Origin of the sequence: Pseudomonas sp. BS3767, assembly GCF_900099665.1 — a bacterium.
Classification (GTDB): Bacteria; Pseudomonadota; Gammaproteobacteria; order Pseudomonadales; family Pseudomonadaceae; genus Aquipseudomonas; species Aquipseudomonas cerasi.
On record NZ_FNCX01000010.1, the window covers coordinates 114,738 to 172,065 of the forward strand.

The window sequence follows — 57,328 nt, forward strand, 5'->3', positions numbered from 1 at the left end:
CGAAATCTGCGCCCTTCTCGTTCAGGGCCTTCTCGGCAGCCAGTACGGCAGCCTGAGCAGAAGCTTCATCCAGGTCGGCAGCACGTTGCACAGTATCGGCAAGCACCTTGACCATGTTCGGCTGAACCTCAAGGAAACCACCGGAGATGTAGAACACCTCGGCTTCCCCACCCTGCTTGATCAAGCGGATCGGGCCCGGCTTCAGATCAGTGATCAGCGGCGCGTGGCCTGGAGCGATACCGATATCACCCAGGTTGCCGTGCGCAATCACCATCTCGACCAGACCGGAGAAGATTTCCCCTTCCGCGCTGACGATGTCGCAATGGACTGTCATAGCCATTTGCTTGCCTCAACCTAATAGCGCCCGTTGCCGGGCGCCGGGATTACAGTTTCTTGGCTTTCTCGATCGCTTCTTCGATGCCGCCGACCATGTAGAACGCTTGTTCTGGCAGGTGGTCGTAGTCACCGTTGAGGATGCCTTTGAAGCCAGCAATGGTGTCTTTCAGGGAAACGTATTTACCCGAAGCACCGGTGAAGACTTCTGCCACGAAGAAAGGCTGGGACAGGAAGCGCTGGATCTTACGAGCACGGTTAACCAACTGCTTGTCGGTCTCCGACAGCTCGTCCATACCCAGGATCGCGATGATGTCTTTCAGCTCTTTGTAGCGCTGCAACACGTACTGAACGCCGCGAGCGGTGTCGTAGTGTTCCTGGCCAATGACGTTCGGGTCCAGCTGGCGCGAAGTCGAGTCCAGTGGATCTACCGCCGGGTAGATACCCAGGGAAGCGATGTCACGGGACAGTACGACGGTGGCGTCCAAGTGGGCAAACGTGGTCGCTGGCGACGGGTCAGTCAAGTCGTCCGCTGGTACGTATACGGCCTGGATCGAGGTGATCGAACCATTCTTGGTGGAAGTGATGCGCTCTTGCAGAGTGCCCATCTCTTCAGCCAGGGTCGGCTGGTAACCTACTGCGGAAGGCATACGGCCCAGCAGCGCGGATACTTCGGTACCGGCCAGGGTGTAACGATAGATGTTGTCGACGAACAACAGAACGTCGTTACCTTCGTCACGGAACTTCTCGGCCATGGTCAGGCCGGTCAGTGCTACGCGCAGACGGTTACCCGGCGGCTCGTTCATCTGACCGTAGACCAGTGCCACTTTGTCCAGAACGTTGGAGTCCTTCATCTCGTGGTAGAAGTCGTTACCCTCACGAGTACGCTCACCCACACCGGCGAACACGGAATAACCGCTGTGCTCGATGGCGATGTTACGGATCAGTTCCATCATGTTTACGGTCTTGCCGACACCGGCACCACCGAACAGACCGACTTTACCGCCTTTGGCGAACGGGCAGACCAGGTCGATAACCTTGATGCCGGTTTCCAGAAGGTCGTTGCCGCCTGCCTGCTCAGCGAAGGACGGTGCAGGACGGTGAATGCCCCAGCGCTCTTCGGTGGCGATCGGGCCAGCTTCGTCGATCGGGTTGCCCAGCACGTCCATGATCCGGCCCAGCGTCGCTTTACCGACCGGTACGGAGATGGCTGCGCCAGAGTCTGTTACTTCCAGACCACGCTTCAAGCCCTCGGTGGAGCCCATCGCAATGGTACGAACCACGCCGTCGCCCAGCTGCTGCTGAACTTCCAGGGTGGTTCCTGCCGCGCTCTGAACTTCCAGCGCGTTGTAGATACTCGGTACGCTATCGCGTGGGAATTCCACGTCGATCACGGCGCCGATGATTTGAACGATACGTCCGCTACTCATTAGCTGGTTCCTCTAATATTTGAACCGTTAAACCGCGGCAGCGCCGCCGACGATTTCCGAGATCTCTTGGGTGATCGCTGCCTGACGCGCCTTGTTGTAGATCAGCTGCAAATCGCTGATCAAATCACCGGCGTTGTCTGTGGCGTTCTTCATCGCGATCATCCGCGCTGCTTGTTCAGCTGCGTTGTTCTCGACCACCGCCTGGTACACCTGCGATTCCACGTAGCGAACCATAAGGCCGTCTAGCAGCTCTTTGGCATCGGGTTCGTAGAGATAGTCCCAGTGGTGCTTGAGCCCTTGATCCGGGGTTGCCACCAGCGGAATCAATTGCTCCACTGTTGGTTGCTGGGTCATGGTGTTGATGAACTTGTTGGATACCACGGACAGGCGATCAATACGGCCATCCAGGTAGGCATCCAGCATCACCTTGACGCTGCCGATCAAGTCGTTGATCGACGGCTCTTCGCCCAGGTGGCTGATCGCAGCGACGACGTTACCGCCGAAGTTGCGGAAAAATGCCGCACCTTTGCTGCCGACCACGCACAGATCGATCTCTACACCGTTTTCACGGTTCACCGCCATGTCCTTGACCAGAGTCTTGAACAGGTTGGTATTCAAGCCACCACACAGACCACGGTCACTGCTCACTACGACATAACCGACGCGCTTAACAGGGCGCTCGATCATGAACGGGTGGCGGTACTCCGGGTTGGCGTTTGCCAGATGACCAATCACCTGACGAATGCGCTCCGCGTAAGGACGGCTAGCAGCCATGCGCATTTGAGCCTTGCGCATTTTGCTGACCGCCACTTTTTCCATGGCGCTGGTGATCTTTTGCGTGCTTTTGATGCTCGCAATCTTGCTGCGAATCTCTTTTGCGCCTGCCATGTAACACCTATCAGGTTAGCAAGCGGGAGCCTTGCGGCCCCCGCTGCGGCTTACCAGGTTTGGGTGGCCTTGAACTTCTCGATGCCGGCTTTCATGCCAGAATCGATTTCGTCATTGAAGTCACCCTTCACGTTGATCTTCGCCATCAAATCGGCGTGATCGCGGTTGAAGTAAGCAATCAGCGCTTGTTCAAAGCTGCCGATCTTGGCGATTTCGACGTCAGTCAGGAACCCACGCTCAGCGGCATACAGCGACAGCGCCATGTCAGCGATCGACATTGGTGCGTATTGCTTCTGCTTCATCAGCTCGGTAACGCGCTGACCATGCTCAAGTTGCTTGCGGGTCGCCTCGTCCAGGTCAGAAGCGAACTGGGCGAATGCCGCCAGTTCACGGTACTGAGCCAGAGCGGTACGGATACCACCGGAAAGCTTCTTGATGATCTTGGTCTGAGCGGCACCACCCACACGGGATACCGAAACACCGGCGTTCACAGCCGGACGGATGCCGGAGTTGAACATCGCCGATTCCAGGAAGATCTGACCGTCGGTGATGGAAATCACGTTGGTCGGAACGAACGCGGAAACGTCGCCAGCCTGGGTTTCGATGATCGGCAGTGCGGTCAGGGAACCGGTTTTGCCGGTCACTGCGCCGTTGGTGAACTTCTCTACGTATTCTTCGGAAACACGCGATGCGCGCTCCAGCAGACGGGAGTGGAGATAGAACACGTCGCCTGGGTAAGCTTCACGGCCTGGTGGACGGCGCAGCAGCAGGGAAATCTGGCGGTAAGCCACTGCTTGCTTGGACAGATCGTCATAAACGATCAGCGCGTCTTCACCGCGGTCGCGGAAGAACTCGCCCATGGTGCAACCCGAGTACGGTGCAAGGAACTGCAGCGCTGCGGATTCGGAAGCACTTGCAGCCACGACGATGGTGTTAGCCAGTGCGCCGTTCTCTTCGAGCTTGCGAACAACGTTGGCAATGGTCGATTGCTTCTGACCGATTGCTACGTAGACGCAGAAGATGCCGCTGTTCTTCTGGTTGATGATTGCGTCGATGGCCAGAGCGGTTTTACCGATCTGACGGTCACCGATGATCAGCTCACGCTGGCCACGGCCGACAGGAATCATGGCATCGACAGCCTTGTAGCCAGTCTGTACAGGCTGGTCTACCGACTTACGCCAGATCACGCCTGGAGCAACTTTCTCGACCGCATCGGTCTCGGTGTTGTTCAGCGGACCTTTGCCGTCAACTGGGTTACCCAGTGCATCGACAACGCGACCCAGCAGTTCCTTACCAACCGGAACCTCGAGGATGCGGCCTGTGCACTTGGCGCTCATGCCTTCAGCCAGAGTCGTGTAAGCGCCCAGTACAACGGCACCCACGGAGTCTTGCTCAAGGTTCAGCGCCATACCGTAGACACCGCCCGGAAACTCGATCATTTCGCCGTACATTACGTCGGCCAGACCATGAATCCGCACGATACCGTCAGACACGCTGACGACTGTGCCTTCGTTACGGGCTTGGGAGGTTACATCGAGCTTGTCGATGCGACCCTTGATGATTTCACTTATTTCGGAAGGATTGAGTTGCTGCATTGCTCTGCTGCCCCTTCAAACTCAAGATTTCAATGCTTCGGCTAGTTTCGCGATCTTGCCACGAACTGAGCCATCGATAACCAGGTCGCCGGCGCGGATGACGACACCCCCTATAAGAGAGGCATCCTCCGCAGCATGCAGGCGCACTTCCCGGCCGAGCCGTGCACTGAGAACCTTGGCGAGTTTGTCTTGCTGTTCTTGGTTCAATGCGAAAGCACTGGTGACATCCACATCGACCGATTTTTCCTGCTCGGCCTTGTACAGGTCGAACAGTTCGGCGATCTCCGGCAAGAGCGGGAGGCGGTCGTTTTCAGCAACGACGTGAATGAAATTCTGTGCCTTGGCATCGAACTTTTCGCCACACACTTCAATAAAAGTGGTGGCCTTTTGTGCGCTCGTCAGTCGCGGGGCCTTGAGCATGCGCTGCATGGTGTCGTCTTGCGACACCGCAGCAGCCAGGCCGAGCATGGCTGACCAATTGGCCAGCTGCTGGTGGGCCTGCGCATGCTCGAAGGCCGCCTTCGCGTAAGGTCGGGCCAACGTGGTCAGTTCTGCCATGATCGCCCTCGCTTAAATTTCAGCAGCCAGTTTGTTAACCAGCTCCGCGTGCGCGTTTTGATCGATTGTGGCACCCAGAATCTTCTCTGCGCCATTGACTGCCAGGCTACCCAACTGGGCGCGCAAGGCATCTTTGACACCGTTCAGTTCCTGCTCGATCTCGGCCTGAGCCTGAGCCTTCACACGGTCAGCTTCAACGCGTGCCGTTTCACGGGCTTCGTCGACAATCTGGGTACCGCGTTTCTTGGCTTGCTCAATGATCTCGGCTGCTTGAGCTTTAGCTTCGCGCAGTTGTTGACCCGCTTTTTCTTGGGCCAGCTCCAGGTCGCGAGCTGCTCGGGAAGCAGCGTCCAGTCCATCCGCGATCTTCTTCTGACGTTCGTGCAAAGCCGCGATGACCGGAGGCCACACGAACTTCATGCAGAAAATCACAAAAATGAAGAACGCAACGGACTGGCCAATCAGGGTTGCATTAATGTTCACGCCAACACCTCGCTCGTTCGTTGTCCATCACACCAATCAACTCGAAAATTCGAGTGATCAGCCAGCGAGTTGACCAACGAAGGGGTTCGCAAAGGTGAAGAACAGAGCGATACCAACACCGATCATGGTCACGGCGTCGAGCAGGCCCGCAACGATGAACATTTTAACTTGCAGCATTGGAACCATTTCCGGCTGACGCGCTGCGCCTTCCAGGAACTTGCCGCCCAACAGGCCGAAACCGATTGCAGTACCCAGTGCGCCCAGGCCGATCAACAGTGCAACAGCGATAGCGGTTAGACCAACTACAGTTTCCATCTTTCCTCCCGACTTTTACGTCGTATTGGTTAGGTTTTTTTAATTGAAGCGGTAAAACAAAATCGTTTCTACATCAGCCCTTGCGGGCACCGCCTCGCCAGTGGCGAGACGGTCATCAGACGCGTCCTGAGACGAATCTCAATGGTTATCTTCGTGAGCCATCGACAGGTAGACGATGGTCAGCATCATGAAGATGAACGCTTGCAGGGTGATGATCAGGATGTGGAACACAGCCCACGCCCACTGCAGCACTACACCCAGACCGCTGAGCCACAACAGACCGCTGCCGAACATCACGGCGATCAGAATGAAGACCAGCTCGCCAGCATACATGTTGCCGAACAGACGCAAAGCCAGGGAAATCGGCTTGGCGATCAGCGTCACGAATTCCAGCAGGAAGTTGACCGGGATCAACAGCGCCTGAACGAACAGGTTCTTGCTGCCAAACGGGTGAAGGGTCAGTTCGCCGATGAAACCGCCGATGCCCTTGACCTTGATGCTGTAGAAAATGATCAGTGCGAACACGGACAGGGCCATGCCCAGCGTGGCATTCGGGTCAGTGGTCGAAACGGCACGGAACGGAATGTGCGAGTCACCCGAGATCATCATCGCCAACTGTGGAATCCAGTCCACCGGTACCAGGTCGACCGCGTTCATCAGGAATACCCAGACGAAAATGGTCAACGCCAGTGGCGCGATGACCGCGCTGCGGCCGTGGAAGCTGTCTTTCACACTACCGTCGACGAACTCGACCAGCACTTCGACGAAGTTCTGCAGTGCGCCAGGCTGGCCGGAAGTTGCCTTCTTGGCCGCCATGCGGAAGATCAGAACGAAAATCAGACCCAACGCAACCGACCAGCCGAGGGTATCGACGTGGAAGGCCCAGAAACCCATTTCCTTGGCTTCCGCTGCGGTGTGGGCAAAGCCCCATTCGCCATTGGGCAGGTGCCCGAATGTAAGGTTCTGCAAGTGGTGCTGGATATAGCCCGAAGCTGTTTGCTCTGCCATGGTTGCCTCAAACGCCCTAAGGTCTCGAAAGTCTTGTTCTCGTAAGCAGGGGAGCGAACCAGTTGACCACCTGGATCAACATGAACACGCCGAATACAGCCAGCGGCGCCAAAGGCTTCACACCTGCGAACGTCAATGCAAAAAGCACTGCCGTGAAAATCAGTTTGCCTGCCTCGCCGGCGTAGAACGACCGAACGATGGCTTGCGCTGCTCTGGCCCCGGAAAACCGGAATGCCTTGTGAGCAAAGTATAAATTGGGTAGCCAGGCTATCAGGCCTCCGCAGAGTCCCGAATATCCTGCAACGACTCCTTGCCACTGCCACAGCACCAATGCGGCCATGAGCAGCACGATCAATTGAGCCAGCAAAAGCGGGAAAACCGCCAGGCGATAGAACGGCAAGCGGTCTGGCATGCGGGATTCCATCGCAACTGCTCCTTTGATGTCGGTCGCCATAATCAATAACTTGGCATAATTTGTGCCGACAAAATGCGCGCAGAGTATAGGGGCGGTTAAGCCCCTATTCAACAGTCGGGTAGTGATTTCCGACTATACGCTACAGAGCAATTGTTTCAGCGGATGTGAGCGAGCACTCCCTGAAGCTCGTCCAGCGAGTTGTAACGGATGACCAATTGCCCTTTGCCCTTCTGACCATGACGAATCTGCACCGCAGAGCCCAGACGCTCGGCCAGACGCTGTTCCAGGCGGCTGATGTCCGGGTCGGTCTTCACCGGCTCGGCAGCCTCTGCCTTGCCGCTCAGCCACTGCCTGACCAGTGCTTCGGTCTGGCGCACGGTAAGCCCGCGTGCGACAACGTGTCGCGCACCTTCGACCTGCCGATCTTCACCCAAGCCGAGCAAGGCACGCGCATGGCCCATTTCCAGGTCACCATGAGACAGCATCGTCTTGATGGCCTCCGGCAAGGCAATCAGGCGTAACAGGTTGGCGACACTGACTCGCGACTTGCCGACGGCATCGGCCACCTGCTGCTGGGTCAGTTGAAACTCCTGCTGCAAGCGCTGCAGCGCCATGGCCTCTTCGATCGGGTTGAGGTCCTCACGCTGGATGTTCTCGATCAGCGCCATCGCAATCGCGGTTTCGTCCGGTACATCGCGGACCATCGCCGGGATCGTCTCGACACCTGCCTGCTGGCTGGCACGCCAGCGACGCTCGCCCGCAATGATCTCGAAGCGGTTGTCACCGATAGAACGCACCACGATCGGCTGCATCACGCCCTGCGACTTGATCGACTGCGCGAGCTCTTCGAGTGCCTGCGGGTCCATGTCACGGCGCGGCTGGTACTTGCCGCGCTGGATCAGGTCCAGCGGCACATGCTGCAACTCACTTGGCGGGGCCTTGACGGCCTGTTCTTCCAGCGAACTGACGGTTGGACTGCTCAGAAGCGCGTCCAACCCACGTCCGAGACCTCGTTTCTTGACGGCCATGGGAATTCCTTAGGTTGGCTGAGCGGTTTTTGCGCCGCGACGTTGACGACGAACCAGTTCACTTGCCAGGGCCAGATAGGCCAGCGCACCGCGAGACGACTTGTCGTACGCCAGCACGGGCATGCCGAAACTCGGTGCCTCGGCCAGACGGATGTTTCTCGGGATCACGGTGTCGTACAGCTGCTCGCCGAAATGTTCCTTGAGCTGCGCCGAAACGTCGTTGATCAGGCTCAGCCGCGGATCATACATGGTGCGCAGCAGGCCTTCGATTTTCAGCTGCGGGTTGAGCAGTTCAGCAATACGCTTGATGTTATCCACAAGGTCGCTGAGACCTTCGAGTGCAAAGTACTCGCACTGCATAGGGATAATTACGCCGTCTGCGGCGACCAGCGCGTTCAGGGTCAGCATCGACAGCGAAGGTGGGCAGTCGATGAGAATGTAATCGTAATTCTCGCGGATGGGCGCCAGCGCATTGCGCAGACGACTCTCTTTCATCTGCATTTCCAGCAGAACCACTTCGCCCGCCGTCAGATCACGGTTGGCCGGAAGCAGTTGATAACCACCGTGCTCGGAAAACTGCATGGCCTCGCCCAGATCGCATTCGCCGATCAACAGGTCGTAGACGGAGTTTTCCAGGTTGTGTTTATCCACACCGCTGCCCATGGTCGCGTTGCCCTGGGGATCGAGATCGATCAGCAGCACACGGCGCTTGGTCGCGACCAGCGATGCGGCGAGGTTGATGCATGTGGTGGTCTTGCCGACCCCACCTTTCTGGTTCGCTATCGCGAATACCTTAGCCATTCTTGCTTGTGTTCCCAGTCATGCCGTGCGGCGCAGTATCAGCAGATGGCGTTGGCCTTGGCAACCCGGAACGGTCAAGGCGTGTGCGCTATCGAGGTGAAAATCCGAGGGCAATGCTACCAGCTCATCGTCAGGATGCAGCCCTTTCATTGCCAGCCAGCGTGTATTGACGTCGCCCATGTGACGCGTCCAGCCGGTGAAGTCTTCCAGGCTGCTGAATGCACGGGAGATGATCCCGTCGAAAGGCACTTCGGGCTGATAACTTTCTGCACGGCTGTGGATAACTTCAAGATTATCCAGTTTCAGCTCAAGTTTGACCTGGGTCTGAAACCGGGTTTTCTTGCCATTGCTGTCCAGCAGCGCCACTTTGCGCTCCGGAAACAGGATGGCCATGGGAATGCCGGGCATCCCACCGCCGCTGCCAACGTCGATCCAGCGCGTACCTTCGATGAAGGGCACCACACTGAGACTGTCGAGCAGATGCCTCGATACCATTTCGTCCGGGTTGCGTACCGCAGTCAGGTTGTAGGCCTTGTTCCACTTGATCAACAACGCCAGATACGCCAGCAATTGCTCGTGCTGGGCCGGGCTGAGGTCAATCCCCAATTCCCGGGCACCGGTGGATAACTCTTGGGCGTGTTGCGGGGTGACCATAGAACTCAAGCGCTTTGCTCCAACTGACGGCCCGCGCCGCGTTTTTTCAAATGGATCATCAACAGCGATATCGCTGCAGGCGTGACGCCGGGGATACGCGATGCCTGTCCGAGTGTTTCCGGACGAGTTATCCCCAGCTTGCTTTGGATTTCTTTCGACAGGCCGGAGATCGCGGCGTAATCGATGTCTTCCGGCAGATGGGTGTCTTCACTGGCGCGCAGACGGGCAATTTCGTCCTGCTGGCGATCAATGTAACCGGCGTATTTTGTCTTGATCTCTACCTGCTCGGCGACCTGGGGGTCGATGCAGCCCTGGCCAGTGATTGAAATCAGGCTGGCGTAATCGATTTCCGGACGGGTCAGCAGGTTGAGCAAATTGTATTCGTGGGTCAGTGGCGTGCCGAAGTGTGCAGCAATCGCATCGCCCTGCTCGGTACCGGGACGTACCCAGGTACTTTTCAAACGCTGCTCTTCCAGCTCGATGCTTTCACGCTTGGTGCAGAACGCAGCCCAGCGGGCGTCGTCGACCAGGCCCAGTTCGCGGCCTTTTTCGGTGAGTCGCAAATCAGCGTTGTCTTCGCGCAGGATCAAACGGTATTCGGCCCTGGAGGTGAACATCCGGTAAGGCTCTTGCGTACCGAGCGTGATCAGGTCGTCGACCAGAACGCCGATGTACGCTTCATCGCGACGCGGGCACCAGCTGTCTCGACCCTGTGCGCGCAGCGCGGCATTGGTCCCGGCCAGCAAACCCTGGGCACCGGCCTCTTCATAACCGGTCGTGCCGTTGATCTGGCCTGCGAAGAACAGACCGCCGATGACCTTGGTTTCCAGGCTGTATTTCAGATCACGCGGGTCGAAATAGTCATATTCGATGGCGTAACCAGGACGAACGATGTGTGCATTCTCCATGCCGCGAATCGACCGGACGATCTGCAGTTGCACATCGAATGGCAACGACGTGGAGATACCGTTCGGGTACAGCTCGTGCGTGGTCAATCCTTCCGGCTCGATGAAGACCTGATGGCTTTCCTTGTCGGCAAACCGGTGGATCTTGTCTTCGATCGACGGGCAGTAACGCGGACCAATACCTTCGATCACGCCCGAATACATCGGCGAGCGATCGAGGTTGGACGCAATGATTTCGTGAGTCCGCGCGTTGGTGTGCGTAATCCAGCAACTGACCTGCGGCGGATGCTGTTCCTTGTTGCCCAGGAACGACATGACCGGAATCGGTGTGTCACCTGGTTGCTCGGTCATCACCGAAAAATCCACAGAACGTCCGTCAATCCGTGGCGGGGTCCCGGTTTTCAGGCGGCCGACGCGCAGCGGCAGTTCACGCAGTCGTTGCGCCAATGCGATCGAAGGAGGATCACCTGCCCGACCGCCCGAATAATTTTGCATACCGATGTGGATAAGTCCGCCAAGGAACGTACCTGTGGTCAACACCACTGAATCGGCAAATATGCGCATACCCATCTGGGTCACGACGCCGCGCACTTGATCCTGTTCAACGATCAGGTCATCGCAGGCTTGCTGAAATATCCACAGATTCGGCTGATTTTCCAGAGTTTCACGAATGGCTGCCTTGTACAGCACGCGATCTGCCTGCGCACGGGTGGCACGTACGGCCGGCCCCTTGCGGCTGTTCAGCACGCGGAACTGGATACCGCCCTTGTCAGTAGCCATGGCCATGGCGCCGCCCAAGGCGTCGATTTCCTTGACCAGATGGCTTTTACCAATACCACCGATGGCCGGGTTGCAACTCATCTGGCCGAGTGTTTCCACGTTGTGGGTCAGCAACAGGGTTTTGACACCCATGCGTGCCGACGCCAGTGCGGCCTCGGTACCGGCATGACCGCCACCGATGACGATCACTTCAAAACGGGAAGGGAAATCCACCACGCACCTCGTGCCTGTTGTCGATGAGAAATTGGGATAGCTGACAAGTATAGGGACTTACCCCACATGAATGAAACCCGTTGGACAAAATTTAACCAGCTGTGGAAAAGTCGCGGATAAAGAAAATAAAAAGGAAAGAAAGTTTATAAAGCCTTGTTTTTATGTTTATTCTTACTGAGCTACCTTTCTGTGGATAGATCTCTACGAGCCTTTATTTTCAATGTGTACAGAGATTCAAAAGTCTGTGTTCATGTGGGGATGAGGGGTTTGGATAACCGTCTTGAGCCTGTTGATAAGATAGCCACTTGTCCACAGGGGCATTTATCTTCAGGTTTGCACCCTGCTTACCCACCGAGCTAAAGGGCAGTTATTCACAGGGCTTAATCCACAAAAAACCGGCTCTTCATCAAAAATCAGGCACAGAAAATCCTTCCCTCAGGCATTTCTGTTGGTCAGATTCAGGTGTCGAAGCAAAGTTAAAGGAGGAAAAAGCCGAGTATGTGGATAACACTCCAGCTGAAAGAGGCGTCTCGTGGTACTTGAAGGCATGACCCAGGCCGGGCCATGCCTGAAGGTTTACTTGCCGATGCAGAAGCTGGAGAAGATTCTGCCAAGCAGGTCGTCGGAACTGAATGCGCCGGTGATCTCGCCAAGCGCTTGCTGTGCCTGACGCAGGTCTTCGGCCAGCAGCTCTCCGGCCCCCGCCAGGGTGAGTTGAGCTCTGCCGTGTTCCAGAGAGTCACTGGCATGGCGCAGCGCTTCAAGGTGACGTCGACGCGCGCTGAAGCTGCTTTCCGAGGTTTGTTCATAGCCCATGCAGGCCTTGAGATGCTCGCGCAACAGTTCGAGCCCTTCGCCACCAGACCTGGCGCTCAGGCTGATGGTGACGTGGCCATCTACACTGGTTTGCAGATCGACGGGGTCTCCACTCAGATCTGCCTTGTTGCGTATCAGCGTGACTTTCGACGGGTCCGGGCGCTGCTCGAGGAATTCCGGCCACAGTGCGAACGGGTCTGCTGCCTCCGGAGCGGTCGCATCCACCACCAGCAGAATCCGGTCAGCTTCGCCGATGGCCTTGAGTGCGCGCTGCACGCCGATCATTTCCACCTGGTCTTGAGTATCCCGCAGCCCTGCAGTGTCGACGACGTGCAAGGGCATTCCGTCTATGTGGATATGTTCACGCAGTACATCGCGGGTTGTGCCGGCGATCTCGGTGACAATTGCCGCCTCCCTGCCCGCCAAAGCATTCAGCAGACTGGATTTGCCCGCATTGGGGCGTCCGGCAATCACTACGGTCATGCCGTCGCGTAACAGGGCACCCTGCCCGGCTTCACGCAACACTGTGGATAACTCGGCACGTACGTCATCGAGCATGTTCAGAACGTGGCCATCGACAAGGAAGTCGATTTCCTCTTCGGGGAAGTCGATTGCAGCTTCCACATAGATGCGCAGGCTGATCAATTTCTCGGTCAAGTTATCCACACGCCGCGAAAAAGCACCCTGCAAAGAGCGCAGTGCATTGCGCGCTGCCTGTGCAGAACTCGCCTCGATCAGGTCGGCAATGGCTTCTGCCTGGGCAAGATCCAGCTTGTCATTGAGAAAGGCGCGCTCACTGAACTCGCCCGGACGAGCCAGTCTGCTGCCCAGTTGCAGGCAGCGCTGCAGCAGCATGTCCAGAACGATGGGACCGCCGTGGCCCTGAAGTTCCAGCACGTCCTCGCCGGTGAACGAGTTGGGTCCCGGAAAATACAGCGCGATCCCTTCATCGAGTACCTGTCCGGCATCATCGACAAAAGGTCCGTAATGGGCAAATCGTGGCTTGAGGGTCCGACCGATAATGGCTTCGGCGGCCCTGCCCGCCAGAGGACCTGACACCCTGACAATACCAACACCGCCCCGCCCCTGGGCTGTGGCGATGGCGGCAATGGTTTCACGAGGAACGTTCATGCTCCGGCTCCCGGACAAATGACGGATAGCAAAACGCCCCACGAGGGGGCGTCTTGTAGAACTTATTCACAGGTTAGATCAGACAGCTGCTTTCTTGGTAGCCGCTTCGATCTTGCGAGTGATGTAAGCCTGCTGAGCGATCGACAGGGTGTTGTTCACAACCCAGTACAGAACCAGACCGGCAGGGAACCACAGGAAGAAGAACGTGAAAATGATCGGCATCATTTTCATGACCTTGGCCTGCATCGGGTCCGGCGGAGTCGGGTTCAAACGCTGCTGGATGAACATGGTCGCGCCCATGATGATCGGCAGGATGAAGAACGGGTCCTTGATCGACAGGTCGGTTATCCACAGGATCCACGGTGCCTGACGCATTTCCACGCTTTCCAGGAGTACCCAGTACAGCGAAAGGAAAACCGGCATTTGTACAAGAATCGGCAAGCATCCACCCAGCGGGTTGATCTTCTCTTTCTTGTACAGCTCCATCATTGCCTGGGACATCTTCTGACGATCATCGCCATGCTGCTCTTTCAGCAATGCAAGCTTCGGAGCCACGGCGCGCATGCGTGCCATCGACTTGTAGCTGGCTGCGGAAAGCGGGAAGAAAAGGCCTTTGATCAGCATGGTCAGGACAATGATCGACCAGCCCCAGTTGCCGAGGATGGCGTGGATATGTTGCAGCAGCCAAAAGATAGGCTGGGCAATGAACCACAGGAAACCATAATCGACGGTCAGCTCCAGACCTGGGGATAACTCTTTGAGTACCGCCTGGCTTTTCGGACCTGCATACAGGGTAGCGCTGGTTTCACCTTGTGCACCGGGTGCAACCGAGAGAGTCGGGCTGGTGAAGCCGATGATGTAGTTGCCCTGGCTATCTTTGCGGGTCTGAACAGCGTTGGTGGCATTGTGATCGGGAATCCACGCAGTCACGAAGTAGTGCTGCAGCCATGCAACCCAACCGCCCTGGACAGTTTCCTTGACCTGGCCCTTGTCGATATCTTTCATCGACACTTTCTTGTACGGCTCGGCCGCAGTCCACAGGGCAGCGCCCAGGTAGGTAGCGGTGCCAGTAGCAGTCGTCGAAGAAGGATCGGAGCTGGCATCGCGCTTCAATTGCGCGAACAAATTACCGGACCAGGGTTGTGCGCTCTGGTTATCCACAACGTAAGTCATGACCAGATCGTACAGACCGCGCTTGAAGATGAAGCGCTTGATGTAATTGACGCCGTTTTCCGAGAATTTCAGATCCACGACCATCGCGTCCTGGCCATCAGCCAGTTGATAAGTCTTTTGTGTGGAGGTGTAAACCGGACGACCGGCAGCGCGTGCATCCGGACCATTGGTCCCGGTCAGGCCGCTTTGTGCCAGAAAAGTACGCTCGCCGCCGTTGTCGAACAACTGGAACGGAACGTCAGGACGATCCTGACGACGCGGGTACAGAGGCAAACGAAGCTGAACGACGTCGCCACCCACCGGATCGATCGCCAGATCGAGCACATCGGTCTTGACGTGGATAAGGTCTTTGCTGGCTACGGCCGGAGTTTCAAGAGGTGCTGCAGCCGTATTGGCAGTAGCGCTTGCGCTTGGAACATCGGCACTTGCAGAACCATTAGTACCAGCGGCCGTGTCCGGAATACCCGGTGCGGTGCTGCTGGCTGCAACATTCTGGGTCGGCATGGCAGCCTGGCCATAGTCTTGGTTCCATTTCAGAACCCCGACGTAGGTCACGATTGCCAGGGCGACGATCAGGATCGTGCGTTTAATATCCATGATTACTCGGCCATCGAAGAAGAACGGGAGGTGGGGATAGCTGGAACCGGGTCATAACCACCGGGATTCCATGGGTGACAGCGACCAAGACGACGAATTGACAGCCAGCCACCGCGCAAAAGGCCATGATTTTCGATGGCTTCATACGCGTAGCAGGAGCAACTGGGGTAGAAACGACAGTGACTGGCCATCAGCGGGCTAATGGCATAGCGATAGAACTGGATCGGAACGAGTGCCAGTTTACGCATCTGGACTGTCTACCCCTGCAGGTTCGGATTTTTCTTCCGGAATGGGTCGGCTACGCGCCAGACGTTTCCAGAGCTTGCCGAAATGCTGAATCAGTTCAGGGTTTTCTACGTCACCCAAGCCTTTGCGCGCGACGATAACGATATCCCAACCGACCAAACTGTCTTGGTGTTGGCGAAATGATTCGCGCATCAGGCGTTTCAAACGATTGCGCTCGACGGAGAGCTTCACGCTCTTTTTACCTATCACAAGCCCCAGGCGGGGATGATCGAGGTCGTTGTTGCGCGCAAGGAGCAGGAGATTTTTCCCCGGAACCTTGCCGGTAGGGGAGTCAAAGACTGCCTTGAAATGCCGGGGAGTGAGCAAACGCTTTTCCCGACTGAAGTCTCGACTCACCTCCTGTGCCGATTTATCAAACTGCCAGACGCTTACGGCCTTTGGCACGACGACGCGAAAGAACTGCGCGGCCGTTTTTGGTGGCCATGCGTGCACGGAAACCGTGGGTGCGGGCGCGCTTGATAGTGCTGGGTTGGAAAGTACGTTTCATGGCGTGTTACCTGGTTCGTCCACTACGGGCCGGAATGGCCCCCGTTTTAAGAGACCGGGGATTCTAGAGAAAGCAGGCTCGCAGGTCAATTTCCAACCAGCTTTTCTTCATAGGCATCTTTTTATAGCTGGGCGCCCTCTTCCTTTCGTTCACCGCTACGCTAACCCGCTCCGGTTATAGAAATAAAAAGAAGAGAGTATTTAAAGCTTCTTTATAAAGCTTATAACTCTTACGCAGCGCCTTTCTGTGGATAACATCTTACAGCCCTTGTTATTCAATGTGTACAGAGGTCAGAAAGGTTGTCGAGAAGCGGTGCCCTGCCTGTGCCGGACCTTCGGAAAAGCTGTGCATGGAACTCCTTTTTATCCACAGGCGAGTTATGCACAGAGTTTACGCCTGACTTATGCAATGGGCTGAAGATGGGTTATCCACAGAGCTTATGTGTTGACCGTTTGTCGTCTGCTTCATTCATAAATCGTTGATTTATAGCTCTCTGTGAGCAACCTACATGTGGATAAGTCGCCTCTGGGTCGTTACAATGGCGGCTGTTTTTGCCTCACCGGCTTTCAACTCAGGGGATATCCGTGTCAGTGGAACTTTGGCAGCAGTGCGTGGAGCTTTTGCGCGATGAGCTGCCTGCCCAGCAATTCAACACTTGGATCCGTCCGCTACAGGTCGAAGCCGAAGGCGACGAGTTGCGTGTGTACGCACCAAATCGTTTTGTTCTCGATTGGGTCAACGAAAAATACCTCGGTCGTTTGCTTGAGCTTCTCGGCGAACACGGTCAAGGGATGGCCCCTGCTCTTTCCTTATTAATAGGAAGCAAGCGCAGCTCCGCACCCCGTGCCGCTCCGAATGCGCCATTGGCCGCCGCAGCGTCCCAGGCACTGTCTGCCAATTCGGTCAGCAGCGTCTCGGCACCGGCTCCTGCCACGGCTGCTCCGGTTGCTGCCGTGGCGACGCCGGCACCTGTTCAGAACGTTGCAGCACACGACGAGCCGTCGCGTGACAGCTTTGATCCGATGGCAGGTGCCAGCTCGCAACAGGCGCCCGCTCGCGCAGAACAGCGTACCGTTCAGGTAGAAGGCGCGCTCAAGCACACCAGTTACCTGAACCGTACGTTCACGTTCGAGAATTTCGTCGAGGGTAAGTCCAACCAGCTGGCACGCGCTGCGGCCTGGCAGGTTGCCGACAACCCCAAGCATGGCTACAACCCGCTGTTCCTTTATGGCGGTGTCGGTCTCGGTAAAACTCACTTGATGCACGCAGTAGGTAACCACCTGCTGAAGAAGAATCCGAATGCCAAGGTCGTGTACCTGCATTCGGAGCGCTTCGTCGCAGATATGGTCAAGGCCTTGCAGCTCAATGCAATCAACGAGTTCAAGCGTTTCTACCGTTCAGTCGATGCACTGCTGATCGATGACATCCAGTTTTTCGCCCGCAAGGAACGCTCGCAGGAAGAGTTTTTCCACACGTTCAACGCGCTGCTGGAAGGCGGACAGCAGGTCATTCTGACCAGCGACCGCTATCCCAAGGAAATCGAAGGCCTTGAAGAACGACTCAAGTCGCGTTTCGGCTGGGGCCTGACGGTTGCCGTCGAGCCTCCGGAGCTGGAAACCCGCGTCGCGATCCTCATGAAAAAAGCAGATCAGGCCAAGGTCGATCTGCCTCATGACGCAGCGTTCTTCATTGCCCAGCGCATTCGCTCCAACGTCAGAGAGCTGGAAGGTGCGCTCAAGCGCGTCATCGCTCACTCGCACTTCATGGGCCGCGACATCACCATCGAGCTGATTCGTGAGTCGCTGAAGGACTTGCTGGCGTTGCAGGACAAGCTGGTCAGTGTGGATAACATTCAGCGCACCGTCGCCGAGTACTACAAGATCAAGATCTCCGATCTGCTGTCCAAGCGTCGTTCCCGCTCTGTCGCCCGGCCTCGCCAGGTCGCGATGGCGCTCTCCAAGGAACTCACCAACCACAGTCTTCCGGAAATCGGTGACGTGTTTGGTGGCCGTGACCACACGACCGTCTTGCACGCGTGCCGAAAGATCAACGAGCTCAAGGAATCCGATGCGGATATCCGCGAGGACTACAAGAACCTGCTGCGCACTCTGACTACGTGATAACGCCAGTGCAGCTCATCAAGGCAAGGGACTAGACCATGCATTTCACCATTCAACGCGAAGCCCTGTTGAAACCCCTGCAATTGGTCGCCGGCGTCGTCGAACGCCGCCAGACCTTGCCGGTTCTTTCCAATGTGCTCCTGGTCGTAGAAGGTCAGCAACTGTCGCTGACCGGTACGGATCTGGAAGTCGAACTGGTTGGCCGCGTCCAGCTGGAAGAGCCCGCCGAACCTGGAGAGATCACGGTTCCTGCGCGCAAGCTCATGGACATTTGCAAAAGCCTGTCCAACGACGCGCTGATCGATATCAAGCTCGACGACTCGAAGCTGATCGTCAAGGCGGGGCGTAGCCGGTTCACCCTGTCTACCTTGCCCGCCAATGACTTCCCGACCGTCGAAGAAGGCCCGGGGTCGCTGACGTTCAACCTGGTGCAGAGCAAACTGCGCCGCCTGATCGAGCGCACCAGCTTTGCAATGGCCCAACAGGACGTTCGTTACTACCTCAATGGTATGTTGCTGGAAGTGAGTGCGGGCATCTTGCGCGCCGTGGCTACCGACGGCCATCGTCTGGCGATGTGCTCGATGTCTGCCGATATCGAACATGCTGATCGTCATCAGGTGATCGTTCCACGTAAAGGTATTCTCGAAATGGCGCGCCTGCTGACCGAGCAGGACGGTATGGTCAGCATCGTTCTGGGTCAGCATCACATCCGTGCGACCACTGGCGAATTCACTTTCACCTCCAAACTGGTGGATGGCAAGTTCCCTGACTACGAGCGCGTGCTGCCTAAAGGTGGTGACAAGCTGGTGCTCGGTGATCGTCAGGCACTGCGTGAGGCGTTCAGCCGGACGGCGATTCTGTCCAACGAGAAGTACCGTGGCATCCGTCTGCAACTGGCCAGTGGTCAATTGAAGATTCAGGCCAACAACCCCGAGCAGGAAGAAGCGGAAGAGGAAATCAGCGTCGAGTACAACGGTGACTCGCTGGAGATCGGTTTCAACGTGAGCTACCTGCTTGACGTGCTGGGCGTCATGACGACCGAACAGGTGCGTTTGATTCTGTCCGACTCCAACAGCAGCGCCTTGGTGCAAGAGTCCGATAACGACGATTCCGCCTACGTCGTCATGCCGATGCGTCTGTAACTTCATGTCCAGCGCAACCTAGATGTCTCTTAGTCGCGTCTCGGTCACCGGGGTGCGCAATCTGCACCCGGTGACCCTCTCCCCCTCCCCGCGTATCAATATCCTCTACGGCGCTAACGGCAGTGGCAAAACCAGCGTGCTGGAAGCTATCCATCTGCTGGGTATCGCCCGCTCGTTTCGCAGCAGTCGCTTGCTGCCCGTCATCCAGTACGAGCAGCCTTCATGTACGGTCTTCGGTCAGGTCGATCTTGCACAAGGTGGACACAGCAATCTGGGTGTTTCACGCGATCGCCAAGGTGAGTTCCAGATTCGTATCGACGGGCAGAACGCCAGAAGCGCTGCCCAGCTTGCGGAAATTCTGCCGCTGCAGCTCATCAACCCTGACAGCTTTAGACTGCTAGAAGGCGCGCCGAAGATACGCAGGCAATTTTTGGATTGGGGAGTGTTCCACGTGGAACCTCGCTTTATGGCCACGTGGCAGCGCCTGCAGAAGGCCCTCAAGCAGCGAAACTCGTGGCTTCGGCATGGTACACTTGACGCCGCTTCACAGGCGGCATGGGACCGTGAGCTGTGCTCGGCGAGTGACGAGATCGACGAGTTCCGCCGGGCGTATATCAAGGCATTGAAGCCAGTCTTTGAACAGACTTTGAGCGAACTTGTCGAGCTTGAAGGTTTGACCCTGAGCTACTACCGGGGATGGGACAAGGAAAAAGAGCTAAGTGCAGTGCTCGCCTCTTCCCTCCACCGCGATCAGCAAATGGGCCACACCCAGGCCGGACCACAGCGAGCTGACCTGCGCCTTAGATTAGGCGCGCATAATGCGGCAGATATTCTGTCTCGCGGTCAGCAAAAGCTGGTGGTCTGTGCACTGCGTATTGCTCAGGGACATCTGGTCAGCCAGGTCCGTCGAGGCCAGTGTATTTACCTGGTAGATGATTTGCCCTCCGAACTGGATGACAACCATCGACGCGCACTTTGCCGCTTGCTGGAAGAATTACGCTGCCAGGTGTTTATCACCTGTGTAGATCAAGAATTTTTGAGGGAAGGCTGGCAGACGGAAACGCCAGTCGCTTTGTTCCACGTGGAACAAGGCCGTATCACCCAGACCCACGACCATCGGGAGTGATTGCATGAGCGAAAACCAAACGTACGACTCGTCCAGCATTAAGGTGCTGAAAGGACTTGATGCCGTACGCAAGCGTCCCGGAATGTACATCGGTGATACAGACGATGGCAGCGGTCTGCACCACATGGTGTTCGAGGTGGTTGATAACTCGATCGACGAAGCATTGGCAGGCCATTGCGACGACATCAGCATCATCATCCATCCAGACGAATCTATCACCGTGCGCGACAACGGCCGCGGTATTCCGGTAGACGTGCATAAAGAAGAAGGCGTGTCGGCAGCCGAGGTCATCATGACCGTGCTCCACGCTGGCGGTAAGTTCGATGACAACTCCTACAAGGTATCCGGCGGTTTGCACGGTGTAGGTGTATCTGTTGTTAATGCCCTTTCAGAAATTCTGTTGCTGACGGTTCGTCGCAGCGGCAAGATCTGGGAGCAGACTTACGTGCACGGTGTTCCACAGGAACCGATGAAAATCGTCGGTGAAAGTGACACCACGGGCACCCAGATCCACTTCAAGCCTTCCGCTGAAACGTTCAAGAATATCCACTTCAGCTGGGACATCCTGGCCAAGCGGATTCGCGAACTGTCCTTCCTTAACTCCGGTGTCGGCATTGTCCTCAAGGACGAACGTAGCGGTAAGGAAGAGCTGTTCAAATATGAAGGTGGTCTGCGTGCATTCGTTGAATACCTGAACACCAACAAGACGCCGGTCAATCAGGTGTTCCACTTCAATATTCAACGCGACGACGGCATTGGTGTCGAGATTGCGCTGCAGTGGAACGACAGCTTCAACGAGAACCTGCTGTGTTTCACCAACAACATTCCGCAGCGTGATGGCGGTACTCACCTGGTGGGTTTCCGTTCTGCGCTGACGCGTAACCTGAACAACTACATCGAGCAGGAAGGTCTGGCCAAGAAGCACAAGGTCGCGACCACCGGCGACGATGCGCGTGAAGGTCTGACTGCGATCATTTCGGTCAAGGTGCCTGATCCCAAGTTCAGCTCGCAGACCAAGGACAAGCTGGTTTCCTCTGAAGTCAAAACGGCTGTCGAACAGGAAATGGGCAAGTACTTCTCCGACTTCCTATTGGAAAACCCGAACGAAGCCAAAGCAGTTGTCGGCAAGATGATCGACGCAGCCCGTGCCCGGGAAGCTGCGCGCAAGGCGCGTGAGATGACTCGTCGTAAAGGCGCGCTGGATATCGCTGGCCTGCCCGGCAAACTGGCGGACTGCCAGGAAAAAGACCCTGCCCTCTCCGAACTGTACCTGGTGGAAGGGGACTCTGCTGGCGGATCAGCCAAGCAGGGGCGTAATCGTAGAACCCAGGCCATCCTGCCGCTCAAGGGCAAGATCCTGAACGTTGAAAAAGCGCGTTTCGACAAGATGATCTCTTCGCAGGAAGTGGGCACCTTGATCACTGCGCTGGGCTGCGGTATTGGCCGTGAAGAGTACAACATCGACAAGTTGCGTTATCACAACATCATCATCATGACCGATGCTGACGTCGACGGCTCGCACATCCGTACCCTGCTGCTGACCTTCTTCTTCCGTCAGTTGCCCGAGCTGATCGAGCGTGGCTACATCTACATCGCTCAGCCGCCACTGTACAAGGTCAAGAAAGGTAAGCAGGAGCAGTACATCAAGGACGACGAGGCCATGGAAGAATACATGACCCAATCGGCCCTTGAAGACGCCAGCCTTCACCTTAGCGAATCGGCTCCGGGTATCTCCGGTACCGCGCTGGAGAAGCTGGTCAATGACTTCCGCATGGTCATGAAGACGCTCAAGCGCCTGTCGCGTCTGTACCCACAGGAACTGACCGAGCACTTCGTCTACCTGCCGCCGATCACGCTTGAGCAGCTGTCTGATCACGAGGGCATGCAGGCCTGGCTGGCACTGTTCGATGCGCGTCTGCGTACCGGTGAGAAGTCAGGTCTGGTCTACAAGGCCAGCCTGCGTGAAGACCGTGAACGTAACGTCTGGCTGCCAGAGGTCGAACTGATCTCCCACGGCCTGTCGAACTACGTCACTTTCAACCGCGACTTCTTCGGCAGCAACGACTACAAGACCGTTACCGCTCTGGGCGCGCAGATCAGCACGCTTCTGGAAGAAGGTGCCTACGTGCAACGTGGCGAGCGCAAGAAGCCCGTCACCGAGTTCAAGGAAGCCCTTGCCTGGCTGATGGCCGAAAGCACCAAGCGCCACACCATCCAGCGCTACAAAGGTCTGGGTGAGATGAACCCGGACCAACTGTGGGAAACCACCATGGACCCGAGTGTGCGTCGCATGCTGAAAGTGACCATCGAAGACGCCATTGGCGCTGACCAGATCTTCAACACCCTTATGGGTGATGCGGTCGAACCACGCCGTGACTTCATTGAGAGTAATGCGCTGGCAGTGTCCAACCTGGACTTCTGATGAGCGTATGAGCAAACATCAACCCCGGCGAAAGCCGGGGTTTTTGTTTGTGCTCTAAAACAGTTTCGCCAGTCGCAGATTCAAACGTGCCTTCTCCCGGAACCCCTCCTCCACTTCCAGATCCTTGCCGAGTACCGCCTGGACCTGAATCGTCGGGGTCAGCATATGAGTAGCACTCAAACGCAGATAGGCAGTGCTCAGCCGATCATCCTGGCTGACGCCACCCACCCGGTTTTCACCGCCATCGATATAACCCCCACCCACGGCAAACCGGGTTTGCGGCGAAAGGTTGTAGCTCAGGTAAGCCTGGTATTCGTAACGGGCCTTCTGTTCCAGTGTATTACTGCCTGGACCGTAATCATCGTTATGGCTGAACCATGACACATCCGCAGCGGTGTCCAGCGCCCATCTTGCATTGAAATGGTGGATATAGGCAGCTTGCAACAAGAGCCGCCAGCGGCTTTCACCCAGATTGAGTGCGTCGTCGTTTTCGTAACTGCCGGTAGGCAAATAAAGGTAAGGCGCCACGGAAAAGACATCCTTATTGTCGGTGGCCAAGGTCCACTTTACCGGTGCGCCTAGAATCAGATCACCAGTGCCGGTAGTCTGGCCAAGTGCGCTTGCCTCACCACCAGCCTTCAGATGTCCATAAGGCAGGATGAACTGTGGCTCTATCACCGCGTTGTTGCCCAGCGCAAACGAGTGGATATAGCGAAGCAGGCTGACATCGGTCTTGAGCCGAAAATCGTCCGAGACCTTGTGACCGTTGCTGTAGAAGTCCGAGCTTTCGGCATGCTGTGCATAAACCAGCAAAGCGTTCATGCCGGCAGGTAGCGGCTCATAATCGCCTGCGGTGATTTCCAGCGCATGGGTGGTGGTCGACCAACACGGCAAGGTAGAGATGGCCAGCGCTGAACGGGTAATCAGGGTGAGTCGTTGCATGATCTGCTTCCTCAAGGATGATGCGTATCAGCGGCTGAGCAAGCCACTGCCCGGATGGCAGTTGAGGTATTCGAAATACTGGGCCTCACTGGGGATCACTGCGATCTCGTGGTAGAGGCGCAACTGGACCTGAAAGTTAAGGGTCTGTACGTACTGCATGAAGCCGCCGAAGATCGCCACATGAGTGGGATGAGTCTTTGCCCAGCGCTCCAGGTTACTCAGGTCATCGAACCAGGCGAGGCCAAAACTCTTCTCCAAGGGTTCGCCGGTGTCGCTGTCCAGCGCTTGCATGAAGCGACAGCTCAGGCAGCCGACAGTGGCGCCTTCGTCGCGCAGAAACGTCATGCCGCGCTGTAGCACGGGTTGTATGTCGTTCAGATACCTATCGCGTTCCTGTCCGGTGGTGCTGCTCCAGTCCTGTCCGGATCGAATCAGGCACAGGTTATCGCGCCCCGACATACGCACCCTGCCGACGCACAGCGCGTTCGCACTGGAAGGATTGCTGCTGCCTGTCAGTGCATCGGTCTGGGCCAGAGGGATGCGATCGCGGGAACTGCCCCAGTACGCGTGTTCCTGAATAGGTTCACTCATGTGACTGGCCAGATGCGTAACGCCTTCAGGTACATCCGGCGCGGAAAACAATGTTTCGAAACGCTCGGCACTCGGGCAGACGACCTCGAGGAACCATCCCAGTGGGCCGGTTTCACGAGCCGGGTCTTGCCACCAGTGCGCGAAACCCGAGCTGTTGCGCCACTGATTGAAAGCGTCCACGTCGTGCCAGTAAGCGATGGCTATGCAGGTATGGAAACCATCGGCGTCCACGCAACGTGCGCTGTCCCAATACCGCGGTCCTGAGTCGCTATCGAACCGAGTGGTTATCGCTGCCAGTTCTGGCAGACCTACCGGATGCAAGGACTGGACGCCGAAATAAGCCATCACCACCTGCCCTGCCAGCGGATCGAAACGCGCGGACCATGCAGGAAAAGGTGGTTGATACCCCTCGGGCAGATTGCTGTTCAGCTTACGCGGCTTGCGCAGATGTTCAGGAATGGCTGAATGCATGTCACACCTCCAGCGCGATGTCAGGCTGAAGCAACTCGATGCACTCGCTGCTGATCGGCAGGCCTGGTAGATCGACTACACATGGGGTGGGATTCGGATTGAACATCAGACGAGTGACGTCGGGACGTGAGTAATGTCCAGTCGGGTCGGCTGCTACCTTGGCGAAGGTCAATGCGGCTGGATCAAGTGTTGCGTAGAGCAGGCCTTCCTCATGTTCGCCCAGCGGAGTTGCCAGATCACTTCCGTCCGGACCGAAAATGCGTGCGTGCCCGCCACCGGCCTGCAACAGGCTGCGCTTGGCGTCACTGTCGCAGAGCATCTCGATCATTTCAGAGGAAACGATTGCACAGGGTGCGAGGACGAAGCACTGCCCCTCTGCGGCATAAACCCGCGAAGCCGCAGTATTGACCTCAGGCCCCAAGGCGCTTGTGGCATTGCGGTACAGGCTGAAGCTCGGCCAGGCGGCGACGTGGATCTGTTCGTTCTGCGCATACATGGCGTACTTGGAAAGCGGTTGCAGGTGCTCCCAGCAGCAAAGCGCGCCCAGAACGCCGACAGGCGTTTCAAACGTACGCAATGAGGCGCCGTCGCCTTCGCCGAACATCGTACGTTCTACATGGGTAGCCTTGAGCTTGCGACGCACGCCAACCGTTTCACCGCGATCGTCGATGATCCACTGACCTATATACAGCGACGCTTTGTGTCGCTCGCTGTAACCCAGCACCACATAGAGACCGAGATGGCGAGCCGCATCGCTGATACGCCGGGCCTGGGCGCTGTCCAGTACCAGAGACTGCTGGTGATAGCGCTGCACCAGTGGCATGTTCCAGGCCGGTGCGTCCAGCCACAAAAACCACGGATAGCCCGGAATCCACGTTTCGGGGAATGCAATCAGGCGGGCTCCGGCGGCTGCCGCCTGCTCCATCAGGGCGATGGTCTTGTCTACGGTGGCGTCCAGATTCAGGAATACCGGCGCGGCCTGTACACAGGCGACTTTCAAGGGCTCTTTCATCGTCAAAAACTCAAGTGGCTGTTGGATGGCCACAGGCTATGGGCTTTTCTGGCGACGGTATTAGGACGAAAAGGAACGGCTTTTTGACTGGAACGGACAGGCCGACAGGAATGGTTTCAGACTTGCATGGCGGTTGGCTTGACGCATCGAAATGCAGGTTGAACGCGATGAGCATTTATTTCGACACAAACAGTATTGCTGTGCAGGAACGAGCAAAGTTCTGGCAGGAAGTGGTGTGCAGTACCTTCGTGCCGCTGGAATGTGCCTTCTCGGATCGACAAAATTTCCACGGTCGTTAGCGCTCGCACAGCATTGCAGGACTGGCCTTGGTAGAGGTGCAGGCCTGCAGTCAGACAGTCGTCCGAGATACCTCGAGTATTTCGCGTAGTGACGACGAGTTCGTATTGGTGAGTCTGGCGCTTGAAGGCCGGGCGCAGGTTTCTCAAGAGGGGCGCGAAGCGCTATTGGAGGTCGGCGACTTTGCCATCTACGACACTCGTCGCCCCTACCGGCTGCACTTCGACAGTGCTTTCAGACAGACTGTGGTGCAAATCCCGCGCAACAGCCTGCAGCAGCGTCTGTGTAATCTGGAGTATCTGACTGCGTTATCACTGTCTCGCGATGACCCGCTCAATGGACTGGTCTTCGACTTTTTTACCGGCCTGGCTGCACTCGAGAACCGGGTAGGCGAATCACAACAGGCGCGGATAACCGAACAAGGGCTGGACTTGCTGGCAATGGCGTTGTCCGAACGGGTCGAAGGGCAGGCACAAGGTTCAAGACGCAGTGGCTTGCTGCTGCGCATCAAGGATCATATCCAGGCCAACCTGGCAGATACAAAACTGTCTCTGGCCAGTGTCAGCGTCCGGTTCGGAGTCAGTACGCGCTATATCAGCAGCTTGTTTCAGGATGAACAGACCTCGTTCGGACGTTACCTGCTGGCCTCTCGGTTGCAACGCTGCGCCAGTGACCTGCGCGAGCCATTACTCGCCAATCGACAGATCAGTGAGATCGCCTGGCGTTGGGGATTCAGTGATGTCGCTTACTTCAGCAGAGTCTTCCGCCAGCGCTTCGGAGTGCCTGCACGGCAATATCGGCTTGAGGCTTCACCGACGCGTTGCGCATAAAAAAACCGACCTTTTAAAGGTCGGTTTCTGATACATCATCAAAACTTATGCACGTTTTTCCGGTTTTTATAGCCTGAAAAAATATGTATATGAATTAGCAGGTTAGATCGTCTTTTTGCGCGGTTTCAAAAAAACCGTACACAGGTTATCCACAAAATCACGCCGGGACTTTTTCGGGAGTTGCAACAGGTACAGCAGGCGAGCCCATCGCCCGTTGCGTATCCTCATTCCAGGTCTGAACGCGCTCATTCAACGCAGCGATGGCACGTGGGCCTGAGCCCTCTGCGTACATCGGCTCGCCGATCACCACGTGAATGGTGCCTGGCTTTTTCGCCCAGCCGTCGCGAGGCCAGTACTTGCCTGCGTTGTGCGCGACCGGCAGCACAGGCAGATCAGCGTTCACTGCCAGTGCAGTACCGCCGCGAGAGAATTTGCCGACCTGGCCGTAAGGCACGCGTGTGCCCTCCGGGAAGATCAATACCCAGACGCCATCCTTGAGCAACTCGTCGCCCTTCTTGGCAATCTCCCTGAGTGCGGCTTTCGGGTTTTCGCGGTCAATGGCGATCGGGCGCAGCATTGCCATCGCCCAGCCAAAGAACGGCACATACAGCAGTTCACGCTTGAGGACCTGGCTCATCGGCTCGAAATACGCCGACAGAAAGAACGTCTCCCAGGTGCTCTGGTGGTTGGAGATGATCACGCAGGGGGTTTTCGGTACGTTTTCGGCGCCAGTCACTTCTACCTTGATGTTCAGGAACACCTTGGTCAGCCAGATGGCGCAGCGGCACCAATAGACGTTAATGAAGCGATAGCGGGCTTTGAACGGCAGAAAAGGCGCAATGAAAAAACTCAACGTGCACCACAACAGCGAGCTGGTGCCCAGCAACAGGTAGAAGAAGAAGGTCCTGATTGCCTGCATGATCGACATAGTTACGTTTACCGTACGGGCAGGTGCCCGCTCCTTGAGCGTCCTGAACCTGAAGAGCTGACTGTTCAGTGAGCGCTGTTGTGGATAAGTTCTGCGGCAACTGCCGCCAGATCGTCAAAAATCAACGTGCCTGCCGGCACTCCGCCTTCCATCGTCTTGCGGCCTTTGCCGGTCATCACCAGCACAGGCTGAGAATCGACGGCTTGTGCGGCCTGCAGGTCACCTTTGCTGTCGCCCACGAACCAGAGACCTTTGAGGTCCACGGTGTAATGACGGGCGATAGCCTGCAGCATCCCGGGTCTGGGCTTGCGGCAGGTACAGCCATCGTCTGGCCCATGCGGGCAATAGACGATCAAACCGACCTCGCCACCCTGCTCTGCCACCAGCTTGCGCAAGCGCACGTGCATGGCATCCAGAGTGGCCAGATCATAATAACCTCGGGCAATGCCGGACTGGTTGGTGGCAACGGCCACCGTCCAGCCGGCCTTGCTCAGCGCTGCGATAGCTTCGATCGAGCCAGGAATGGGCAGCCACTCCGCCACCGACTTTATGTAAGCGTCGGAGTCATGATTGATCACGCCATCCCGGTCAAGTATCAGCAGTTTCACAGCGACTCCTTGTCAGCCCAGCAACGAGATGTCGGCGACGCCGAGGAACAGACCGCGCAAACGCGACAACAGGGCATAACGGTTGGCACGCACGTTGGCGTCTTCCGCGTTGACCATCACGGCTTCGAAAAACGCATCGACCGGCTCACGCAACATCGCCAGACGCGCCAGCGATTCGCTGTACTGACGCTCGGCAGCCATCGGCTGGATCGCGTGATCGGCCTGCTGGATGGCCGAGTACAGCGAGAACTCGTTGGCGTTGTCGAAATACTTGGGCTCGACGGTCTGGGCAATGCTGCCCTCGGCCTTGCTCAAGAGGTTCGATACACGTTTGTTCACTGCGGCCAGTGCTGCGGCCTGTGGCAGTTTGCGGAAGGTTTGGACTGCCTGGACGCGTTGATCGAAATCCAGCGCCGAAGCCGGTTGCAGGGCACGCACCGAAAGGTACACCGCCACGTCGACGCCTTCGTCTTCATAGCGCGCACGCAGACGATCGAAGATGAAGTCGAGCACCTGTTCCGCCAGACCGGCTGGCTTGATCTTCGCGCCGAACTGCGTGACGGCGAACTTCACCGTTTCGATCAGGTTCAGATCGAGCTTCTTCTCGATCAGGATACGCAGGATGCCCAGTGCCGCACGACGCAGTGCATAGGGGTCCTTGCTGCCGGTAGGCAGCATGCCGATCCCGAAGATGCCAACCAGCGTGTCGAGCTTGTCGGCAATTGCCACCGCAGCACCGGTCAGTGTGGTTGGCAGTTCGGCACCTGCGCCACGCGGCATGTACTGCTCATTGAGCGCCAGTGCGACATCTTCAGGCTCGCCGTCGGCCTTGGCGTAGTAGTAACCGGCAATGCCCTGCATTTCCGGAAACTCGCCGACCATCTCGCTCGACAGGTCGCACTTGGACAGCAGACCGGCCCGCGCAGCACGCTGGGCGTCGCCGCCGATGCGGGGGGCGATGTAAGCGGCCAGTTTCGACACACGCTCGGCCTTGTCGAACACGCTGCCCAACTGCGCCTGGAACACGACGTTCTTCAGGCGATCGTTGAAGGTTTCCAGCTTCTGCTTCTTGTCCTGCTTGAAGAAGAACTCGGCGTCGGTCAGGCGTGGACGAACCACCTTCTCGTTACCGGCGATGATCTGTGCCGGGTCCTTGCTCTCGATGTTGGCCACGGTGATGAAGCGCGGCAGCAGCTTGCCGTCGACATCCAGCAGGCAGAAGTATTTCTGGTTGTCCTGCATGGTGGTAATCAAGGCTTCCTGAGGGACTTCCAGGAAGCGCTCTTCGAATGAACACACCAGCGGAACCGGCCATTCGACCAGACCGGCCACTTCGTCCAGCAGGCTTGGCGGCACGATGGCGGTGCCTTCCTGTTGGGTGGCCAGCTCGTCGACGCGCTTGCTGATGATCTGCCGACGTTCGTTGAAGTCGGCCAGCACATGAGCGGCGCGCAGGTCGCTGAGGTAACCGGCAGGCGAAGAAATGCGCACGTCTTGCGGATGATGGAAGCGATGACCGCGCGAATGACGACCCGCGCTCTGGGCGAGGATCGTGCAGTCCACCACTTGATCACCGAACAGCATCACCAGCCACTGGGTCGGCCGCACGAACTCTTCCTTGCGAGCACCCCAGCGCATGCGCTTGGCAATCGGCAGGTCGTTCAGCGAGTCTTCGACGATGGTCGGCAACAGGGACGTGGTTGGCTTGCCGAGGATAGTCTGGCTGTAACGCAGTTTCGGACCGCTCTGATCGATTTCGCTCAGGTCGACGCCGCACTTCTTGGCGAAGCCCAGGGCGGCCTGAGTCGGGTTACCATCGGCATCGAACGCTGCCTGACGCGGCGGGCCGTCGAGGTTGACGCTGCGATCCGGTTGTTGCGTGGCCAGTGCGGTAATCAGCACGGCCAGACGACGCGGTGCTGCGTAGACCTGCTTGGCGCTGTAGGTCAGACCTGCGCCTGTGATGCCTTTTTCAATACCGGCGAGAAACGCATCGGCCAGCGAGACGAGGGTCTTGGGTGGCAGTTCTTCGGTGCCCAGTTCGACCAGAAAATCTTGAGCACTCATTGCGCTGCCTCCAGCTTGGCCAACACTTCATCGCGTAGATCGGGCGGCGCCATCGGGAAGCCGAGACGGGCGCGGGCCTGCAGGTAGGCCTGAGCCACCGAACGGGCCAATGTGCGTACGCGCAGGATGTACTGCTGACGCGCCGTCACGGAAATCGCGCGACGGGCATCCAGCAGGTTGAAGGTGTGCGAGGCCTTGAGGACCATTTCGTAGCCGGGCAATGGCAGCTCCAGCTCGATCAGGCGTGCGGCTTCGCTTTCGTAGAAGTCGAACAGCTCGAACAGTTTGTCGACGTTGGCGTGTTCGAAGTTGTAGGTCGACTGCTCCACCTCGTTCTGGTGGAACACGTCGCCGTAGGTCACTTTGCCGAACGGACCGTCAGCCCAGACCAGATCGTAGACCGAGTCCACGCCCTGCTGGTACATCGCCAGACGCTCAAGGCCATACGTGATTTCGCCGGTGACCGGGTAGCACTCCAGGCCACCGACCTGCTGGAAGTAGGTGAACTGCGAGACTTCCATGCCGTTGAGCCAGATCTCCCAGCCCAGACCCCAGGCGCCCAGCGTCGGCGATTCCCAGTTGTCTTCGACGAAGCGCACGTCATGCACCAGCGGATCGAGGCCGATGTGCTTGAGCGAGCCCAGGTACAGTTCCTGGAAGTTATCCGGGTTCGGCTTGAGAATCACCTGAAACTGGTAATAGTGCTGCAGGCGGTTCGGGTTTTCGCCGTAGCGGCCGTCAGTCGGGCGACGGCTTGGCTGTACGTAAGCGGCGTTCCAGGTTTCCGGGCCTACGGCGCGCAGAAACGTGGCAGTGTGGAACGTGCCGGCGCCTACTTCCATATCGTAGGGCTGAAGTACCACGCAACCTTGTTCTGCCCAGTATTGCTGGAGGGCGACGATCAAGTCTTGGAAGGTACGCACGGCTGGCGTAGGCTGGCTCACAAATTTCACCTGTGCTGGGCTGCGATTCAAAGAGCGGGAGTATACCCGATTCGGCCGCACGTCCACTCCTTGGGAGCCCTATGACACGCTGCTTTTGGTGCAACGAAGACCCCCTGTACATCGCTTATCACGATCAGGAGTGGGGAGTGCCGCTGCGCGATGCGCAGAAGCTCTTCGAGTTGCTTTTGCTCGAAGGGTTCCAGGCCGGGCTGTCGTGGATCACGATTCTCAAGCGGCGGGCGCGTTATCGCGAAGTGCTGCACGGCTTTGACGTCGAGCGCCTGGCGCAGTTGAGCGATGCCGAAATAGAGACGCTGATGCTCGATCCGAGCATCATCCGCAACCGCCTCAAGCTCAAGGCCGTGCGCACCAATGCGCGGGCCTGGCTGGCGCTGGAAGACCCGGTCGCGCTGCTCTGGTCGTTTGTCGGCGGTACACCGAAGATCAATCACTTCAAGGATCGCAGCGAAGTCCCGGCGATTACCGCCGAGGCCGAAGCAATGAGCAAGGCACTTAAAAAGGCCGGTTTCACCTTTGTCGGCCCGACCATCTGTTATGCCTACATGCAGGCCAGCGGCATGGTCATGGACCACACCGTCGATTGCGATCGGTATGCGATCCTGAGCCGCTGACGGTTACACTACCCGCCTCGAGAATCTGGGAGTCATCTGTGGATAAGTTCAAAGGCGCCGTAATGGTCGGGGCGTTGCGATTGTTTGCGCTGTTGCCGTGGCGCGCGGTGCAGTGGGCAGGCACCGCGATTGGCTGGCTGATGTGGAAGCTGCCCAACCGTTCGCGGGAAGTGGTACGGATCAACCTGTCCAAGTGTTTCCCCGAGTTGAGCGAGCCGGAGCTGGAAAAGCTCGTTGGCCGCAGCCTGATGGACATCGGCAAGACCCTGACCGAAAGCGCCTGTGCGTGGATCTGGCCAGCACAGAAATCGATCGACCTGGTGCGTGAAGTCGAAGGGCTCGATGTGCTCAAGGATGCGCTGGCGTCCGGCAAGGGCGTAGTCGGCATCACCAGTCACCTGGGCAACTGGGAAGTGCTCAATCACTTCTATTGCAGCCAGTGCAAGCCGATCATTTTCTATCGTCCACCCAAGCTGAAAGCCGTGGACGACCTGTTGCGCAAGCAGCGTGTGCAGTTGGGCAACCGGGTTGCGGCGTCGACCAAGGAAGGCATTCTCAGTGTCATCAAGGAAGTGCGCAAAGGCGGCTCGGTGGGTATTCCGGCCGATCCGGAGCCGGCCGAATCAGCGGGCATCTTCGTGCCCTTCTGCGGCACCCAGGCGCTGACCAGCAAGTTCGTACCGAACATGCTGGCAGGCGGCAAGGCAGTCGGTGTATTCCTGCACGCCATGCGCCTGCCGGACGGCTCGGGTTACAAAGTGGTACTCGAAGCGGCTCCGGAAGCCATGTACAGCACCGACACCGAAACCTCGGCAGCGGCGATGAGCAAAGTGGTCGAGAAATACGTGCGGGCTTACCCTAGCCAGTACATGTGGACCATGAAACGCTTCAAGAAACGCCCGCCAGGCGAAGCGCGCTGGTACTAGATAGAAAGGACTGGACGCAGAGCGTCCGGAACGGCGTGCCCACGCTGGAGCATGGGCACGATAGTGTTTCCCTCAACTGGCCGCCGCAATCAACCCGCGCCGCTCCAGCGCCACCTGAGTGCCCTCCGGACTCATCCGCACCAGGTTCACCGGGATGGATTTGGCCGCAGGAGTGTTGCCATGTTTATCCCGGTTGGCCAGTGGCAGCAGGCCGTTGGTTTCCGGGTAATACGCTGCGCAGCAACCCTGCGGCACGTCGTAGGGTATGACCTTGAAACCCGCTGCACGCCGCGCCGTGGTCGGGTCGAGCGCCGTCTGAAACTCGATGTAGTCCCCGGCTTTCAGCCCCAGGCGTTCGATGTCCTGCGGGTTGAGCATCACCACCATGCGGTCGCCAAAGATGTCCCGATAACGGTCGTCGTTGGAATACACCGTGGTGTTGAACTGGTCATGGCTGCGGATCGTCATCAACTGCAGATGCTCGGCGCCCGGCGGCGTGTCGTCTTCGTCGTAGATGCCTTCGGGAAAGAGGAAGTTGGCCTTGCCCGACTCGGTGTCCCACTTGCGCTCACTGGCGGCATTGGGCAATCGAAAACCTCCGGGTTCTAGGATGCGCTGATTGAAATCGTAAAACTGCTCGGGCAATACTTCTTCGATCTTGTCGCGAATCCTGGCGTAGTCACCCACGTAGCTGTCCCAGTCCACCTTGGGGTTGGGCGCAAGCGTCGCTTTGGCGATACCGGCAATGATGGCGATTTCGGAAATCAGATGTTTCGACGCAGGCTCGAGCATGCCGGTCGAGCCGTGCACCATCGACATCGAGTCCTCCACCGTAATGGTTTGCGCCACACCGTTCTGCAGGTCGCGTTCCGAACGCGCCACGCATGGCAGCAGAAAGGCCTTCTGTCCATGTACCGTCGCACTGCGGTTGAGCTTGGTGTTGACCAGCACCGTCATTTTCAGGCGGCTGACGGTCGGGCAGATCACATCGGTGTCCGGGATGGCGCGGAAGAAATTGCCGCCCATGGAAATGAGTGCTTCCACCTCGCCACGCAACAGGGCTTCGCAGGTCTCGGCCACGGCGTGGCCTTTTTTTCTGGACGCCTCAAAACCGAACACCTTGCTCATGCTGGCCAGAAACGGTTCGCCGGCCTTTTCATAGATGCCCATCGTCCTGTCGCCCTGTACGTTGGAATGCCCGCGCACCGGGCAAGCCCCTGCACCGAGCTTGCCGATGTTGCCGCGCAACAGCAGCAGGTTGATGATCTGCTGCATGGCATCACCGCCACGCTTGTGCTGAGTGATGCCCATCCCCCAGCAGCAGATGACTCCCTTCGAACGCTTATAAACCGCAGCCACCTCTTCGATGGCCTGACGCGTCAGACCCGAATGGCGCTCGATGATGTCCCAGGGCAACTGTCGGCAATAATCGGCGTACTGCTCGAAGCCATGGGTGTGTTCTTCAATGAACGCCACGTCGAGGACGCGCGGCAGGTTTTCACGCTGCGCCACGTCATCGGCTTCGATCACGGCCTTGCAAACGCCTTGCAGGGCGATCATGTCGCCGCCGATCCTGACCTGATGGTACTGCGAGCTGATTTCCACCCCATGCAGACTGAGCATGTCGCGCGGGTCCTGCGGCGCCGCAAAGCGTACCAGCGCCCTTTCCCGCAGCGGGTTGAACGAGATGATGCTTGCGCCCCGGCGTGCGGCGGCGTGCAGCTCGGACATCATGCGCGGGCTGTTGGTCCCGGGGTTCTGGCCGATGATAAAAATCGCGTCGGCGTTCTCGAAATCTTCCAGCGTCGTGGTGCCTTTGCCGACCCCGATCGACTCGGGCAGCGCCGCAGTGGTGGTTTCATGGCACATATTCGAGCAGTCAGGGAAGTTGGCCATGCCGTACAGCCGACCGAACAGCTGATACAGAAAGGCGGCTTCGTTCGACGTGCGTCCGGAGGTGTACAGCTCCAGTTTCCACGGATCGCTCAGGCCGCGCAGCTCTGCGCCGATCTCGGCGAACGCTTCGTCCCAGGTGACGGGCAGGTATTTGTCACTGGCAGCGTCGTAGCGCATCGGCTCGGTAATACGGCCTTCTGCTTCCAGCGCGTGATCGCTCCAGGTCGCCAGTTCGCTGACCGTATGCCGGGCGAAGAACTCGGGCGTCACGCGTTTCCTGGTCGATTCCCAGGCCAGTGCCTTGGCACCGTTCTCACAGTATTCAAAGGTGTGCGGTTTCTTCGGGTCCGGCCAGGAGCAACTGGGGCAATCGAAGCCGCCAGGCTTGTTCATGGACATCAGTGTGCGGTTGCCCTTGATCAGCACATGCTGGTGCAACAGGTGCTTGTTGACCGCACTGAGCGCAGGCCAGCCACCCGCCGGTGTGCCGTCAGTCTGTGAGCCTTGAAGCGGGGCCGGGGAATTTTCCGATTCGGACATGGGGTGCGTTCTCTCTCATAAAGCCCGTGCAGGCATGAAGCTCGTGTGTCTGAGATGCACGGGCTCAGAGAGAATTCGCCCGAGTCGACGAGCGTTGCCGACAGGGCGCGTCGGCAAGAGGTTCAGTCAGGGTCACACCCTGTTCAGGAGCGGTTCAGAAAAAGCTCAGGCCGACCTGAAACAGCCGCTCAACCTCGCGGATGCACTTCTTGTCCACAAGGAACATGATCACATGGTCACCGGATTCGATCACGGTGATGTCATGGGCGATAAGCACCTGTTCGTCGCGGATGACTGCGCCGATTGCCGTACCGGTCGGCAGGTTGATGTCCTTGATGGCGCGGCCCACCACCTTGCTGGATTTCGAGTCGCCGTGAGCGACAATCTCGATGGCTTCGGCTGCACCGCGTCGCAGCGAATGCACGCTGACGATATCACCACGGCGCACGTGGGCCAGCAGCGTGCCGATGGTTGCCAACTGCGGGCTGACCGCAACGTCGATTTCGCCACCCTGCACCAGATCGACGTAGGCCGGGTTATTGATCAGCGTCATCACCTTGCGCGCGCCCAGACGCTTGGCCAGCAGCGACGACATGATGTTGGCTTCATCGTCGTTGGTCAGCGCCAGGAACAGGTCGGTGTTGCCGATGTTTTCTTCCAGCAGCAGGTCGCGGTCCGATGAGCTGCCCTGCAGCACCACCGTGCTGTCCAGATGCTCCGACAGATAGCGGCAGCGCGCCGGGCTCACTTCGATGATCTTCACCTGATAGCGGCTTTCGATGGCTTCAGCCAGACGCTCGCCGATGTTGCCGCCACCGGCGATGACGATACGTTTGTAGTTCTCGTCCAGGCGCCGCAGCTCTCCCATCACGGCACGAATATCAGCCTTGGCGGCGATGAAAAACACCTCGTCATCGGCTTCGATGACCGTGTCGCCATGCGGCAGTATCGCCCGGTCGCGGCGATAGATCGCCGCGATGCGCGTTTCGACATTCGGCATGTGCGCTCGTAGCTGGCGCAACGGCTGACCGACCAGTGCGCCGCCGTAATAGGCTTTGACCGCGACCAGTTGCGCTTTGCCTTCGGCGAAGTCGATCACCTGCAGCGCACCGGGGTATTCGATCAGACGTTTGATGTAGTTGGTGACGACCTGCTCCGGACTGATCAGCACGTCGACCGGGATCGCGTTTTTATCGAACAGGCCAGCGCGTGTCAGGTACGCCGCTTCACGAATGCGCGCGATCTTGGTCGGCGTGTGGAACAGCGTGTGGGCAACCTGACAGGCGATCATGTTGGCTTCGTCGCTGCTGGTCACCGCGACCAGCATGTCGGCGTCGTCCGCGCCGGCCTGACGCAACACCGCCGGGTAGGAGCCTTTGCCCTGCACGGTGCGGATGTCCAGGCGGTCGCCCAGATCGCGCAACCGGTCGCCGTCAGTGTCGACCACGGTGATGTCATTGGCTTCGCCCGCCAGATGCTCGGCCAGCGTACCGCCTACCTGTCCTGCACCCAGAATGATGATTTTCACGCGCTTACTCCCGCGCCGCCGCGATCTTGATCAGTTTGGCGTAGTAGAAACCATCGTGGCCGCCTTGCTGGGCCAGCAGCTGGCGACCATGGGCTTGCTTGATACCCGCGGGCGGCTGTCCTGCCTGCCCGGCGATGTCCAGCTCTCTGGCCCCGGAGGTACGCGCCAGAAACGCCCCGATGACGTCGGTGTTTTCGGTCGGCAGTGTCGAGCAGGTCGCGTACACCAGCATGCCGCCTACCTGCAGCGTAGGCCACAACGCATCGAGCAGCTCGCCCTGCAAGGCCGCCAGCGCGACGATGTCGTCTGCCTGACGAGTCAGTTTGATGTCCGGATGACGACGAATCACGCCAGTCGCCGAGCACGGTGCGTCGAGCAGGATGCGCTGGAACGGTTTGCCGTCCCACCACTGCGCTGTCTCGCGTGCATCGGCGGCGATCAGCTCGGCATCCAGGCCCAGGCGATCAAGGTTTTCACGCACGCGCACCAGACGCTTGGCTTCCAGATCCACCGCTACCACGCCGCTTAGTTGCGGCTGCACTTCCAGCAAGTGGCAGGTCTTGCCGCCCGGCGCGCAGCAGGCATCGAGTACCCGTTGCCCGGGGGCCAGCTCCAGCAGGTCGGCGGCCAGTTGCGCGGCTTCGTCCTGCACGCTGATCCAGCCTTCGGCAAAACCGGGCAGTGAGCGCACATCGCACGGCTCGGCGAGCACGATGCCGTCCTGACTGAATGTGCACGCACTGGCTTGCAGGCCGGCAGTGTTGAGCAGTTCGAGGTATTGATCGCGACGGTGATGGCGTCGGTTGACGCGCAAAATCATCGGCGGGTGTGCATTGTTGGCCGCGCAGATGGCTTCCCACTGTTCCGGCCAGGCGGCTTTCAGGGCTTTCTGCAGCCAGCGCGGGTGGGCTGTACGCACCACCGGGTCGTGTTCCAGCTCGATCAGCAGCGCCTCGCCGTCACGTTGCGCATTGCGCAGCACGGCGTTGAGCAAGCCTTTGGCCCAGGGCTTTTTCAATTTGTCGGCGCAGCCCACGGTTTCACCGATGGCGGCGTGGGCCGGAATGCGGCTGTAGAACAGCTGATAAAGACCGACCAGCAACAAGGCTTCAACGTCGGCGTCGGCGGCCTTGAAGGGCTTTTGCAGCAGCTTGGCCGCCAGAGCCGACAGGCGCGGCTGCCAGCGCGCGGTGCCGAATGCCAGGTCTTGAGTCAGACCACGATCACGCACCTCGACCTTGTCCAGTTGAGTGGGCAACGAGCTGTTCAGCGAGGCCTTGCCGCTGAGCACGGCAGCCAGTGCCTTGGCGGCGGCCAGACGCGGGTTCATTGGCCCAGCACCGTGCCGATGGCAAATTTCTCGCGGCGGCTGTTGAACAGATCCGTGAAGTTCAGCGGCTTGCCGCCCGGCAATTGCAGACGGGTCAGGCGTAGCGCGTTCTGACCGCACGCGACGATCAGGCCATCCTTGCTGGCGCCAAGAATCGTCCCCGGCGCGCCCTGCCCTTCGGCCAGATCGGCTGTCAGGACTTTCAGGGTTTCTTCGTTTAGCGTGCTGTGGCAGATCGGCCAGGGGTTGAAGGCGCGGACCAGGCGCTCAAGCTCATCGGCCGGACGTGTCCAGTCCAGGCGCGCTTCGTCCTTGTTCAGCTTGTGGGCGTAGTTGGCCAGGCTGTCATCCTGAACCTCGCCGACCAGCGAACCTTCCGCCAGACCGGCAATGGCCTGCAACACAGCCGGCGGACCGAGTTCGGCCAGGCGATCATGCAGCGTGCCGCCCGTGTCCTGCGCGGTGATCGGGGTAACGGCCTTGAGCAGCATCGGCCCGGTGTCCAGGCCCGCTTCCATGCGCATCACCGTTACGCCGCTCTCGGCATCACCGGCCTGTACCGCGCGCTGAATCGGCGCCGCACCACGCCAGCGCGGCAGCAGCGACGCGTGGCTGTTGATACAGCCCAGGCGCGGAATATCCAGCACCACTTGCGGCAGGATCAGGCCGTAGGCGACGACCACCATCAAATCGGGTTGCAGCGCTGCCAGTTCGGCCTGCGCGTCAGGATCGCGCAGCGTTGGCGGCTGCATGACCGGTACGTCATGTTGCAGCGCCAGTTGCTTGACCGGGCTGGGCATCAGCTTTTGTCCACGACCGGCCGGGCGATCGGGCTGGGTGTACACGGCGACGATCTGGTGAGTGCTGTCGAGCAGGGCCTTGAGGTGTTCGGCGGCGAATTCCGGGGTGCCGGCGAAGACGATGCGCAGTGGCTCAGTCATGGAGTTCTCATTATAAAAAAAGGCCTGTTCAGGCCTTTTGGGGTAACGACGGATCAGGCGTTGAGCTTGTGCTGCTTTTCGAGCTTCTTCTTGATCCGGTCACGCTTGAGGTTGGAAAGGTAATCGACGAACAGCTTGCCGTTCAGGTGATCGCATTCATGCTGGATACAGATGGCGAGCAGGCCCTCGGCAACCAGTTCGTAAGGCTTGCCGTCACGGTCCAGCGCCTTGACGCGAACCTTTTGCGGGCGGTCGACGTTTTCGTAGAAACCGGGAACCGACAGGCAGCCTTCCTGATACTGATCCATTTCGTCGGTCAGCTTTTCGATTTCAGGATTGATGAAGACCCGCGGTTCGCTGCGGTCTTCGCTCAGGTCCATGACGACCACGCGCTTGTGGACGTTGACCTGAGTCGCGGCCAGGCCAATACCTGGCGCTTCGTACATGGTTTCAAACATGTCGTCGACCAACTGGCGAATGCCTTCGTCTACCATCGCCACAGGTTTGGCGATAGTGCGCAGGCGCGAATCGGGAAATTCGAGGATGTTTAGAATGGCCATATACGTAAGAGCTGCACTGTTAAGGTAAAGTCAATGTTGGGTGCCGGGCCCGGGAGTTCAAGGCAGGCAGCCCAGGACAGGACTCTAGGGTTCGCGTGAGGCAACATGATAAAGGGATTCACCGCATGAGGAAATCACTACTCGCCCTGCTGCTGCTGACCGCCAGCGGTCTTGCGCAGGCGCAAGTGCAACTCAGGGAAGGCTATCCGCAAAGCTACACCGTTGTCGCCGGGGACACACTCTGGGACATTTCCGGCAAGTTCTTGCGTGAACCGTGGAAATGGCGCGAGATCTGGCGGGCCAATCCGCAAGTCCATGATCCCGACCTGATCTACCCCGGTGACACCCTCGCGTTGACCTGGGTCGATGGTCAGCCGCGCGTGACGCTCAATCGGGGCGAGTCGCGCGGGACCATCAAATTGTCACCGCGTGTGCGCAGTACGCCGATGGTCGAGGCCATTCCGAGCATTCCGCTGGGGGCGATCAACGCATTCCTGATCAGCAACCGGATTGTCGACAACGCCGAGCAGTTCGAGAAAGCCCCCTACATCGTTGCGGGCAATGCCGAGCGCGTGCTCAGTGGCAACGGTGATCGTGCCTATGCACGGGGCGCGCTGGACCCGGCGCACAGCGTCTATGGCATCTTCCGTCAGGGCAAGACCTACATCGATCCGGAGACCAAGGAAGTACTGGGCATCAACGCCGATGACGTCGGCAGCGCCGAGGTGGTTGCCACCGAAGGTGACGTCTCGACCCTGATTCTGCAGCGCTCCACGCAGGAAGTGCGTCTGGGCGATCGCTTGTTCAGCAGCGAAGAGCGGGCCATCAACTCGACGTTCCTGCCCAGCGCTCCGCAGGCGCCGATAGAAGGTTTGATTCTGGATGTGCCACGCGGCGTCACTCAGGTCAGCGTGCTGGATGTGGTCACGCTCGACAAGGGCAAACGCGACGGTCTGACCGAGGGCAACGTGCTGGCGATCTACAAGACCAGCGAAACCGTGCGCGACCGAATCACCGGTGAGCTGGTAAAAATCCCCGACGAACGGGCCGGGCTGCTGATGGTTTTCCGTACCTACGACAAGCTTAGTTACGCCTTGGTCCTGCAAGCCAACCGATCTTTGGCCATCATGGACAAGGTTCGCAATCCGTAGACGCATGTTTCAGATCTGACACGGATTTGTGTGACGAACCAGACACTTATCAAATTGTTGTCAACAGAGTTATCCACAGGTTTGTGCATCACTTGAGATGCACGATGGATCAGGGACGATCTCATGCCATTGTTCGAAAATGCCCTCTCTTCGCCTGCAGAGCTGGAAGCGCGTTTGCGCGTGCACCGCTTGCCCGAGATAGGGCCGAAACGCTTTTCCAGACTGATTGAAGCTTTCGGTTCGGCCTCGTCGGCGCTCAGTGCGCCGGCCAGCGCATGGCGTGCGCTGGGCATTCCAGGTGTCTGTGCCGAGGCGCGTCGTGACCCCTCCGTACGTGATGGCGCCAGTGCCGCATTGGCCTGGCTGGAGCGTCCGGCCCAGCATTTGCTGATGTGGGACGACCCCGGCTACCCCGCGCTGCTGGCGCAGATCGCAGATCCACCGCCGCTGATCTTCATTGCCGGCGACCCTTCGATCCTTGAGCGTCCGCAACTGGGAATGGTCGGCAGTCGTCGCGCCTCCCGACCCGGACTCGACACCGCCAGCGCTTTTGCGCGCAGCCTGGCGGCTGCCGGTTTTGTGATCACCAGCGGCTTGGCGCGAGGTATTGACGGTGCCGCGCATCAGGGCGCATTGGATGTCGGGGGGCTTACAATCGGCGTGCTTGGCACCGGGCTCGAAAAACTTTATCCACAGCAGCACCGCGCGCTTGCAGCACAGATGGCGGCTCAGGGCGGCGCCGTGATTTCCGAGTTCCCGCTGGACGCCGCAGCACAGGCCAGCAACTTCCCGCGACGTAACCGAATCATCAGTGGCCTGTCGCTGGGCATACTGGTGGTCGAGGCCAGTGTTGCCAGCGGCTCATTGATTACCGCGCGGCTGGCCGCCGAGCATGGACGAGAGGTTTACGCGATACCCGGCTCGATTCATCACCCTGGCGCCAAGGGCTGTCATCAGTTGATACGAGACGGCGCGACACTGATCGAGACCGTCGAACACATTCTTGAAGGCTTGCAGCACTGGAAACGTGTTGCGCCCGGCATCGATCCCGTCACGCCGGCGAAGCCTGCCCCTTGCGATCATCCACTGCTGGCGCTGCTGCACGCCGCACCGCATACCAGCGAGGGGCTGTCGGTGTCATGCGGATGGCCATTACCCAAGGTATTGGCGGGCCTGACCGAACTGGAACTGGACGGACGCATAAGCTGTGAAGCAGGACGATGGTTCGCCAGAGCGCCCTGAGGTTAAACTGCCGCCAGGATTCAGTGGAGAGACAAACAATGGTCAGCAGTTGGCGAGTGCAACAAGCCGCTCAGGATATTCGAGCCGGTGCGGTGATTGCCTACCCGACCGAGGCAGTCTGGGGGCTTGGGTGCGATCCGTGGGATGAAGAAGCGGTCTATCGTCTGTTGGCGATCAAGTCACGGCCGGTGGAAAAAGGCCTGATCCTGATTGCCGACAACATTCGCCAGTTCGACTTCCTGTTCGAAGACTTCCCTGAACTGTGGCTCGACCGCATGGCCAGCACCTGGCCTGGGCCCAACACCTGGCTGGTACCGCATCAGAACCTGCTGCCCGAGTGGATCACCGGCATTCACGAAACCGTGGCGCTGCGTGTTACCGATCACCCGACCGTACGTGAACTGTGCGCACTGGTCGGTCCGTTGATCTCCACCTCGGCCAACCCGGCGGGTCGCCCGGCTGCGCGTTCGAGATTGCGCGTCGAGCAGTACTTCCGCGGGCAGATCGACGGGGTTCTCGGCGGCAGCCTGGGCGGGCGTCGAAACCCCAGCGTGATAAGGGATATCGCCACCGCGCAGATTGTGCGCGCCGGCTGACGCTGGCACACACAGTGCGCATTCAAGGGCAGACGATCAAGGAATCAGAATGGTCGAGCCGGTGGTACGCCGGGCCGACAGCTCGGTCTGCGCCTTGGCGGCTTCCTTCAGAGCATACTGCTGAATGCCGTCGACCTTGAGTTTGCCGCTGGCGAGCATGTCGAACAGCTCGTCCGCCATGGCCTGCAGGTTCTGCGCATTGTTGGCGTAAGAGCCCAGTGTCGGGCGGGTGACATACACCGAACCCTTTTGCGCCAGAATCCCGAGATTCACGCCCGAGACCGGCCCGGACGCATTGCCGAAGCTCACCACCAGCCCACGTGGTGCCACGCAGTCGAGTGACGTCAGCCAGGTGTCCTGGCCCACTCCGTCGTAGACCACCGGGCATTTCTTGCCGTCGGTCAGCTCCAGCACGCGCCTGGCGACATCTTCGTGACTGTAATCGATGGTTTCCCAGGCACCCAGCGCCTTGGCGTGCGCGGCCTTCTCCGGCGAACTGACCGTGCCGATCAGTTTGGCGCCCAGCGCCTTGACCCATTGGCAGGCCAGCGAACCCACACCACCCGCAGCAGCATGAAACAGAATGGTCTCGCCCGGCTTAACCTGATACGTCTGACGCAGCAGATACTGCACCGTCAGGCCCTTGAGCATCAGGGCTGCGGCCTGCTCGAAACTGATCGAGTCCGCCAGCTTCACCAGATTCGCTTCAGGCAGCACGTGCACTTCGCTGTACGCCCCCAGCGGCCCGGTGCCGTAAGCGACACGATCACCGACCTTGAAGCGCGTCACCTCGGCCCCCACCGCCTCGACCACCCCCGCCCCTTCGGCACCGAGGCCGGAAGGCAGCGACGGCGCCGGATACAGCCCGCTGCGGTAATAGGTATCGATGAAATTCAGGCCAATGGCCTTGTTACGCACAACCACCGCCTGCGGGCCCGGAGCCTGCGGCTCGAAATCGACATATTCAAGAACCTCGGGTCCTCCGACAGCGCTGAACTGGATACGCTTTGCCATGTGCTCTCTCCTTGATGGTTAAAACAAGCTGCGAAAGCCCCCATCGGACTCCATCCCCGGACCTTCGTCAACTGCCAGCCCGCGCCGCCGATGGTATGCTACGCGCCAATTTGCCTGCGCCTCTTTTGCTGCGAGGGCTCAGCCGTTTGACGTCAGCCGTAAGGGATCCTCATGAGTACCCGTACCGAGGCCGTAAAAGCCTACCTGCTCGACCTGCAAGACCGTATCTGCACTGCGCTTGAACAGGAAGATGGCAGCGCACACTTCATGGAAGATGCCTGGACGCGTCCGGCGGGCGGCGGTGGTCGCACGCGGGTGATCGAGAATGGCACGGTCATCGAGAAAGGCGGTGTCAATTTTTCCCATGTTTTCGGCAGCAATCTGCCGCCGTCTGCCAGCGCTCATCGGCCTGAACTGGCCGGGCGTGGTTTCGAGGCGCTGGGCGTGTCGCTGGTGATCCATCCGCACAACCCGCATGTGCCGACGTCCCACGCCAACGTGCGCTTCTTCATTGCCGAGAAAGAAGGTGAAGAGGCCGTCTGGTGGTTCGGTGGCGGTTTCGACCTGACGCCCTATTACGGCGTCGAGGAAGACTGCGTGCACTGGCACCGGGTCGCCGAGCGCGCCTGTGCGCCCTTCGGTGAGGATGTCTACCCGCGTTACAAGGCCTGGTGCGACAGTTACTTCCACCTCAAGCATCGCGATGAACCGCGCGGCATCGGAGGTCTGTTTTTCGATGACGTGAACCAGTGGGATTTCGACACCAGTTTCGCGTTCATTCGTGCTATCGGTGATGCGTTCATCAATGCGTATCTGCCGATCGTGCGGCGGCGCAAGGCGGCGGCCTATACCGTGCAGCAGCGTGAGTTTCAGGAATTCCGTCGTGGTCGCTACGTCGAGTTCAACCTGGTGTATGACCGCGGCACGTTGTTCGGTCTGCAATCGGGTGGGCGTACCGAATCGATCCTCATGTCGCTGCCGCCGCAAGTGCGTTGGGGTTATGACTGGAAGGCCGCGCCGGGCAGCGAAGAGGCGCGTCTGACCGAATACTTCCTCACTGATCGGGACTGGCTGGCCGAAAACTGAGCCGATTCACCGCCGCAAGGTGCTGCACACGCAAACAGATCAGGAACACACATGGACCAGTACGTCGTCTTTGGTAATCCCATCGGCCACAGCAAGTCGCCGTTGATTCATCGCCTGTTTGCCGAGCAAACCGGGCAAACGCTGGATTACCAGACCTCGCTGGCACCGCTGAACGATTTCACCGCGTTCGCTCAGGCGTTTTTCCAGGTCGGGCGCGGTGCCAACGTTACTGTGCCGTTCAAGGAAGAAGCCTGGCGCCTTGCCGACAGTCTGACCCAGCGTGCGCAGCGCGCCGGGGCGGTCAACACCCTGAGCAAGCTCGACGACGGAACCCTGCTGGGTGATAACACTGACGGTGCCGGGCTGGTACGTGATCTGACGGTCAATTGCGGTCGCAGCCTGCGTGGTCAGCGCATTCTGTTGCTGGGCGCAGGCGGTGCGGTGCGTGGTGCGCTGGAGCCGTTGCTTGCGCAACAGCCCGCTGCCTTGGTGATCGCCAATCGTACGGTCGAGAAAGCCGAACGACTGGCGCAGGAGTTTTCCGACCTCGGGCCGGTATTCGCCAGCAGCTACGACTGGCTTGAAGAGTCGGTGGACGTGATCATCAACGCCACCTCCGCCAGCCTGGCCGGAGAGTTGCCACCGATTGCGCCCAGCCTCATCCAGCCGGGAGTGACCTTCTGCTACGACATGATGTACAGCAACGAACCCACTGCTTTTTGCCGTTGGGCCACCGAACACGGCGCGGCGCAGGCGGTGGATGGTCTGGGCATGCTGGCCGAGCAGGCCGCAGAAGCCTTCCTGCTGTGGCGCGGTGTGCGTCCGGAATCGGCTCCGGTGCTGGCTGAGTTGCGCAGATTGCTGGCTGCGGGTTGATCGGCTATCTGCGGACTATCGTGTCAATGCTCCGAGTTATACACAAGTCCGCTTTTGATTCTGGCCGAAGCCGTGGGAGCGAACTTGTTCGCGAAGGCGGTATTTCAGATGATGTATTTTCGGCGATTATACCTGCCCTTTCGCGAACAAGTTCGCTCCCACGCCCTCCGGGCAGAAGCCAAATCTACGGGCTCATCGGGACCTTTGTAGAACGCAGAGCATCGCGACGATGATTCATGGCTCAATTCTCAAACAGAATCGGGCACTTCTCCGCCCCTTCCAGCTTGTGCAGTTCCTCGATCACTTGCGGCCTGGCATTGCGCAGGACCAGCACTCTGCCCTGCCGGCCCAGACGTCTGGCTTCCTGATGAAGCATCTCCACGCCTGAGTAATCGATGAAGTTGATCTGCTGCGCATCGATCACCACTCGCACACCTTCGGTACGTTGCAGGCGGGTTTGCAGGTAGTGGCTGGCGCCGAAGAAGATCGATCCGCCGACCCGCAGGACCTCCTCGTCGCCCTCGCGCCATTGCTGGACACGCGGTTGCGAGGTGCGCTTGAGGTAGAAAAACAGCGAGGCCAGTACACCGGCGTAGATCGCGGTTTGCAGCTCCAGCAGCAGGGTGGCCAGACAGGTCAGCGCCATCACGAAAAACTCGGCGCGGCTGACGCGGAACAGCGCACGAATGCCTCGGCGATCCACCAGCCCCCAACAGATCAGCAGAATTGAGGCGGCCATGGCCGGGATCGGAATGTGCGATATCAACGAGGCACCGGCGACCGCGAACAACGCTACCCATAGCGCGGAAAACACCCCCGCCAACGGCGAGCGCGCACCTGCCTCGTAACTCAATGCCGCACGGGTAAAAGACCCGGCTGACAGGTAGCCGGAGAACAGCGAGCCGACCATGTTCGACAGCCCCTGGGCACGCACTTCCTGATTGGCATTGAGCATCTGCTGCGAACGAGCTGACAGCGAGCGGGCAATCGACAGGCTGTTGACCAGCCCGAGCATGCCCACCGCCACGGCGGTCGGCAGCAGCTTGAGGATCAGTTCGAGATCCAGCGGCAACGGGCTGAAGGGCGGCAGATGGCCGACGAAGGCGCTGACCACACGGACATGGCCGAACATCGCCGGCCACAGCCACACCAGCAGGCTGCTCGACCCCAGTGCGATCAACAGCGTCGGCCAGCGAGGCACGAGAAGCTTGAGTCCGATACCCAGCGCCAGGGTCAACAGACCGAGCATCAGCGAAGACAGATCGACCTCACGCAGATGCTCGAGCACGGCGCTCATGCTTTTGAGCGCGGTGGTCTGACTCGGCAGATCAATGCCCAGCAGATTGGGCATCTGCCCCAGCGCAATCACCACCGCAGCGCCCAGCGTGAAACCCAGCACCACCGAGTGCGAAACGAAATTTACCAGTGCACCGAAGCGCATCATCCCCAGCAACAACTGAAATACGCCAGCGATGAAGGTCAGCAGCAGGATCAACATGATGTAGTCCTGACTGGCCGGGACGGCGAGCGGACTGACACTGGCGTACAGCACGATGGAGATAGCCGCAGTCGGCCCGCAGATCAGGTGCCAGGACGATCCCCACAGACAGGCCACGAGGACTGGAACAATCGCAGCGTAGAGGCCGTACTCAGGGGGCAGCCCGGCGATCAGTGCGTAAGCGATGGATTGCGGCAGTGCCAGAATGGCGCCACTCAGGCCCACTAGCGCGTCACGCCCGACGCTGGCGCGATTCTGCTGCGGCAGCCAGGCGAGAAAGGGTAGGAATTTATGGCGATTGAGCCAGCGCATCGGTCCCTCGGTTGAATTGAACGTAGAGGACGCAGAGCGCCCAGAACGGCACGTGGAGCATGGGCACGATAGTCGGACGCCTGTCGTTCCTCACGCTCCAGCGTGGGAATGCCTTGGGTGACGCTCCGCGTCACAGACCTTCGTCACGCAGCGCACTCAAGGCTTTACGCTTACAACCTAGCCTTCACCGCCGCCAGACCGTCCTTGCCATCAGCGGTCTGTACGCCCTCCAGCCACTTGTCCAGCACCGCCGGGTTGGCCTTGATCCAGGCTTTCGCCGCCTCGCTGTTGCTGACCTTCTTGTTGACCACTTCGGCCATGATGCTGTTTTCCATGTCCAGGGTGAAGCTCAGATTGGTCAGCAGCTTGCCGACGTTCGGGCAGGCTTGAGCATAACCCTTGCGGGTCAGTGTAAAGACCGAGCCGGTGTCGCCGAAATATTTCTCGCCGCCCTTGAGGTAGTGCATGCCCTTGATCTGCACGTTCATCGGGTGCGGCGTCCAGCCGAGGAACACCACAAAGGCTTTTTTCTTCACGTTGCGATTGACCTCGGCGAGCATCGCAGTCTCGCTGGATTCCACCAGCTTCCATTTGCCCAGGTCGAATTCGTTCTTCTTGATGATCTCCTGCAACGACAGGTTGGCAGGCGCACCGGAACCGATGCCGTAGATCTTCTTGTCGAACTTGTCAGCGAATTTGTTCAGGTCGGCAAAGTTATGCACACCGGCTTCCCAGACGTAATCCGGTACGGCCAGGGTGAATTCGGTGCCCTCCAGGTTTTTCGCCAGTTGCGTCACATCTCCGGTGGCCACGAACTTGTCGTAAAAGCCCTGCTGCGCCGGCATCCAGTTACCCAGAAACACATCCAGCTTGCCGTCTTTCAAACCGCCGTAGGCAATCGGCACGGCCAGGGTATCGACCTTGGGCGTGTAGCCCAGGCCCTCGAGGACCACGCTGGTAATGGCGTTGGTGGCCGCAATGTCACTCCAGCCGGGATCGGCCATCTTCACGGTGCTGCAACTGGCGTCCTCCGCCTGCGCTGCCAGGCTACCGAAGGTCATGACCGCGACCGCAACGGCTGTGGATAACTTCTTCATTGATGTACCCCTTTGGTTTTTTTGGTGTGGGCAGGGTCAAGGTTGCGGAAAACGTGCCTTGCGCTCCAGATCGTCCAGATCAATGTGGTTGCGCATGTACTGCTGACTGGCGTCGACCAGTGGCTGGTGATCCCAACTCTTCAGCTTGCCGGTTGCCAGCGATTTGGCGACGAAGCGCCTTCTGCGCTGACTGGCGAGCACCTGTTGGTGTATCGCCGGGATGTCCCACTTGGCCCGAGCTTCGGCCAGGAAGTCATTGAACAGCTTTTCATGGGCGGGTGACTGGCTCAGGTCCTTCTGCTCTTTCGGGTCCTTCTTCACATCGAACAGCAGGCACGGGTCCTGTTCCGAATAGATAAATTTGTACGCGCCACGACGGATCATCATCAGCGGGCTGGTGGTGCCTTCGGCCATGTATTCACCGAACACCTCGTCGTGCCCGCCCTTGCGTTTCAAATGCGGCATCAGCGAACGTCCGTCCAGTGGCAAACCGGCGTCCAGTTTGCCGCTGGCCATTTCGACGAAGGTCGGCAGCAGGTCGGCAGTCGACACCGACGCACTGACCCGTCCCGGTTTGAACTGGCCCGGCGCGTACACCACCAGCGGCACGCGCGCGGCCATTTCGAACCAGTGCATTTTGTACCAGAGGCCCTTCTCGCCCAGCATGTCGCCGTGATCGCCGGAGAACACCACGATGGTGTCTTCCGCCAGCCCGACTTCATCGAGCGTCTGCATCAGCTTGCCGACGTTGAGGTCGATGTAGCTGCACGCGCCAAAGTAGGCGCGGCGCGCATCATGAATCTTGTCGGTCGGCATGGGCTTGTCCCACAGGTCATAGACCTTGAGCAGCCGTTGCGAATGCGGGTCCAGCGCGGCCTGATTGGCGTGCGGCGGCGGCATCGGGATCTCTTCGTCGGCGTACAGGTCCCAGAACGGCTTGGGAATGGTGTACGGATCATGAGGATGAGTCATGGAAACGGTCAGGCAGAAAGGCGCATCACCGTCCTGGCGCACGTGGTCGTACAGATACTGCTGGGACTTGAACAGCACCTCTTCGTCGAAATCCAGCTGGTTGGTGCGAATGCACGGACCAGCCTGCAATACCGATGACATGTTGTGATACCAGCTTGGCCGCACATCCGGCTCGTCCCAATTGACTGACCAGCCATAGTCGGCCGGGTAGATGTCACTGGTCAGGCGTTCTTCGTAGCCATGCAACTGGTCCGGCCCGCAGAAATGCATCTTGCCTGCCAGGGCGGTCTTGTAGCCCAGCGCACGCAGGTAGTGGGCATAAGTAGGGATGTCGGCCGGGAAGTCAGCTGCGTTGTCGTACGCGCCGATCCTGCTCGGCAGCTGGCCGCTGACCAGGGTGAAGCGCGACGGCGCGCAAAGGGGGCTGTTGCAATACGCCGAGTCGAACACTACGCCATTGGCGGCCATGCGGCTCAGGTTCGGCATCAGAATCGGGGACCGGGCGTAAAACGGCAACATTGGCGCGGCCATTTGATCGGCCATGATGAACAGAATATTTTTGCGCTTCATGTAATCGCTGCATCCCATTGTGAAAAGTTATGCGAAAGTGCCGGGTATGAGGATGGAGTCCATACGTTTCAGGGTAAAGCCCATACACAGCAATACCTAGGATAAGCCCAGCTAATGTTTGAATCTTTCGGCGATGTGTCACTCGATCTGCTGCGTGCATTTGAAGTCGCGGCGCGTTTGCGCAGCTTCACAGCGGCAGCCCTCGAACTGGGCACGACACAGCCCGCTGTCAGCCAGCAGATCAAGCGCCTCGAAGAGCAACTCGCTACCCGTCTGTTCGACCGCATCTACCGTGGCATCGAATTGACCGACGCCGGTGAAGTGCTATTCAGCCATGTGCAGGCCGGGCTGCAATCCATCGACAGCGGATTGACAGCCATTACCGAACGCCACCAGCACGAAGTGCTTCAAGTGGCGACCGACTTCGCCTTCGCCGCCTACTGGCTGATGCCGCGTCTGCACCGTTTCCACAAGGTGAACCCGGACGTGGACGTCAGCCTGGTCACCAGCGAGCGTACCCACAGCATGTTACGTGCTGATATCGATGTTGCGGTGCTGTTCGGTGACGGGCGCTTCAAACAGGGCGAAAGCCACTGGCTGTTCAGCGAAGAGGTCTTCCCGGTGTGCAGCCCGCAACTGATCGCCGGGCGCCAGACGCCGCTGCCCAACGATGCGCTGCGCGACTTTCCACTCCTGCACCTGCGTGGCGAAAGCATCAACCACTGGTTCGACTGGGCGGGCGTATTCCGCGCGCTGGACATCCCTCAGGCCCCCGCGCCCGGTCAACTGCGCTTCGACAACTACACCCTGCTGATCCAGGCGGCCATCGGCGGACAGGGCATCGCCATCGGCTGGAAGCACTTGGTCGACGACCTGCTCGATCAGGGCCTGCTCTGCCGCCCTCTCGCCGGCGCGGCGATTTCCGGCCAGGGCTATTACGTCGTCCTGCCCCAGCGCAAACGCCGCGTGCAGATCGTTCAGCAATTCGTGGACTGGCTGGCCAGCGAGCAGGCGTTGAGCGGGGTTTCGCTGGCGGGCAGGCCATTGCCGTCGATTGCGGTGTAACATTGCCCCGCTGAAAAGTGACCGCTCGGTCCATCGCCGCGCGCACATCAACAAAATGGTCATGCATACGCGTGAATATCATCGGTGCCCTGCCCCAGGCTGCCTGAACCGAATGCTGAAAGACCAGAACAGAGGATCATCAGAAATGCCGGATCTACTCATCGACGGTAAGACACTTCACTATTCCGACCAGGGCACGGGCCCGGTGGTAGTGCTCGGTCACAGCTATCTCTGGGACAAGGCGATGTGGAGTGCACAGATTGATACCCTGGCCAGCCAGTATCGGGTGATCGTGCCGGATCTGTGGGGGCACGGAGATTCCAGCGGGTTTCCCGAAGGTACTCGCAACCTCGATGACCTGGCGCGGCATGCGCTGGCGCTGCTGGATCATTTGAATATCGAGCGTTGCAGCATCGTCGGGCTGTCGGTCGGCGGTATGTGGGGCGCAATCGCTGCACTGCTCGCGCCAGAGCGCATCACCGGGCTGGTGCTGATGGACACCTATCTGGGCAAAGAGACCGAAGCCAAGAAAGCCTATTACTTCTCGTTGCTCGACAAGCTGGAAGAGGTCGGGACCTTTCCTGAGCCGCTGCTGGATATCGTCGTACCGATTTTCTTCCGTCCCGGCATTGATCCGCAGTCGCCTGTGTACACGTCGTTTCGTGCAGCGCTTGCCAGCATGAATGCCGAGCAGTTGCGTCAGTCCGTCGTACCACTGGGAAGGATGATTTTCGGTCGTGATGACCGGCTCGGGTTGATCGAACAACTGAATGCCGACACCACGCTGGTAATGTGTGGCGATGCGGACATCCCGCGCCCGCCTGAAGAAACCCGCGAGATGGCCAGCCTGATCGGCTGCCCTTACGTGCTGGTGCCTGAGGCAGGGCATATCGCCAATCTGGAGAACCCGGATTTTGTGTCGGGAGCGCTGATGACGTTTTTGTCGCGGGTTAACCAGAAGCAGGGTTGAGCTGGGCTGGTTTCTGCGCTGGGCGGCCCTCAAGATCGGACGCGGAGCGTCCAGAACGGCATGCGACGCGGAGCGTCGCACGATAGTCGAGATTATCGTTCCTCACGCTCCAGCGTGGGAGTGCCTTGTTTGACGCTCCGCATAGCAGCACCCATCAATTCAACACACCATCCAGAATCGCGTAAACAATCCCAGAACCCACGGCGATCAGTACGACGTCGGTGCCCAGGCGGCGCCATTCGTAGCCGTCATAATGTGGCAGGTATTGCAGCGAGCGGCTGTCCAGGCGTTTGCCGTAACCAGGGGGCAACGGACGGCCCTTGGCGATGTGTACGCCAGGCGGCAGTGGCTGGCCCCGGCCGATGACGTCGCGGTGTTGCTGGAAGGTCTCGCGTACCGGGCCGAAATCCTGCGGTGGGCGGTTGCCGCCGCGGTTGTCCTGGTGGGCCTGTCTGCCTGGCTGGCTGGCCGGGCCTTTGTCCGGACCCCGGCCATTGTCATTGCCCGGTCCACGGTCATTGCCACGCTCGTTATGCCCGCCATTGCTCTGCGGCCCCGGCTGTTGAACGCCACGATTGTCGTCCGGGCCGTCACCGCGTTGATCCGGTGGTGCAGCTTGCAGCAGCGGACTGGCGCTGATCATCAAGATACCCAGTCCGGTGATAAAACGGTTTGGCAGTTTCATGGTGTTTCCTCGGCTTCACTCAATGCAGCAAAAAGGGGTTCATGACGCTGGTCATGAACCCCTTATGTCTTGCTACATAGAGCTGCCGCTCAGGCTTTGATTCCTCTGTATCAGAAACTTTACCCTCAGCGACGAGCGCTACGTACGCCCTCGGCCAGCGCCGCGCACAGCGTCAGCACGCCGTCGACGGCATGCTCCGGCGACTCGGCGCTGGCGATCTTGTCGACGAACGCCGAGCCCACGACCACGCCGTCAGCCAGACGCGCAATCGCCGCGGCCTGCTCGGGTGTGCGGATACCGAAACCGACGCTGATCGGCAGATCGGTGTGGCGGCGCAAGCGAGCGATGGCTTCAGTGACGTGCTCGGTGGTGGCCGAGCCAGCCCCGGTCACACCGGCGACCGACACGTAGTAAACGAACCCGGAACTGCGTTCCAGCACGCGCGGCAGGCGCGCATCATCGGTGGTCGGTGTGGTCAGACGGATGAAGTCGATGCCGGACGCCTGTGCAGGGGTCGCCAGCTCGGCGTCGTGCTCGGGTGGCAGGTCAACGATGATCAGACCGTCAACGCCCGCTTCCTTTGCCTGCGCCACGAAGGCTTCGACGCCAAAGCGGTGAATCGGGTTGTAGTAACCCATCAGCACAATCGGCGTGGTCTGATCGTCGACACGGAATTCGCTGACCATCTGCAGGGTTTTCTGCAGGGTCTGGCCAGCGTCCAGAGCACGCAGGGTCGCCAGCTGAATCGCCACACCGTCGGCCATCGGATCGGTGAACGGCATACCCAGCTCGATCACGTCAGCACCCGCCGCAGGCAGGCCTTTCAGGACTTTCAGCGAGGTGTCGTAGCCAGGGTCACCGGCGGTGATGAAGGTGACCAGCGCCGCACGACCTTCGGTTTTAAGCTGGGCGAAACGATGTTCTAGACGGCTCATACCAGCTGCTCCTGAGTGTGTTCGGCGGCTGCCATATGGTTCATGACGGTTTGCATGTCTTTGTCGCCGCGCCCGGACAGGCACACGACCATCAGGTGATCATCGCGCAGGTTGGTCGCGCGCTTCATGGCTTCAGCCAGGGCGTGAGCGGTTTCCAGCGCCGGGATGATGCCTTCGAGCAGGCAGCACTGATGGAAAGCATCCAGCGCTTCGTCATCGGTGATGCTGACGTATTCGACGCGCTTCACTTCGTGCAGGAATGCGTGTTCCGGGCCGATGCCTGGGTAGTCCAGACCGGCAGAGATCGAGTGCGCATCGGTGATTTGTCCGTCGCCGTCCTGCAGCAGGTAGGTACGGTTGCCGTGCAGCACGCCCGGTACGCCGCCGTTCAGGCTGGCCGCGTGCTTGTCGGTGCTGACGCCGTGACCGCCCGCTTCAACGCCGATGATTTCCACGCTGGCGTCATCCAGGAACGGATGGAACAGGCCCATGGCGTTGGAACCGCCGCCGACACAGGCGACCAGGCTGTCCGGCAGACGACCTTCCTTCTCCAGCATCTGCTCTTTGGTTTCCTTGCCGATGATGGCCTGGAAGTCACGGACCATCGCTGGGTACGGGTGCGGGCCTGCCACGGTGCCGATCAGGTAGAAGGTGTCGTCGACGTTGGTCACCCAGTCACGCAGCGCTTCGTTCATCGCATCTTTCAGGGTGCCGGTGCCGGAAGTGACCGGAACGATTTCAGCGCCCAGCAGCTTCATGCGGAACACGTTGGCCTGCTGACGCTCGATGTCGGTAGCACCCATGTAGATCACGCAAGGCAGACCGAAACGTGCAGCAACGGTAGCAGTGGCAACGCCGTGCATGCCGGCGCCGGTTTCCGCGATCAGGCGTTTTTTGCCCATGCGTTTGGCCAGCAGCACTTGGCCGATGCAGTTGTTGATCTTGTGCGCGCCGGTGTGATTGAGCTCTTCACGCTTGAAGTAGATTTTCGCGCCGCCACAGAACTCGGTCAGGCGCTCGGCGAAGTACAGCGGGTTTGGACGGCCCACGTAATCGCGCTGGAAGTAGGCCATCTCCTTGATGAATTCCGGGTCGGCTTTGGCGGCTTCGTACTCGCGGTTGAGGTCTAGCACCAGCGGCATCAGGGTTTCAGCCACGTAGCGGCCGCCGAATGAGCCGAACAGGCCATTGGCGTCGGGGCCGCTGCGGAAATTGGTCTGGGTCATGAAGTGCTCCAGTTGCAGTATTGGGCGAATGGGTTGAGCCGTATTGGCAATGAGTCCACTTTAACCAGCGCAAGGCTGGATGAAAACCGATAAGATCGCTGCAACTTGTCAGGAAAACTCACAGATCATGAGCCGCGACCTCCCTCCCCTCAATGCATTGCGCGCCTTTGAAAGCACTGCCCGGCTTGGCAGTGTCAGCCAGGCGGCCGAACAGCTGAACGTGACGCATGGTGCTGTCAGTCGCCAATTGAAAGTGCTTGAAGAACACCTGGGTGTAAGCCTGTTCAGCAAGGACGGACGAGGCCTGAAACTCACAGATGCAGGTATTCGCCTACGCGATGTCAGCGGCGACGCGTTCGACCGGCTGCGCGGCGTGTGTGCAGAACTGAGCAAGGGCAGCGCAGATGCGCCGTTCGTGTTGGGTTGCTCCGGCAGCCTGCTGGCGCGCTGGTTCATCCCGCGCTTGAGTCGCCTGAATGCCGAGCTGCCGGACCTGCGTCTGCACCTGTCGGCAGGTGAAGGTGATCTTGACCCGCGTCGGCCAGGTCTTGATGCCCTGCTGATATTTGCCGAGCCGCCGTGGCCGGCAGACATGCAGGTATTCGAACTGGCAAGCGAGCGGATCGGACCGGTGTTGAGCCCACGCTTCGCGCGATTCGAGCGCTTGTGCGATGCACCTGCCGAGACGTTGCTGGAAGAATCGTTGCTGCAAACCACATCGCGTCCGCAGGCGTGGCCGAGCTGGGCGCAGCAGAACGGCATCGATCCGCAGTCATTGCGTTACGGGCAGGGTTTCGAGCATTTGTATTATTTGCTGGAGGCGGCCGTGGCGGGCCTTGGCATTGCAATTGCGCCCGAGCCTCTGGTCATCGATGACCTGAAGGCCGGTCGCCTGGCTGCGCCTTGGGGGTTCAGTGAAACCCCGGCGCAGCTGGCGCTTTGGGTACCCAGACGTGCGGCCGATGGACGGGCGCAGCAGCTTGCTCAGTGGTTAAAAAATGAGCTGAAGCGGTCCGGGGAACCGATCAAAAACTGATCAGTTACCGCGCTTGAACAGCATGTAGGCAGCGATCAGGCCGATGGCACCTACCGCAACGCCGGCGGTGGTCCAAGGGTGTTCCTGAGCGTAGTCGCGGGTTGCCAGTGCGTTTTCGCGGGTTTTCTCTTTAACGTCTTCGTAGACATCGCTGAGCAGGCTGCGCGAGTGGCTCAGCGCGCTTTCAGCGTTGGCTTTCAGATTCTTCAGTGTCTTGCGCGACTCGTCGGTAGCGTCGGCTTTCAGGCCCTCGAGGGACTTCAGGAGGCTCTCGATTTCAGCTTCCATACTCTGCAACGAGGCTTTGCGAAGTGACGTAGTAGCCATGGTGTTTCTCCTGCAATGATGAGTGGGCGTGTTGTTTCGGACTCCGGGCTTTTTGGAAAGTGCGATGGGATTTTTGCAAAGGTCTGAACTTTTGCGCGCCTTCTCCTGACAGAAGCAGGGAGCGCGCTCTATATCGCGTCTTTTTCAGACCTCAGGAGAACTGCCATGTCGGATCATCACACGTACAAGAAAGTTGAAATCGTAGGCTCTTCCACGACCACTATCGAAGACGCCATCAACAATGCCCTGGCTGAAGCCAGCAAAAGCCTCGACCTGATGGAATGGTTTGAAGTGACCGAAACCCGCGGCCATATCGAAAACGGCAAAGTCGCGCACTTCCAGGTGACGTTGAAAGTGGGCTTCCGCATCACCAACAGCTGAGGGTGATCTGAACCTTTCGGCTGGCCGATTGCCATAAGCTGCGCTACACGCAAATGTGGCCACGCGTTCGATGTGTGAGCGTGGGGATTTTCAATGGGCGCCTGTTCCGATGGCGTCTTCATTTGGCCGGACGAGAGGGATTACCCATGAAGAAGTTTTTGTTGGCTGTAGGCTTGCTGAGCATTGCAGGCACTGCCCTCGCGGCAGGCAAGCCATGTGAAGAGTTGAAAAGTGAACTCGACGCAAGACTTCAGGCGAAGGGCGTAACGTCCTACACGCTGGAAGTGGTCGAGAAAGGCAGCGCGGCCGACAAGCAAGTCGTCGGCACCTGCGAAGGCGGCACCAAGGAAATCGTTTACCAGCGCGGTTGATTGCCAGCCAGGCCCGGCTCAGGCCGGTTGGCCCGGTCAATCCCGTTTGCAGGTTTCACGAACAGCATCGCCCCGGACTGTCATCCAGTCTGGGGCGATGCTGTTTCTGGCTGGTTTTTTCCGATTCGGAAAGTCGCTTAGCCGTGCGC

The 57,328-nt window shown here is 59.0% G+C and carries 55 protein-coding genes and 1 pseudogene (2 of these 56 only partly in view); 17 read left to right on the forward strand and 39 right to left on the reverse strand.

Annotated elements, in window-relative coordinates:
• From BLR16_RS24075 to rpmH, 18 genes are all read right to left on the reverse strand, one after another.
• Window positions 1-340, reverse strand: partial view of a F0F1 ATP synthase subunit epsilon gene (locus tag BLR16_RS24075; protein ID WP_003413751.1) — the 5' portion only. Its footprint begins 86 nt before the window's first position; 340 of the gene's 426 nt are visible here — the first part of the coding sequence; its start codon is at window positions 338-340; the stop codon falls past the left edge of the window.
• Between the two features lie 43 nt (window positions 341-383).
• Window positions 384-1,763: a F0F1 ATP synthase subunit beta gene (atpD, locus tag BLR16_RS24080; protein WP_002555982.1), complete on the reverse strand. Its 1,380-nt coding sequence runs from the start codon at window positions 1,761-1,763 to the stop codon at window positions 384-386.
• A 27-nt stretch (window positions 1,764-1,790) separates the two neighbouring features.
• A complete protein-coding gene (gene atpG / locus BLR16_RS24085; RefSeq protein WP_003367855.1) occupies window positions 1,791-2,651 on the reverse strand; it encodes a F0F1 ATP synthase subunit gamma in 861 nt (286 codons plus the stop codon).
• A gap of 50 nt (window positions 2,652-2,701) precedes the next feature.
• Entirely contained in the window at window positions 2,702-4,246 is a 1,545-nt protein-coding gene (gene atpA / locus BLR16_RS24090; protein WP_002555984.1) for a F0F1 ATP synthase subunit alpha, read from the reverse strand.
• 21 nt (window positions 4,247-4,267) lie between these two features.
• Window positions 4,268-4,804 (reverse strand): F0F1 ATP synthase subunit delta, encoded by a 537-nt coding sequence (locus tag BLR16_RS24095; protein ID WP_003315956.1) that lies wholly within the window; start codon window positions 4,802-4,804, stop codon window positions 4,268-4,270.
• A gap of 12 nt (window positions 4,805-4,816) precedes the next feature.
• A complete protein-coding gene (locus tag BLR16_RS24100; protein ID WP_002555986.1) occupies window positions 4,817-5,287 on the reverse strand; it encodes a F0F1 ATP synthase subunit B in 471 nt (156 codons plus the stop codon).
• 57 nt (window positions 5,288-5,344) lie between these two features.
• Entirely contained in the window at window positions 5,345-5,602 is a 258-nt protein-coding gene (atpE, locus tag BLR16_RS24105; protein ID WP_002555987.1) for a F0F1 ATP synthase subunit C, read from the reverse strand.
• Window positions 5,603-5,740: 138 nt separating this feature from the next.
• Window positions 5,741-6,610 (reverse strand): F0F1 ATP synthase subunit A, encoded by an 870-nt coding sequence (atpB, locus tag BLR16_RS24110; RefSeq protein WP_003315954.1) that lies wholly within the window; start codon window positions 6,608-6,610, stop codon window positions 5,741-5,743.
• 16 nt (window positions 6,611-6,626) lie between these two features.
• Window positions 6,627-7,034, reverse strand: coding sequence for a F0F1 ATP synthase subunit I (locus BLR16_RS24115; protein ID WP_002555989.1), 408 nt, complete (start codon window positions 7,032-7,034; stop codon window positions 6,627-6,629).
• Between the two features lie 146 nt (window positions 7,035-7,180).
• Window positions 7,181-8,053, reverse strand: a complete 873-nt coding sequence (locus BLR16_RS24120; protein WP_003432741.1) for a ParB/RepB/Spo0J family partition protein — start codon at window positions 8,051-8,053, stop codon at window positions 7,181-7,183.
• A 9-nt stretch (window positions 8,054-8,062) separates the two neighbouring features.
• Entirely contained in the window at window positions 8,063-8,854 is a 792-nt protein-coding gene (locus tag BLR16_RS24125) for a ParA family protein (protein ID WP_002555991.1), read from the reverse strand.
• A gap of 18 nt (window positions 8,855-8,872) precedes the next feature.
• Window positions 8,873-9,517: a 16S rRNA (guanine(527)-N(7))-methyltransferase RsmG gene (gene rsmG, locus BLR16_RS24130; RefSeq protein ID WP_003367844.1), complete on the reverse strand. Its 645-nt coding sequence runs from the start codon at window positions 9,515-9,517 to the stop codon at window positions 8,873-8,875.
• Entirely contained in the window at window positions 9,514-11,406 is a 1,893-nt protein-coding gene (gene mnmG, locus BLR16_RS24135; RefSeq protein WP_074809083.1) for a tRNA uridine-5-carboxymethylaminomethyl(34) synthesis enzyme MnmG, read from the reverse strand. Before mnmG ends, rsmG begins: the two co-directional genes overlap by 4 nt.
• Before the next feature lie 576 nt (window positions 11,407-11,982).
• A complete protein-coding gene (mnmE, locus tag BLR16_RS24140) occupies window positions 11,983-13,353 on the reverse strand; it encodes a tRNA uridine-5-carboxymethylaminomethyl(34) synthesis GTPase MnmE (protein WP_074809026.1) in 1,371 nt (456 codons plus the stop codon).
• 78 nt (window positions 13,354-13,431) lie between these two features.
• Window positions 13,432-15,123, reverse strand: coding sequence for a membrane protein insertase YidC (gene yidC / locus BLR16_RS24145; protein ID WP_074809028.1), 1,692 nt, complete (start codon window positions 15,121-15,123; stop codon window positions 13,432-13,434).
• Window positions 15,124-15,125: 2 nt separating this feature from the next.
• Entirely contained in the window at window positions 15,126-15,371 is a 246-nt protein-coding gene (gene yidD, locus BLR16_RS24150) for a membrane protein insertion efficiency factor YidD (RefSeq protein ID WP_003367836.1), read from the reverse strand.
• Window positions 15,364-15,765, reverse strand: coding sequence for a ribonuclease P protein component (rnpA, locus tag BLR16_RS24155; protein WP_002551314.1), 402 nt, complete (start codon window positions 15,763-15,765; stop codon window positions 15,364-15,366). The genes yidD and rnpA overlap by 8 nt, the downstream gene beginning before the upstream one ends.
• Window positions 15,766-15,781: 16 nt before the next feature.
• A complete protein-coding gene (gene rpmH / locus BLR16_RS24160) occupies window positions 15,782-15,916 on the reverse strand; it encodes a 50S ribosomal protein L34 (protein ID WP_002551315.1) in 135 nt (44 codons plus the stop codon).
• Window positions 15,917-16,500: 584 nt separating this feature from the next.
• Between rpmH and dnaA the strand changes: the two genes are divergently transcribed.
• Genes dnaA through gyrB form a run of 4 tightly spaced genes read left to right on the forward strand, consistent with a single transcriptional unit; the run spans window position 16,501 to window position 22,726 of the window.
• A complete protein-coding gene (gene dnaA / locus BLR16_RS24165; protein WP_054082286.1) occupies window positions 16,501-18,036 on the forward strand; it encodes a chromosomal replication initiator protein DnaA in 1,536 nt (511 codons plus the stop codon).
• A 38-nt stretch (window positions 18,037-18,074) separates the two neighbouring features.
• Window positions 18,075-19,178, forward strand: coding sequence for a DNA polymerase III subunit beta (gene dnaN / locus BLR16_RS24170; protein ID WP_003367826.1), 1,104 nt, complete (start codon window positions 18,075-18,077; stop codon window positions 19,176-19,178).
• A 22-nt stretch (window positions 19,179-19,200) separates the two neighbouring features.
• Window positions 19,201-20,304: a DNA replication/repair protein RecF gene (recF, locus tag BLR16_RS24175; RefSeq protein ID WP_044310549.1), complete on the forward strand. Its 1,104-nt coding sequence runs from the start codon at window positions 19,201-19,203 to the stop codon at window positions 20,302-20,304.
• Window positions 20,305-20,308: 4 nt separating this feature from the next.
• Window positions 20,309-22,726, forward strand: a complete 2,418-nt coding sequence (gene gyrB, locus BLR16_RS24180; RefSeq protein WP_003432737.1) for a DNA topoisomerase (ATP-hydrolyzing) subunit B — start codon at window positions 20,309-20,311, stop codon at window positions 22,724-22,726.
• 54 nt (window positions 22,727-22,780) lie between these two features.
• Here the strand turns inward: gyrB and BLR16_RS24185 are convergent, their stop codons facing one another.
• From BLR16_RS24185 to BLR16_RS24195, 3 genes are read right to left on the reverse strand one after another with little or no spacing between them, the layout of a single operon-like run.
• Window positions 22,781-23,668 carry a transporter gene (locus BLR16_RS24185; protein ID WP_074809030.1) on the reverse strand — a complete coding sequence of 296 codons (888 nt, stop codon included), beginning with the start codon at window positions 23,666-23,668 and terminating at the stop codon, window positions 22,781-22,783.
• Window positions 23,669-23,695: 27 nt separating this feature from the next.
• Window positions 23,696-24,730 carry a phenylacetaldoxime dehydratase family protein gene (locus tag BLR16_RS24190; protein WP_074809031.1) on the reverse strand — a complete coding sequence of 345 codons (1,035 nt, stop codon included), beginning with the start codon at window positions 24,728-24,730 and terminating at the stop codon, window positions 23,696-23,698.
• Between the two features lies 1 nt (window position 24,731).
• Window positions 24,732-25,742, reverse strand: coding sequence for a nitrilase (locus BLR16_RS24195; protein WP_058398190.1), 1,011 nt, complete (start codon window positions 25,740-25,742; stop codon window positions 24,732-24,734).
• A gap of 167 nt (window positions 25,743-25,909) precedes the next feature.
• On the opposite strand from BLR16_RS24195, the pseudogene BLR16_RS24200 reads away from it, so the two are divergent.
• Window positions 25,910-26,869: pseudogene (locus BLR16_RS24200) on the forward strand (helix-turn-helix domain-containing protein).
• A 157-nt stretch (window positions 26,870-27,026) separates the two neighbouring features.
• Here the strand turns inward: BLR16_RS24200 and BLR16_RS24205 are convergent.
• From BLR16_RS24205 to glyQ, 4 genes are all read right to left on the reverse strand, one after another.
• Window positions 27,027-27,797, reverse strand: coding sequence for a lysophospholipid acyltransferase family protein (locus BLR16_RS24205; protein WP_003432732.1), 771 nt, complete (start codon window positions 27,795-27,797; stop codon window positions 27,027-27,029).
• 65 nt (window positions 27,798-27,862) lie between these two features.
• Window positions 27,863-28,405, reverse strand: a complete 543-nt coding sequence (gene gmhB / locus BLR16_RS24210) for a D-glycero-beta-D-manno-heptose 1,7-bisphosphate 7-phosphatase (RefSeq protein ID WP_003367814.1) — start codon at window positions 28,403-28,405, stop codon at window positions 27,863-27,865.
• Window positions 28,406-28,417: 12 nt separating this feature from the next.
• Entirely contained in the window at window positions 28,418-30,472 is a 2,055-nt protein-coding gene (gene glyS, locus BLR16_RS24215) for a glycine--tRNA ligase subunit beta (RefSeq protein ID WP_065348745.1), read from the reverse strand.
• Window positions 30,469-31,416: a glycine--tRNA ligase subunit alpha gene (gene glyQ, locus BLR16_RS24220; protein ID WP_074809034.1), complete on the reverse strand. Its 948-nt coding sequence runs from the start codon at window positions 31,414-31,416 to the stop codon at window positions 30,469-30,471. The genes glyS and glyQ overlap by 4 nt, the downstream gene beginning before the upstream one ends.
• Window positions 31,417-31,496: 80 nt before the next feature.
• Between glyQ and BLR16_RS24225 the strand changes: the two genes are divergently transcribed.
• Both BLR16_RS24225 and BLR16_RS24230 read left to right on the forward strand, forming a co-directional pair.
• Window positions 31,497-32,048, forward strand: a complete 552-nt coding sequence (locus BLR16_RS24225; protein ID WP_003432729.1) for a DNA-3-methyladenine glycosylase I — start codon at window positions 31,497-31,499, stop codon at window positions 32,046-32,048.
• 38 nt (window positions 32,049-32,086) lie between these two features.
• The gene (locus BLR16_RS24230) at window positions 32,087-32,974 is read left to right on the forward strand and encodes a lysophospholipid acyltransferase (protein WP_074809036.1); all 888 of its coding nucleotides are present in this window, start codon (window positions 32,087-32,089) and stop codon (window positions 32,972-32,974) included.
• Between the two features lie 72 nt (window positions 32,975-33,046).
• On the opposite strand, the gene BLR16_RS24235 is transcribed toward BLR16_RS24230, so the two are convergent.
• From BLR16_RS24235 to def, 5 genes are all read right to left on the reverse strand, one after another.
• Window positions 33,047-35,410 carry an FdhF/YdeP family oxidoreductase gene (locus tag BLR16_RS24235; RefSeq protein ID WP_074809038.1) on the reverse strand — a complete coding sequence of 788 codons (2,364 nt, stop codon included), beginning with the start codon at window positions 35,408-35,410 and terminating at the stop codon, window positions 33,047-33,049.
• 154 nt (window positions 35,411-35,564) lie between these two features.
• Window positions 35,565-36,938 (reverse strand): Trk system potassium transporter TrkA, encoded by a 1,374-nt coding sequence (gene trkA, locus BLR16_RS24240; RefSeq protein ID WP_003367803.1) that lies wholly within the window; start codon window positions 36,936-36,938, stop codon window positions 35,565-35,567.
• 4 nt (window positions 36,939-36,942) lie between these two features.
• A complete protein-coding gene (gene rsmB, locus BLR16_RS24245; protein WP_129446498.1) occupies window positions 36,943-38,268 on the reverse strand; it encodes a 16S rRNA (cytosine(967)-C(5))-methyltransferase RsmB in 1,326 nt (441 codons plus the stop codon).
• Window positions 38,265-39,209, reverse strand: a complete 945-nt coding sequence (gene fmt, locus BLR16_RS24250; protein ID WP_003367799.1) for a methionyl-tRNA formyltransferase — start codon at window positions 39,207-39,209, stop codon at window positions 38,265-38,267. Before fmt ends, rsmB begins: the two co-directional genes overlap by 4 nt.
• 53 nt (window positions 39,210-39,262) lie before the next feature.
• A complete protein-coding gene (def, locus tag BLR16_RS24255; protein ID WP_002551333.1) occupies window positions 39,263-39,769 on the reverse strand; it encodes a peptide deformylase in 507 nt (168 codons plus the stop codon).
• Between the two features lie 125 nt (window positions 39,770-39,894).
• On the opposite strand from def, the gene BLR16_RS24260 reads away from it, so the two are divergent.
• The 3 genes from BLR16_RS24260 to BLR16_RS24270 all read left to right on the forward strand — a co-directional run bounded on the left by BLR16_RS24260 (window position 39,895) and on the right by BLR16_RS24270 (window position 42,758).
• On the forward strand, window positions 39,895-40,920 hold the full coding sequence (locus BLR16_RS24260; protein WP_003367793.1) for a LysM peptidoglycan-binding domain-containing protein: 1,026 nt from the start codon (window positions 39,895-39,897) through the stop codon (window positions 40,918-40,920).
• Between the two features lie 123 nt (window positions 40,921-41,043).
• Window positions 41,044-42,162: a DNA-processing protein DprA gene (dprA, locus tag BLR16_RS24265; RefSeq protein ID WP_044309645.1), complete on the forward strand. Its 1,119-nt coding sequence runs from the start codon at window positions 41,044-41,046 to the stop codon at window positions 42,160-42,162.
• Window positions 42,163-42,200: 38 nt separating this feature from the next.
• Window positions 42,201-42,758, forward strand: coding sequence for an L-threonylcarbamoyladenylate synthase type 1 TsaC (locus BLR16_RS24270; protein ID WP_003340101.1), 558 nt, complete (start codon window positions 42,201-42,203; stop codon window positions 42,756-42,758).
• 36 nt (window positions 42,759-42,794) lie between these two features.
• Here the strand turns inward: BLR16_RS24270 and BLR16_RS24275 are convergent, their stop codons facing one another.
• Complete coding sequence (locus tag BLR16_RS24275; RefSeq protein ID WP_074809040.1) at window positions 42,795-43,772, reverse strand: NADPH:quinone reductase; 978 nt, start codon at window positions 43,770-43,772, stop codon at window positions 42,795-42,797.
• A gap of 171 nt (window positions 43,773-43,943) precedes the next feature.
• Here BLR16_RS24275 and hemF point away from each other — a divergent pair, with 171 nt between their 5' ends.
• Window positions 43,944-44,858, forward strand: a complete 915-nt coding sequence (gene hemF, locus BLR16_RS24280; RefSeq protein ID WP_003401477.1) for an oxygen-dependent coproporphyrinogen oxidase — start codon at window positions 43,944-43,946, stop codon at window positions 44,856-44,858.
• Window positions 44,859-44,909: 51 nt separating this feature from the next.
• A complete protein-coding gene (gene aroE, locus BLR16_RS24285) occupies window positions 44,910-45,734 on the forward strand; it encodes a shikimate dehydrogenase (RefSeq protein WP_074809042.1) in 825 nt (274 codons plus the stop codon).
• 241 nt (window positions 45,735-45,975) lie between these two features.
• Here aroE and BLR16_RS24290 read toward each other — a convergent pair whose 3' ends face one another.
• The 3 genes from BLR16_RS24290 to betC all read right to left on the reverse strand — a co-directional run bounded on the left by BLR16_RS24290 (window position 45,976) and on the right by betC (window position 50,183).
• Window positions 45,976-47,544 carry a SulP family inorganic anion transporter gene (locus BLR16_RS24290; protein ID WP_074809044.1) on the reverse strand — a complete coding sequence of 523 codons (1,569 nt, stop codon included), beginning with the start codon at window positions 47,542-47,544 and terminating at the stop codon, window positions 45,976-45,978.
• Between the two features lie 170 nt (window positions 47,545-47,714).
• Window positions 47,715-48,641: a choline ABC transporter substrate-binding protein gene (locus BLR16_RS24295; protein WP_003367786.1), complete on the reverse strand. Its 927-nt coding sequence runs from the start codon at window positions 48,639-48,641 to the stop codon at window positions 47,715-47,717.
• 36 nt (window positions 48,642-48,677) lie between these two features.
• Complete coding sequence (gene betC, locus BLR16_RS24300; RefSeq protein WP_074809047.1) at window positions 48,678-50,183, reverse strand: choline-sulfatase; 1,506 nt, start codon at window positions 50,181-50,183, stop codon at window positions 48,678-48,680.
• A 114-nt stretch (window positions 50,184-50,297) separates the two neighbouring features.
• Here betC and BLR16_RS24305 point away from each other — a divergent pair, with 114 nt between their 5' ends.
• Window positions 50,298-51,248: a choline sulfate utilization transcriptional regulator gene (locus BLR16_RS24305; RefSeq protein ID WP_074809049.1), complete on the forward strand. Its 951-nt coding sequence runs from the start codon at window positions 50,298-50,300 to the stop codon at window positions 51,246-51,248.
• Between the two features lie 145 nt (window positions 51,249-51,393).
• Window positions 51,394-52,218: an alpha/beta fold hydrolase gene (locus BLR16_RS24310; RefSeq protein ID WP_074809053.1), complete on the forward strand. Its 825-nt coding sequence runs from the start codon at window positions 51,394-51,396 to the stop codon at window positions 52,216-52,218.
• A gap of 154 nt (window positions 52,219-52,372) precedes the next feature.
• Here the strand turns inward: BLR16_RS24310 and BLR16_RS24315 are convergent, their stop codons facing one another.
• The 3 genes from BLR16_RS24315 to trpB form a co-directional block, all read right to left on the reverse strand.
• Window positions 52,373-52,903, reverse strand: coding sequence for an anti-virulence regulator CigR family protein (locus BLR16_RS24315; RefSeq protein WP_044309652.1), 531 nt, complete (start codon window positions 52,901-52,903; stop codon window positions 52,373-52,375).
• Window positions 52,904-53,028: 125 nt separating this feature from the next.
• Window positions 53,029-53,838: a tryptophan synthase subunit alpha gene (gene trpA / locus BLR16_RS24320; protein ID WP_003432715.1), complete on the reverse strand. Its 810-nt coding sequence runs from the start codon at window positions 53,836-53,838 to the stop codon at window positions 53,029-53,031.
• Window positions 53,835-55,064 carry a tryptophan synthase subunit beta gene (gene trpB / locus BLR16_RS24325; protein WP_003367769.1) on the reverse strand — a complete coding sequence of 410 codons (1,230 nt, stop codon included), beginning with the start codon at window positions 55,062-55,064 and terminating at the stop codon, window positions 53,835-53,837. The genes trpA and trpB overlap by 4 nt, the downstream gene beginning before the upstream one ends.
• A gap of 79 nt (window positions 55,065-55,143) precedes the next feature.
• On the opposite strand from trpB, the gene BLR16_RS24330 reads away from it, so the two are divergent.
• Entirely contained in the window at window positions 55,144-56,100 is a 957-nt protein-coding gene (locus tag BLR16_RS24330; RefSeq protein ID WP_065348757.1) for a LysR family transcriptional regulator, read from the forward strand.
• On the opposite strand, the gene BLR16_RS24335 is transcribed toward BLR16_RS24330, so the two are convergent.
• A complete protein-coding gene (locus BLR16_RS24335; protein ID WP_003318456.1) occupies window positions 56,101-56,427 on the reverse strand; it encodes an ElaB/YgaM/YqjD family protein in 327 nt (108 codons plus the stop codon).
• Between the two features lie 165 nt (window positions 56,428-56,592).
• Between BLR16_RS24335 and BLR16_RS24340 the strand changes: the two genes are divergently transcribed.
• Window positions 56,593-56,808 carry a dodecin gene (locus tag BLR16_RS24340; RefSeq protein WP_003318455.1) on the forward strand — a complete coding sequence of 72 codons (216 nt, stop codon included), beginning with the start codon at window positions 56,593-56,595 and terminating at the stop codon, window positions 56,806-56,808.
• Between the two features lie 146 nt (window positions 56,809-56,954).
• Entirely contained in the window at window positions 56,955-57,179 is a 225-nt protein-coding gene (locus BLR16_RS24345) for a DUF1161 domain-containing protein (RefSeq protein WP_003318454.1), read from the forward strand.
• A 137-nt stretch (window positions 57,180-57,316) separates the two neighbouring features.
• Here BLR16_RS24345 and BLR16_RS24350 read toward each other — a convergent pair whose 3' ends face one another.
• A protein-coding gene (locus tag BLR16_RS24350; RefSeq protein ID WP_003367765.1) for an LLM class flavin-dependent oxidoreductase crosses the window boundary here: on the reverse strand, window positions 57,317-57,328 show its final stretch. Its footprint extends 990 nt past the window's final position; the window shows 12 of its 1,002 coding nt (coding positions 991-1,002); its start codon lies off the right edge, out of view; its stop codon occupies window positions 57,317-57,319.

Coding starts and splice junctions, on each gene's coding strand:
- atpD (WP_002555982.1), bottom strand. CDS start 1,763: ATGAGTAGCGGACGTATCGTTCAAATCATCGGCGCCGTGATCGACGTG.
- atpG (WP_003367855.1), bottom strand. CDS start 2,651: ATGGCAGGCGCAAAAGAGATTCGCAGCAAGATTGCGAGCATCAAAAGC.
- atpA (WP_002555984.1), bottom strand. CDS start 4,246: ATGCAGCAACTCAATCCTTCCGAAATAAGTGAAATCATCAAGGGTCGC.
- BLR16_RS24095 (WP_003315956.1), bottom strand. CDS start 4,804: ATGGCAGAACTGACCACGTTGGCCCGACCTTACGCGAAGGCGGCCTTC.
- atpE (WP_002555987.1), bottom strand. CDS start 5,602: ATGGAAACTGTAGTTGGTCTAACCGCTATCGCTGTTGCACTGTTGATC.
- atpB (WP_003315954.1), bottom strand. CDS start 6,610: ATGGCAGAGCAAACAGCTTCGGGCTATATCCAGCACCACTTGCAGAAC.
- BLR16_RS24115 (WP_002555989.1), bottom strand. CDS start 7,034: ATGGAATCCCGCATGCCAGACCGCTTGCCGTTCTATCGCCTGGCGGTT.
- BLR16_RS24120 (WP_003432741.1), bottom strand. CDS start 8,053: ATGGCCGTCAAGAAACGAGGTCTCGGACGTGGGTTGGACGCGCTTCTG.
- BLR16_RS24125 (WP_002555991.1), bottom strand. CDS start 8,854: ATGGCTAAGGTATTCGCGATAGCGAACCAGAAAGGTGGGGTCGGCAAG.
- mnmE (WP_074809026.1), bottom strand. CDS start 13,353: ATGAACGTTCCTCGTGAAACCATTGCCGCCATCGCCACAGCCCAGGGG.
- yidC (WP_074809028.1), bottom strand. CDS start 15,123: ATGGATATTAAACGCACGATCCTGATCGTCGCCCTGGCAATCGTGACC.
- yidD (WP_003367836.1), bottom strand. CDS start 15,371: ATGCGTAAACTGGCACTCGTTCCGATCCAGTTCTATCGCTATGCCATT.
- rpmH (WP_002551315.1), bottom strand. CDS start 15,916: ATGAAACGTACTTTCCAACCCAGCACTATCAAGCGCGCCCGCACCCAC.
- dnaN (WP_003367826.1), top strand. CDS start 18,075: ATGCATTTCACCATTCAACGCGAAGCCCTGTTGAAACCCCTGCAATTG.
- recF (WP_044310549.1), top strand. CDS start 19,201: ATGTCTCTTAGTCGCGTCTCGGTCACCGGGGTGCGCAATCTGCACCCG.
- gyrB (WP_003432737.1), top strand. CDS start 20,309: ATGAGCGAAAACCAAACGTACGACTCGTCCAGCATTAAGGTGCTGAAA.
- BLR16_RS24185 (WP_074809030.1), bottom strand. CDS start 23,668: ATGCAACGACTCACCCTGATTACCCGTTCAGCGCTGGCCATCTCTACC.
- BLR16_RS24190 (WP_074809031.1), bottom strand. CDS start 24,730: ATGCATTCAGCCATTCCTGAACATCTGCGCAAGCCGCGTAAGCTGAAC.
- BLR16_RS24195 (WP_058398190.1), bottom strand. CDS start 25,742: ATGAAAGAGCCCTTGAAAGTCGCCTGTGTACAGGCCGCGCCGGTATTC.
- BLR16_RS24205 (WP_003432732.1), bottom strand. CDS start 27,797: ATGTCGATCATGCAGGCAATCAGGACCTTCTTCTTCTACCTGTTGCTG.
- glyS (WP_065348745.1), bottom strand. CDS start 30,472: ATGAGTGCTCAAGATTTTCTGGTCGAACTGGGCACCGAAGAACTGCCA.
- BLR16_RS24225 (WP_003432729.1), top strand. CDS start 31,497: ATGACACGCTGCTTTTGGTGCAACGAAGACCCCCTGTACATCGCTTAT.
- BLR16_RS24235 (WP_074809038.1), bottom strand. CDS start 35,410: ATGTCCGAATCGGAAAATTCCCCGGCCCCGCTTCAAGGCTCACAGACT.
- rsmB (WP_129446498.1), bottom strand. CDS start 38,268: ATGAACCCGCGTCTGGCCGCCGCCAAGGCACTGGCTGCCGTGCTCAGC.
- fmt (WP_003367799.1), bottom strand. CDS start 39,209: ATGACTGAGCCACTGCGCATCGTCTTCGCCGGCACCCCGGAATTCGCC.
- def (WP_002551333.1), bottom strand. CDS start 39,769: ATGGCCATTCTAAACATCCTCGAATTTCCCGATTCGCGCCTGCGCACT.
- BLR16_RS24260 (WP_003367793.1), top strand. CDS start 39,895: ATGAGGAAATCACTACTCGCCCTGCTGCTGCTGACCGCCAGCGGTCTT.
- dprA (WP_044309645.1), top strand. CDS start 41,044: ATGCCATTGTTCGAAAATGCCCTCTCTTCGCCTGCAGAGCTGGAAGCG.
- BLR16_RS24270 (WP_003340101.1), top strand. CDS start 42,201: ATGGTCAGCAGTTGGCGAGTGCAACAAGCCGCTCAGGATATTCGAGCC.
- BLR16_RS24275 (WP_074809040.1), bottom strand. CDS start 43,772: ATGGCAAAGCGTATCCAGTTCAGCGCTGTCGGAGGACCCGAGGTTCTT.
- hemF (WP_003401477.1), top strand. CDS start 43,944: ATGAGTACCCGTACCGAGGCCGTAAAAGCCTACCTGCTCGACCTGCAA.
- aroE (WP_074809042.1), top strand. CDS start 44,910: ATGGACCAGTACGTCGTCTTTGGTAATCCCATCGGCCACAGCAAGTCG.
- BLR16_RS24290 (WP_074809044.1), bottom strand. CDS start 47,544: ATGCGCTGGCTCAATCGCCATAAATTCCTACCCTTTCTCGCCTGGCTG.
- BLR16_RS24295 (WP_003367786.1), bottom strand. CDS start 48,641: ATGAAGAAGTTATCCACAGCCGTTGCGGTCGCGGTCATGACCTTCGGT.
- betC (WP_074809047.1), bottom strand. CDS start 50,183: ATGAAGCGCAAAAATATTCTGTTCATCATGGCCGATCAAATGGCCGCG.
- BLR16_RS24305 (WP_074809049.1), top strand. CDS start 50,298: ATGTTTGAATCTTTCGGCGATGTGTCACTCGATCTGCTGCGTGCATTT.
- BLR16_RS24310 (WP_074809053.1), top strand. CDS start 51,394: ATGCCGGATCTACTCATCGACGGTAAGACACTTCACTATTCCGACCAG.
- BLR16_RS24315 (WP_044309652.1), bottom strand. CDS start 52,903: ATGAAACTGCCAAACCGTTTTATCACCGGACTGGGTATCTTGATGATC.
- trpA (WP_003432715.1), bottom strand. CDS start 53,838: ATGAGCCGTCTAGAACATCGTTTCGCCCAGCTTAAAACCGAAGGTCGT.
- trpB (WP_003367769.1), bottom strand. CDS start 55,064: ATGACCCAGACCAATTTCCGCAGCGGCCCCGACGCCAATGGCCTGTTC.
- BLR16_RS24330 (WP_065348757.1), top strand. CDS start 55,144: ATGAAAACCGATAAGATCGCTGCAACTTGTCAGGAAAACTCACAGATC.
- BLR16_RS24335 (WP_003318456.1), bottom strand. CDS start 56,427: ATGGCTACTACGTCACTTCGCAAAGCCTCGTTGCAGAGTATGGAAGCT.
- BLR16_RS24340 (WP_003318455.1), top strand. CDS start 56,593: ATGTCGGATCATCACACGTACAAGAAAGTTGAAATCGTAGGCTCTTCC.
- BLR16_RS24345 (WP_003318454.1), top strand. CDS start 56,955: ATGAAGAAGTTTTTGTTGGCTGTAGGCTTGCTGAGCATTGCAGGCACT.